Source organism: Billgrantia sulfidoxydans, from assembly GCF_017868775.1.
Taxonomy (GTDB): domain Bacteria; phylum Pseudomonadota; class Gammaproteobacteria; order Pseudomonadales; family Halomonadaceae; genus Halomonas; species Halomonas sulfidoxydans.
Window position 1 is genome coordinate 2,476,196 of record NZ_CP053381.1, and the last position, 57,141, is coordinate 2,533,336.

At 64.0% G+C, this 57,141-nt stretch carries 48 protein-coding genes (1 of these 48 running past the window's edge); 16 read left to right on the forward strand and 32 right to left on the reverse strand.

Going from position 1 to position 57,141, the window contains the following annotated elements; translation table 11 throughout:
• The 8 genes from cysN to HNO51_RS11550 form a co-directional block, all read right to left on the reverse strand.
• Positions 1 to 1,494 carry the 5' portion of a sulfate adenylyltransferase subunit CysN gene (gene cysN, locus HNO51_RS11515; protein ID WP_209537482.1) on the reverse strand. 420 nt of this gene lie to the left of the window's left edge, so the window shows 1,494 of its 1,914 coding nt (coding positions 1-1,494); the start codon lies at positions 1,492 to 1,494; its stop codon lies beyond the left edge, outside the window.
• Positions 1,494 to 2,411, reverse strand: a complete 918-nt coding sequence (gene cysD / locus HNO51_RS11520) for a sulfate adenylyltransferase subunit CysD (RefSeq protein ID WP_209537483.1) — start codon at positions 2,409 to 2,411, stop codon at positions 1,494 to 1,496. The genes cysN and cysD overlap by 1 nt, the downstream gene beginning before the upstream one ends.
• Before the next feature lie 22 nt (positions 2,412 to 2,433).
• Entirely contained in the window at positions 2,434 to 3,240 is an 807-nt protein-coding gene (gene cysQ / locus HNO51_RS11525) for a 3'(2'),5'-bisphosphate nucleotidase CysQ (protein WP_209539220.1), read from the reverse strand.
• Between the two features lie 142 nt (positions 3,241 to 3,382).
• Entirely contained in the window at positions 3,383 to 4,705 is a 1,323-nt protein-coding gene (locus HNO51_RS11530) for a UDP-glucose dehydrogenase family protein (protein WP_209537484.1), read from the reverse strand.
• 85 nt (positions 4,706 to 4,790) lie between these two features.
• Entirely contained in the window at positions 4,791 to 6,242 is a 1,452-nt protein-coding gene (locus tag HNO51_RS11535) for an MBL fold metallo-hydrolase RNA specificity domain-containing protein (RefSeq protein ID WP_242597103.1), read from the reverse strand.
• A 37-nt stretch (positions 6,243 to 6,279) separates the two neighbouring features.
• Positions 6,280 to 7,287 carry an NAD-dependent epimerase gene (locus HNO51_RS11540; RefSeq protein WP_209537485.1) on the reverse strand — a complete coding sequence of 336 codons (1,008 nt, stop codon included), beginning with the start codon at positions 7,285 to 7,287 and terminating at the stop codon, positions 6,280 to 6,282.
• Between the two features lie 419 nt (positions 7,288 to 7,706).
• Positions 7,707 to 8,204, reverse strand: a complete 498-nt coding sequence (locus HNO51_RS11545; RefSeq protein ID WP_209537486.1) for a hypothetical protein — start codon at positions 8,202 to 8,204, stop codon at positions 7,707 to 7,709.
• Between the two features lie 7 nt (positions 8,205 to 8,211).
• Entirely contained in the window at positions 8,212 to 8,508 is a 297-nt protein-coding gene (locus HNO51_RS11550; protein WP_234283474.1) for a hypothetical protein, read from the reverse strand.
• 335 nt (positions 8,509 to 8,843) lie between these two features.
• On the opposite strand from HNO51_RS11550, the gene HNO51_RS11555 reads away from it, so the two are divergent.
• Positions 8,844 to 9,713, forward strand: a complete 870-nt coding sequence (locus HNO51_RS11555; RefSeq protein WP_197447499.1) for a helix-turn-helix domain-containing protein — start codon at positions 8,844 to 8,846, stop codon at positions 9,711 to 9,713.
• 59 nt (positions 9,714 to 9,772) lie between these two features.
• On the opposite strand, the gene HNO51_RS11560 is transcribed toward HNO51_RS11555, so the two are convergent.
• Positions 9,773 to 10,156, reverse strand: a complete 384-nt coding sequence (locus HNO51_RS11560) for a histone-like nucleoid-structuring protein, MvaT/MvaU family (protein ID WP_197447500.1) — start codon at positions 10,154 to 10,156, stop codon at positions 9,773 to 9,775.
• A gap of 394 nt (positions 10,157 to 10,550) precedes the next feature.
• Here HNO51_RS11560 and HNO51_RS11565 point away from each other — a divergent pair, with 394 nt between their 5' ends.
• The gene (locus HNO51_RS11565) at positions 10,551 to 11,255 is read left to right on the forward strand and encodes a Crp/Fnr family transcriptional regulator (RefSeq protein ID WP_197447501.1); all 705 of its coding nucleotides are present in this window, start codon (positions 10,551 to 10,553) and stop codon (positions 11,253 to 11,255) included.
• 38 nt (positions 11,256 to 11,293) lie between these two features.
• Here HNO51_RS11565 and HNO51_RS11570 read toward each other — a convergent pair whose 3' ends face one another.
• The 4 genes from HNO51_RS11570 to HNO51_RS21265 all read right to left on the reverse strand — a co-directional run bounded on the left by HNO51_RS11570 (position 11,294) and on the right by HNO51_RS21265 (position 13,436).
• Positions 11,294 to 11,821, reverse strand: a complete 528-nt coding sequence (locus HNO51_RS11570) for an HPP family protein (RefSeq protein ID WP_197447502.1) — start codon at positions 11,819 to 11,821, stop codon at positions 11,294 to 11,296.
• A 256-nt stretch (positions 11,822 to 12,077) separates the two neighbouring features.
• Positions 12,078 to 12,602, reverse strand: coding sequence for an anti-virulence regulator CigR family protein (locus HNO51_RS11575; protein WP_209537487.1), 525 nt, complete (start codon positions 12,600 to 12,602; stop codon positions 12,078 to 12,080).
• A gap of 83 nt (positions 12,603 to 12,685) precedes the next feature.
• Positions 12,686 to 12,913, reverse strand: a complete 228-nt coding sequence (locus HNO51_RS11580) for a DUF7305 domain-containing protein (RefSeq protein ID WP_209537488.1) — start codon at positions 12,911 to 12,913, stop codon at positions 12,686 to 12,688.
• A gap of 142 nt (positions 12,914 to 13,055) precedes the next feature.
• Positions 13,056 to 13,436 (reverse strand): prepilin-type N-terminal cleavage/methylation domain-containing protein, encoded by a 381-nt coding sequence (locus tag HNO51_RS21265; protein ID WP_422674237.1) that lies wholly within the window; start codon positions 13,434 to 13,436, stop codon positions 13,056 to 13,058.
• A gap of 385 nt (positions 13,437 to 13,821) precedes the next feature.
• On the opposite strand from HNO51_RS21265, the gene pilB reads away from it, so the two are divergent.
• From pilB to HNO51_RS11615, 6 genes are all read left to right on the forward strand, one after another.
• The gene (gene pilB / locus HNO51_RS11590; RefSeq protein WP_209537489.1) at positions 13,822 to 15,603 is read left to right on the forward strand and encodes a type IV-A pilus assembly ATPase PilB; all 1,782 of its coding nucleotides are present in this window, start codon (positions 13,822 to 13,824) and stop codon (positions 15,601 to 15,603) included.
• Between the two features lie 113 nt (positions 15,604 to 15,716).
• Positions 15,717 to 16,949, forward strand: a complete 1,233-nt coding sequence (locus HNO51_RS11595; RefSeq protein WP_197447506.1) for a type II secretion system F family protein — start codon at positions 15,717 to 15,719, stop codon at positions 16,947 to 16,949.
• Entirely contained in the window at positions 16,946 to 17,776 is an 831-nt protein-coding gene (locus HNO51_RS11600; protein ID WP_234283473.1) for a prepilin peptidase, read from the forward strand. Before HNO51_RS11595 ends, HNO51_RS11600 begins: the two co-directional genes overlap by 4 nt.
• A 19-nt stretch (positions 17,777 to 17,795) precedes the next feature.
• Positions 17,796 to 18,401: a dephospho-CoA kinase gene (gene coaE / locus HNO51_RS11605; protein WP_209537490.1), complete on the forward strand. Its 606-nt coding sequence runs from the start codon at positions 17,796 to 17,798 to the stop codon at positions 18,399 to 18,401.
• Positions 18,402 to 18,434: 33 nt separating this feature from the next.
• Positions 18,435 to 18,662 (forward strand): DNA gyrase inhibitor YacG, encoded by a 228-nt coding sequence (yacG, locus tag HNO51_RS11610; protein ID WP_197447508.1) that lies wholly within the window; start codon positions 18,435 to 18,437, stop codon positions 18,660 to 18,662.
• 2 nt (positions 18,663 to 18,664) lie between these two features.
• Complete coding sequence (locus HNO51_RS11615; protein ID WP_209539222.1) at positions 18,665 to 19,528, forward strand: DNA replication terminus site-binding protein; 864 nt, start codon at positions 18,665 to 18,667, stop codon at positions 19,526 to 19,528.
• A 27-nt stretch (positions 19,529 to 19,555) separates the two neighbouring features.
• Here the strand turns inward: HNO51_RS11615 and HNO51_RS11620 are convergent, their stop codons facing one another.
• The 3 genes from HNO51_RS11620 to HNO51_RS21320 are packed head-to-tail and all read right to left on the reverse strand — an operon-like array spanning position 19,556 to position 21,100.
• Complete coding sequence (locus HNO51_RS11620) at positions 19,556 to 20,293, reverse strand: tellurite resistance TerB family protein (protein ID WP_209537491.1); 738 nt, start codon at positions 20,291 to 20,293, stop codon at positions 19,556 to 19,558.
• A 28-nt stretch (positions 20,294 to 20,321) separates the two neighbouring features.
• Positions 20,322 to 20,921 carry a 2-hydroxychromene-2-carboxylate isomerase gene (locus tag HNO51_RS11625; RefSeq protein WP_197447510.1) on the reverse strand — a complete coding sequence of 200 codons (600 nt, stop codon included), beginning with the start codon at positions 20,919 to 20,921 and terminating at the stop codon, positions 20,322 to 20,324.
• Positions 20,922 to 20,965: 44 nt separating this feature from the next.
• Complete coding sequence (locus tag HNO51_RS21320; protein ID WP_479688687.1) at positions 20,966 to 21,100, reverse strand: glycine zipper domain-containing protein; 135 nt, start codon at positions 21,098 to 21,100, stop codon at positions 20,966 to 20,968.
• A 112-nt stretch (positions 21,101 to 21,212) separates the two neighbouring features.
• On the opposite strand from HNO51_RS21320, the gene HNO51_RS11630 reads away from it, so the two are divergent.
• The gene (locus tag HNO51_RS11630) at positions 21,213 to 23,654 is read left to right on the forward strand and encodes a Lon protease family protein (RefSeq protein ID WP_242597104.1); all 2,442 of its coding nucleotides are present in this window, start codon (positions 21,213 to 21,215) and stop codon (positions 23,652 to 23,654) included.
• The gene (locus HNO51_RS11635) at positions 23,644 to 24,432 is read left to right on the forward strand and encodes a universal stress protein (protein WP_209537492.1); all 789 of its coding nucleotides are present in this window, start codon (positions 23,644 to 23,646) and stop codon (positions 24,430 to 24,432) included. Before HNO51_RS11630 ends, HNO51_RS11635 begins: the two co-directional genes overlap by 11 nt.
• 296 nt (positions 24,433 to 24,728) lie before the next feature.
• Here the strand turns inward: HNO51_RS11635 and HNO51_RS11640 are convergent, their stop codons facing one another.
• Positions 24,729 to 25,139: an SRPBCC family protein gene (locus HNO51_RS11640; RefSeq protein ID WP_197447512.1), complete on the reverse strand. Its 411-nt coding sequence runs from the start codon at positions 25,137 to 25,139 to the stop codon at positions 24,729 to 24,731.
• A gap of 180 nt (positions 25,140 to 25,319) precedes the next feature.
• Here HNO51_RS11640 and rimO point away from each other — a divergent pair, with 180 nt between their 5' ends.
• Positions 25,320 to 26,681, forward strand: coding sequence for a 30S ribosomal protein S12 methylthiotransferase RimO (rimO, locus tag HNO51_RS11645; RefSeq protein ID WP_209537493.1), 1,362 nt, complete (start codon positions 25,320 to 25,322; stop codon positions 26,679 to 26,681).
• Between the two features lie 90 nt (positions 26,682 to 26,771).
• On the opposite strand, the gene rpsA is transcribed toward rimO, so the two are convergent.
• The 7 genes from rpsA to HNO51_RS11680 form a co-directional block, all read right to left on the reverse strand.
• Positions 26,772 to 28,448 carry a 30S ribosomal protein S1 gene (gene rpsA / locus HNO51_RS11650; RefSeq protein WP_197447514.1) on the reverse strand — a complete coding sequence of 559 codons (1,677 nt, stop codon included), beginning with the start codon at positions 28,446 to 28,448 and terminating at the stop codon, positions 26,772 to 26,774.
• A 178-nt stretch (positions 28,449 to 28,626) separates the two neighbouring features.
• Positions 28,627 to 29,316, reverse strand: a complete 690-nt coding sequence (gene cmk / locus HNO51_RS11655) for a (d)CMP kinase (protein WP_197447515.1) — start codon at positions 29,314 to 29,316, stop codon at positions 28,627 to 28,629.
• Positions 29,313 to 31,595, reverse strand: coding sequence for a bifunctional prephenate dehydrogenase/3-phosphoshikimate 1-carboxyvinyltransferase (locus HNO51_RS11660; protein WP_242597105.1), 2,283 nt, complete (start codon positions 31,593 to 31,595; stop codon positions 29,313 to 29,315). The genes cmk and HNO51_RS11660 overlap by 4 nt, the downstream gene beginning before the upstream one ends.
• 2 nt (positions 31,596 to 31,597) lie before the next feature.
• Positions 31,598 to 32,689 carry a prephenate dehydratase gene (gene pheA / locus HNO51_RS11665; RefSeq protein ID WP_197447516.1) on the reverse strand — a complete coding sequence of 364 codons (1,092 nt, stop codon included), beginning with the start codon at positions 32,687 to 32,689 and terminating at the stop codon, positions 31,598 to 31,600.
• Between the two features lie 3 nt (positions 32,690 to 32,692).
• Positions 32,693 to 33,778: a 3-phosphoserine/phosphohydroxythreonine transaminase gene (serC, locus tag HNO51_RS11670; protein WP_209537494.1), complete on the reverse strand. Its 1,086-nt coding sequence runs from the start codon at positions 33,776 to 33,778 to the stop codon at positions 32,693 to 32,695.
• Positions 33,779 to 33,954: 176 nt separating this feature from the next.
• Positions 33,955 to 36,693 carry a DNA gyrase subunit A gene (gene gyrA / locus HNO51_RS11675; protein WP_209537495.1) on the reverse strand — a complete coding sequence of 913 codons (2,739 nt, stop codon included), beginning with the start codon at positions 36,691 to 36,693 and terminating at the stop codon, positions 33,955 to 33,957.
• Positions 36,694 to 36,880: 187 nt separating this feature from the next.
• On the reverse strand, positions 36,881 to 37,309 hold the full coding sequence (locus tag HNO51_RS11680) for an acyl-CoA thioesterase (RefSeq protein ID WP_209537496.1): 429 nt from the start codon (positions 37,307 to 37,309) through the stop codon (positions 36,881 to 36,883).
• Between the two features lie 169 nt (positions 37,310 to 37,478).
• Here HNO51_RS11680 and HNO51_RS11685 point away from each other — a divergent pair, with 169 nt between their 5' ends.
• From HNO51_RS11685 to HNO51_RS11695, 3 genes are read left to right on the forward strand one after another with little or no spacing between them, the layout of a single operon-like run.
• Positions 37,479 to 38,408, forward strand: coding sequence for a recombination-associated protein RdgC (locus tag HNO51_RS11685; RefSeq protein WP_209537497.1), 930 nt, complete (start codon positions 37,479 to 37,481; stop codon positions 38,406 to 38,408).
• Between the two features lie 26 nt (positions 38,409 to 38,434).
• Positions 38,435 to 39,622 (forward strand): 1-acyl-sn-glycerol-3-phosphate acyltransferase, encoded by a 1,188-nt coding sequence (locus HNO51_RS11690; RefSeq protein ID WP_209539225.1) that lies wholly within the window; start codon positions 38,435 to 38,437, stop codon positions 39,620 to 39,622.
• On the forward strand, positions 39,619 to 40,794 hold the full coding sequence (locus HNO51_RS11695) for a cation diffusion facilitator family transporter (protein ID WP_209537498.1): 1,176 nt from the start codon (positions 39,619 to 39,621) through the stop codon (positions 40,792 to 40,794). Before HNO51_RS11690 ends, HNO51_RS11695 begins: the two co-directional genes overlap by 4 nt.
• Positions 40,795 to 40,901: 107 nt before the next feature.
• On the opposite strand, the gene HNO51_RS11700 is transcribed toward HNO51_RS11695, so the two are convergent.
• The 6 genes from HNO51_RS11700 to HNO51_RS11725 all read right to left on the reverse strand — a co-directional run bounded on the left by HNO51_RS11700 (position 40,902) and on the right by HNO51_RS11725 (position 49,992).
• Complete coding sequence (locus tag HNO51_RS11700; protein WP_209537499.1) at positions 40,902 to 41,789, reverse strand: tetratricopeptide repeat protein; 888 nt, start codon at positions 41,787 to 41,789, stop codon at positions 40,902 to 40,904.
• A 104-nt stretch (positions 41,790 to 41,893) separates the two neighbouring features.
• A complete protein-coding gene (locus HNO51_RS11705; protein WP_242597106.1) occupies positions 41,894 to 42,775 on the reverse strand; it encodes a tetratricopeptide repeat protein in 882 nt (293 codons plus the stop codon).
• 104 nt (positions 42,776 to 42,879) lie between these two features.
• Entirely contained in the window at positions 42,880 to 43,869 is a 990-nt protein-coding gene (locus tag HNO51_RS11710; protein WP_209537500.1) for a tetratricopeptide repeat protein, read from the reverse strand.
• A gap of 23 nt (positions 43,870 to 43,892) precedes the next feature.
• A complete protein-coding gene (locus HNO51_RS11715; protein WP_209537501.1) occupies positions 43,893 to 47,006 on the reverse strand; it encodes a hypothetical protein in 3,114 nt (1,037 codons plus the stop codon).
• A complete protein-coding gene (locus HNO51_RS11720; RefSeq protein WP_209537502.1) occupies positions 47,003 to 47,854 on the reverse strand; it encodes a DUF4123 domain-containing protein in 852 nt (283 codons plus the stop codon). Before HNO51_RS11720 ends, HNO51_RS11715 begins: the two co-directional genes overlap by 4 nt.
• Positions 47,839 to 49,992: a type VI secretion system Vgr family protein gene (locus tag HNO51_RS11725; protein WP_209537503.1), complete on the reverse strand. Its 2,154-nt coding sequence runs from the start codon at positions 49,990 to 49,992 to the stop codon at positions 47,839 to 47,841. Before HNO51_RS11725 ends, HNO51_RS11720 begins: the two co-directional genes overlap by 16 nt.
• Before the next feature lie 241 nt (positions 49,993 to 50,233).
• Here HNO51_RS11725 and HNO51_RS11730 point away from each other — a divergent pair, with 241 nt between their 5' ends.
• A complete protein-coding gene (locus HNO51_RS11730; protein ID WP_209537504.1) occupies positions 50,234 to 50,941 on the forward strand; it encodes a transglutaminase-like cysteine peptidase in 708 nt (235 codons plus the stop codon).
• A 76-nt stretch (positions 50,942 to 51,017) separates the two neighbouring features.
• Entirely contained in the window at positions 51,018 to 52,940 is a 1,923-nt protein-coding gene (locus tag HNO51_RS11735; RefSeq protein WP_209537505.1) for an EAL domain-containing protein, read from the forward strand.
• 54 nt (positions 52,941 to 52,994) lie between these two features.
• Here the strand turns inward: HNO51_RS11735 and HNO51_RS11740 are convergent, their stop codons facing one another.
• Both HNO51_RS11740 and HNO51_RS21155 read right to left on the reverse strand, forming a co-directional pair.
• Positions 52,995 to 53,324: a tryptophan synthase subunit beta like protein gene (locus tag HNO51_RS11740; protein WP_209537506.1), complete on the reverse strand. Its 330-nt coding sequence runs from the start codon at positions 53,322 to 53,324 to the stop codon at positions 52,995 to 52,997.
• Positions 53,325 to 53,413: 89 nt separating this feature from the next.
• Positions 53,414 to 57,067 carry a retention module-containing protein gene (locus HNO51_RS21155; protein WP_209537507.1) on the reverse strand — a complete coding sequence of 1,218 codons (3,654 nt, stop codon included), beginning with the start codon at positions 57,065 to 57,067 and terminating at the stop codon, positions 53,414 to 53,416.
• Positions 57,068 to 57,141: the final 74 nt, after the last annotated feature.

The window sequence follows — 57,141 nt, forward strand, 5'->3', positions numbered from 1 at the left end:
ACGGCGGTTTAGCTCCACTTCCAAGGCATTGGCCAGGGAGGATTTGCCTGCACCAGAGAGCCCTGTGAACCAGATGCACTTGCCCTGATGGCCGGTGAGCTGCTCGCGCATGGCTTGGGTCACGCTGGTGCGGTTCCACACCACGTTGGCCTTGCTCTCGTGCTCGCGGAATTCGTAGGGCAGTTCGCTATCCAGCGGCTGGTGGATCATCCCCGCTCCGACCGTTACGTTGCTGAGGCGGTCGATGACGATGAAGCAGCCGGTACCGGGACTGGTGCGGTAGTCATCGACGGGCACAGGCGCCGTCAGTTCGATATGGCAGCGCGCGATGGCGTTGAGATCGAGATTTTCGGCGTGGCGGTGCTCGAGCGTGTTGACGTCGACCTGGTAGTCGATGGCCGTGACCTTGCCGGCCACGGCCCGGGTGGCAAGCTTTAGGTCGTAGAGCCTCCCGGGCTCCAGCGGCGCTTCATGCATCCACACGATATCTGCATCGAAGCCATTGGCAAGCGGCACCTTGGCTTCCTCGGCGACGAGCCAGTCGCCACGGGAGATATCAATCTCATCCTCCAGGGTGAGGGTGATCGCCTGGCCCGGGTAGACGGCTTCGAGGTCGCCATCGAAGGTGACGATTCGTTCCACCTTGGACACCTTGCCGGAAGGCAACGCTCGCACGGCCTGGCCACGATATACGATACCGCTAGCGAGCGTGCCGGAGTAGCCACGAAAATCGAGATTGGGGCGATTGACGTACTGCACCGGGAAACGCAGGTCGCGCAGGTTCTGGTCGTGGCTGATCTCGACGCTTTCCAGCAGCTCCAGCAAGGCCGGCTTATCGTACCAGCCCATGGTCTCGCTCTTGTTGACGACGTTATCGCCCTTGAGGGCCGACATCGGCACGAAGCGAATGTCGCGGGCATGGAGCTTCTCGGCAACGGCCTGGTACTCCTCGACGATCTCGTCGAAGCGTGCCTGGGAGTAATCGACCAGATCCATCTTGTTCACTGCCACGATCAGGTGCTGGATGCCCAGCAGATCGCAGATGAAACTATGGCGCCGGGTCTGGGTCTGCACGCCGTAGCGGGCATCGATCAGGATGATCGCCAGGTTGGCGGTGGAGGCCCCGGTGGCCATGTTGCGAGTGTACTGCTCGTGCCCCGGCGTATCGGCGATGATGAACTTGCGCTTGTCGGTGGAGAAGAAGCGGTAGGCCACGTCGATGGTGATGCCCTGCTCGCGCTCCGACTGCAGGCCGTCGACCAGCAGCGCCAGATCCACCTCTTCCCCGGTAGTGCCAACTTTTTTCGAGTCCCTGGCGATGGCGGCCAGCTGGTCCTCGTAGATCATCTTGGAGTCGTGCAGCAGCCGGCCGATCAGGGTTGACTTGCCGTCGTCGACGCTGCCGCAGGTGATGAAGCGCAGCAGGTCCTTGTTCTCGTGCTCGCGGAGATAGGCTTCGATATCCTCGGCGATCAGTGTCGATTGGTGTGCCATCAGAAGTACCCCTCGCGCTTCTTCTTCTCCATCGAGCCCGCCTGGTCGTGGTCGATGGCCCGGCCGCTGCGCTCGCTGGTGCGGGTCAGCAGCATCTCCTGGATGATCTCAGGCAGGGTGTCGGCCCTGGACTCCACCGCGCCGGTCAGCGGGTAGCAGCCCAGGGTGCGGAAGCGCACCCACTTCTCCTCGGGCACCTCGCCGGGGGCGAGCGGCATCCGCTCGTCGTCGACCATGACCAGCATGCCGTCGCGCTCCACCACCGGGCGCGGGGCGGCGTAGTAGAGCGGCACGATGGGAATCTGCTCCAGGTAGATGTACTGCCAGATGTCCAGCTCGGTCCAGTTGGAGAGCGGGAAGGCGCGGATCGACTCGCCCTTGTTGACCCGGGCGTTGTAGAGGTTCCACAGCTCGGGACGCTGGCTCTTGGGGTCCCAGCGGTGGAACTTGTCGCGGAACGAGAATACCCGCTCCTTGGCGCGGCTGGCCTCCTCGTCGCGACGCGCGCCGCCGAAGGCGGCATCGAAGCCGTACTTGTCCAGCGCCTGCTTGAGCGCCTGGGTCTTCATCACGTCGGTATAGCCGCTGGAGCCGTGATCGAAGGGGTTGATGCCCGCGGCGCGCCCCTCTTCGTTGATGTGCTCTATCAGCTCCATGCCCAACTCGCCGGCCATGCGGTCGCGGAAGGCGATCATCTCGCGGAACTTCCAGGTGGTGTTGATGTGCATCAGCGGGAACGGCGGCGGCCCGGGGTAGAAGGCCTTGCGCGCCAAATGCAGCATCACCGAGGAGTCCTTGCCGATGGAGTAGAGCATCACAGGGTTGCGGAACTCGGCGGCCACCTCGCGGATGATATGAATCGACTCGGCTTCGAGTTGTTTGAGGTGGGTCTGCCGTTCGGTAGAAATTTCAGGCATCGAAAAAACCTTGGGTTCTTTCTTAACTCTTCAGACTAGCCCGCAGGGCCGATTCCCAGCGCGAATCCCGCTCGCCGGCCACGATGAAGAACGGATTGAGCACACTCTCCTGCTGGTTGCAGCGCAGCGGCTCTAGGGTATGGGCGTTCAGCACCTGGCCGCCCGCTGCAGTGACCACGGCCTGGGCCGCCGCCGTGTCCCATTCGCTGGTCGGTGCCAGGCGCGGATAAAGATCGGCCTTGCCCTCGGCAACGAGGCAAAGCTTGAGCGAGCTGCCCATGGTTGCACATTCATGATTGGGCAGAATGCGACAGAAGGCTTCGAATTCCTCCGAGCCATGAAGACGGCTGCCCACTACCTGCCAGGCCTCTTGGTCGGGATCTGGCAGCGCGCGCACGGTGATGGTATGGCACGGCCCCTCGTCTACCTGTTTCCATGCGCCCTGCCCCTGTTGCCCGATCCAGGTGGTGCGCAGTACAGGCGCATGGACGATGCCGAACACCGGCACGCCATCCTCGATCAACGCCACGTTGAGAGTGAATTCGCCGTTCTTCTTGATGAACTCCTTGGTGCCGTCGAGCGGGTCGATCAACCAGTAGCGCTGCCAGGCCTTGCGCGTGGCGAAAGGAATCTCCGCGGATTCCTCGGAAAGAGTCGGCACCTGTGGGGCAAGGTTTTCCAGCAGATCCACCAGGGCGTGGTGGGAGGCCATATCCGCTTCGGTCAGTGGGCTCTTGTCATCCTTGGTCTCGACGCTGAAGCCGTGATCGTAGATCGAGATCACCTCGCGCCCCGCGGCAAGAACGCCATCGATCAAGCGGGCGCGCATGCGATCAGTAACGAAACTCGTCAAAACAAACCTCTCAAGATGGCCATACCAGCGGCATGAGCCTTCATGCGGAAACGCCGACGATCAGGCTTGGGCAGACATAAGCAAGAAGCAAAACGTCGAACTCAACCTTCACCAAGAGCTATCGCCCCACCGAGTAATAAGTGAACCCCTTGATCGCCATGCGCTTCGGCTCGAACATGTTGCGCCCATCGAAGATCAGCGGCTCGGCGAGCTGCTGCTTGATCAGCTCGAATTCCGGGGCGCGGAAGCTCTGCCATTCAGTGACGATCACCAGGGCATCGGCGCCGCGCAGGGTGGCTTCCTTGGTACCGCACAGGGAGAGGTCATCGCGGTTGCCGTAGATTCGCTGGGCCTCTTCCATGGCTTCCGGGTCAAAGGCCTGCACCTTGGCGCCCGCCTCCCACAACGCTTCCATCAGCACGCGGCTGGGGGCTTCGCGCATGTCGTCGGTGTTGGGCTTGAAGGCCAGGCCCCAGATGGCGAAGGTCTTGTCTTTCAGGTTGCCCTGGTAGTGCTTGTGGATCTTCTGGAACAGGGTGGTCTTCTGTTCCTCGTTGCGCGCTTCCACCGCCTTGAGCACCTTGGCATCAAAGTCGATGGCGTCGGAAGTGCGAATCAGTGCCTGCACGTCCTTGGGGAAACAGGAGCCGCCGTAACCCACGCCGGGATAAATGAAGTGGTAGCCGATGCGCGGGTCGGAACCGATGCCCTGGCGCACCATTTCGATGTCCGCCCCGAGGCGCTCGGCCAGGTTGGCCATTTCGTTCATGAAGCTGATCTTGGTGGCCAGCATGCAGTTGGCGGCGTACTTGGTCAGCTCGGCGCTTCGCACATCCATCACGATCATCTTGTCCTGCTGGCGGCTGAACGGCGCGTAGAGTTCGCGCAGCATGTCTTCCGCCACCCGGCTGGAGGTGCCGATGATGATGCGGTCGGGCCGCTGGCAGTCGCTGACCGCGCTGCCCTCTTTCAGGAATTCCGGGTTGGAGACCACGTCGAAGCGCAGGTCCTTGCGCCCGCGGGCTTCCAGCACGTGATCCACCTTGTCGCGCACCTTGTCGGCGGTGCCCACCGGCACGGTGGACTTGTTGATGATGACCTGGTCGCGCTCCATGTGCTGGGCGATGGTCTCGGCCACGGCCAGCACGTACTTGAGGTCGGCGCTGCCGTCTTCGTCCGGCGGGGTGCCCACGGCGATGAACTGCACCTGGCCGTGCTTGACGCCTTCGGCGGCATCGGTGGTGAACTTGAGCCTGCCGGCGGCATGGTTCTCCTTCACCAGCGGCTCCAGGCCCGGCTCGTAGATGGGAATCTCGCCCTTGCTCAGGCGCTCCACCTTGGCGGCATCCACGTCCACGCACACCACGTGGTGGCCCACGTCGGCCAGCACGGCTCCCTGCACCAAGCCCACGTAGCCGGTTCCGAATACGGTAACGTTCATTGCCGTTCCTTTATGTACGCTCTTCTCTAAGAGATATAGCGGGCAATGATGTTCCCGCTACCTTGAATCTGTTGCGCGGCTCTGCTCACGCCGTGGCCGGTGCGAGTGCACCCTTCGCAGCGCCTGTGTCATCAGCGAGAGAATCGCCACCCAAGGTGACTCTCATCTCATGCCCTGCCTCTTCGGCCCACTCCTGCAGCTTGGCCTTGAGCGCGGCCTGGGCGTGGGGGTCGCCGTGCACCAGGCGCACTTCCCGCGGCGGGTGGCGCATGCGGCGCACGAAGTTGAGCAGGTCATGCTGGTCGGCGTGGGCCGAGTAGCCGCTCACGGTTTCCACCCGGGCGCGAATGTCGATGCGCTGGCCGTCGAGCATGACCCAGCCGCCCTTGGGCCCAAAGCGCTGAATGTCGCGGCCGGGGGTGCCGTGGGCCTGGTAGCCGGTGAACAGCACACAGTGGCGTTCGTCGCCGAGCATGCGCTGGAGGTAGTTCACCACCCTGCCGCCGCTGGCCATGCCGCTGGCGGCGATGACCACGGCCGGCCGGCCGCTCTCGGCCAGGTAGGCGACGGTCTGCTCGTGTTCCTGGTGGCTGTCCACGGTGTAGAGATTCTCGAAGCTGAGCGGATGGCGGCCGCTGCGCAGTGTCTTGTGCGCTTCGGCGTCCCACCACGGCTTGAGTTCGCGGTACACCTCGGTGAAGCGGGCGGCCAGGGGGGAATCGACGATGATTTCGAGCTCGCGCCAGCGCTCGTTGCGGGCGTTATGGATCAGCCCTTCCAGCTCGTAGAGCAGTTCCTGAGTGCGGCCCACGCTGAAGGCGGGGATCACCACCGTGCCGCCGTTGGCGAGCGCCCTGTCGATGGCGGCTTTCAATCGCACGCGGCGGTGGCGCCTGTCTTCATGCAGGCGGTCGCCGTAGGTGCTCTCGAGCACCAGCACGTCGGCACGATACGGCGGTTTGGGCGCGGGCAGCAGCGGCGCGTAGGGCGCGCCCAGGTCGCCGGAGAAAACGGTGCGCTGGGCCTGACCGCTTGCTTTCTCCAGCGTATCCACTTCCACGTAGGCGGAGCCGAGGATGTGCCCGGCGCGCTGTAGCTTGACCCGCACGTGGTGGCGCTCGTCGTCGAGCACGGTGTGCCAGGTCTGGTAATCCAGCGCTACCAGCCGTCCCTGCACTTCGGTCAGGAAACGCTCGATCAAGTGCCGGTCACGGGTGAAGCCAATCTTGAGCGCGTCTTCGATCACCAAGGGCAGCAGCCGAGCCGAGGGCACCGAACAGAGGATCGGCCCCTGGTAGCCTGCCGCCAGCAGGTAGGGCAGCCGGCCGATGTGGTCGATGTGCACGTGGGTGACCACCAGCGCCAGCACGTCGTCCACCGGGAAGCGCACGGCGTGCTGCTCGAGGCTGTCGACGCGCTCGGCATCCTGCCCCTGGAAGATGCCGCAGTCGACGAGCAGGGCCCGATCCGCCGCGATCTGCAGGCGGTGGCAGCTGCCGGTCACGCCCGCCCCGCCGCCGTGATGAACGATGTTCAAGAAGTCATCCCTTACTTATTGTCTTGAGCTTAAAAAATTAAACGCCATAAAACCCGCGGTACCACTCGACGAAGCGCTTCACGCCCTCTTCCACGCTCACCTTGGGGCGGTAGCCGGTGGCCTTGAGCAGCGCTTCGGTGTCGGCCCAGGTGCGCGGCACGTCGCCGGGCTGCATGGGCAGGTACTCGCAGATGGCCTCGCGCCCGGTGGCGGCTTCCAGCGCGCGGATGAAGCTCATCAGCGAGACCGGCGCACCGTAACCGATGTTGTAGAGCGCAAAGGGCGCCGTGCTCTGGTCCGGCCGGGCAGTGGCGGCGGCGCGGTCGGGGTTGGGCTGCGGGATGACATCCAGGATGCGCACGATGCCTTCGACGATGTCATCGACGTAGGTGAAGTCCCGCGACATGTCGCCGTGGTTGTAGACCTGGATCGGCTTGCCTTCGAACATCGCCTTGACGAACTTGAAGATGGCCATGTCGGGCCGGCCCCAGGGGCCGTAGACGGTGAAGAAACGCAGCCCGGTCATCGGCACGCCGTAGAGGTGCGCGTAGGTGTGGCTCATCAGCTCGTTGGCCTTCTTGGTGGCCGCGTAGAGGCTGACGGGGTGATCCACGCTGTCGCTGGTGGCGAACGGGGTCTTGGCATTCATGCCGTAGACCGAGCTCGAGGAAGCGTAGACCAGGTGCCCCACCTTGTGCTGCCGGCACCCTTCCAGCACGTTGAGGTGGCCGATCAGGTTGGAGTCGGCGTAGACATGGGGGTTGTCCAGCGAATAGCGCACCCCGGCCTGGGCGGCCAGGTGGATCACCCGGTCGAATTCGTTCTCGCGGAACAGCGCGGCCATGGCCTCGCGGTCGCCCAGGTCCATGTGGATGAAGCGAATGTCGTGGCAGTCGGCCAGGTCGTGCAGGCGCGCCTGCTTGAGCGAGACGTCGTAGTAGGTGTTGAGGTTGTCGATACCGACGATCTCGTGGCCAAGCCCGCTCAGGCGCTTGGCCACGGCGTGGCCGACGAAGCCGGCGATGCCGGTGATCAGCAGTTTCACTCGGTTCGTTCCCTTGCGTGGGGTAGAGAATGGGCCGCCACCGTTCAGGCACGCTACCGCCCGGGGATTGTTCCGGGCGGTTCCCTGGCCCTGCTGCGTAGCGATACCGGATCGGGAACGGAAGCGTAGCGTCAATGACTACGGCGAGCCCCAGGGCATGGTCCAGCCCTGGTCGCGGCTGCTCACGGTCCGCCGCCGAGCCATCGCTCGGCTTCCTGAAGCTCGACATGAAAGCCGCGCTTTCAGGCCCCTGCCGGGTATCGTTATTGGAATGACGCAATTCTACGGCACTCGGAGGCGATGCTCTACCGCGGAATAAGGGCTAAATAGTGCTGAATCGTCAGATGCTTGTTCGCTTCTTACGAAAATATGACGGCCCGTAGCACTGTTTACCGAGAAGAGCTCTCAGCAACGTTTCATCAACGACAGCGCCAGACGGCCAGCCGATGGAGAAGTGCGAGCAGAATCAGGCCGGCGGCCAGCCAGCCAAGGACGATCACCAGCGTGGTAAAGCCGCTAGGCACGTCATGCGGCGGACGAAAACTCATGCCGTGTTCGACGAGACGGGCGACGAGATACGTGGGCGCCGCCACCATCGCCATGGCGATGCTGGAGCGCCACTCGGCCAGGCGTCGGGTGAGGGCCCAGGGCTCGCTGGGGGGCTTGGCACCAGCCTTGGCCTTGGCCTTGCGCCTGCTGCCGGCGTTGGCACTGCGAGAGGCCTTGGCCGCACCGGCTTGGCGCGTCGCGCCACTGCGCTTGGCGGGCTTGCGCCCGGCCTTGCCACCCCTCAGCGGCAGGCCGGCGGCCAGCCAGCGCAGCAGGCGTGAAAACGCCCAGCCGAGCGTGAACAACACGGACAGCGCCACGCTGCCCATCACCAGCAGATAGGTCATCGGAGCAGACAGGTCGGTCATGGGTGAATCAGGCGATATGGCCGAGCGTGTGCAGAGTGCGCAGCAGGTCGGCCACGCTCTCCCTGGGCTGGGCGTACTCCTTCATCAGAGACTGGAGCCGCGTTTCGAACGCCTGCTGGCGTTGCTGTTGCTCTTCCGCTTCCAGCTCCGCCAAGCTGCGCACCGGCGGCCCGGTGGGAATATCGAGACGGGAACTGGGTTTTTCCAGCTCGCGCAGTGCCTGGGCGAAGGCATCGTCAAGTTCACGAAACTTGCGCAGCTTCTCGCGCTCATCCATCGATCGGTTGGGCTTCTGGTTTCTCATCGTTATCCGTGATTGCTCAAGTACCTGGTTGGAGCAGCGCAATTGGCTGGCCTCACACGTGGGCGGCACCCGATGGTTGTGGGGCCGAGTATACCGCCAACGCACCGAGTAGCGAAGGTCGGCCAGTACGCTAAACTGATAAGACACATGGGCTCACGCAAAGGAGCACCGTATCGCACCTTGCTACTATTATGCACAAACGGTCAAATCCGTTAACCAAACTTGCCTTTGCCTCCCGCGAAAGCGCATAAAGAGACGCACAAAAACCATAAAAATCGATGGCGTTATGCCTGCCTGGCATTTCCAGGCGCCATCGGTAGCATCAGCGTTTGTTAATGGATGCAGCAACCTTCATTTTGCTGCGCTTCGAGCAAGGGACAGTTATGTTTAACGAGATGATGCGGGCAGAGATCTGGCTGCAGGACCATTTGGATAGCCAGCAGGGAATAGAAGACCTCGCCAGCCGACTCGGTTACTCGACCTCACAGGTCCGGCGCAGGTTCAAGCAATGCTTTGGTCTGTCCCCTAGCGCTTATCGCGATAGTCTGCGGCTGGAGAAGGCGGCGCGCCTGCTGGCGTTTACCCCTTTCTCTATTCAGTCTATTGCAACCCGGTGTGGCTATCGAAATCATTCCGCTTTCAGCCGTGCCTTCCAACGATACCACAATCAAACTCCACGCCAATACCGCCAGGCGTTGCGATTGAAACTTCACCACAACCCCTTTTGCCAGGGGCATGGCGGTGACCCACCCCATCATGAAATCCGCTGGGCGCCGGCGCGCCAGGCCCTGGTGACGCGTCTATACCGAAAGGAGCGCGGCCACCCGCTCGGGGTGCTGCGGAAGTGGACCCAATACGCCAAGGGCGTTGAGAGCCTTCCGGATCGCTTGCGCCAAGGGCAAACCATTGCCCTGCTGCACAACATTCCGCTACCGAGCGACATGGAACGCATTGACGTCGGGCCACTCGTCGATCGCAACGAAGCCCCGGGAATTGCGATACCCGCTTCCTTTCGCCTGCTGAACCTGCCGGCCCAGCAGCAGGCTAGCGTGGAACTGGGGTCGCTGGAGGAAATTCCGGACGTGGTTCAGTATCTGGTCTGCGAATGCCTTCCCGAACAGGGGCTTCACGCCAGCGGCGATGCCGTTCAGGTGGAATGGAACGAGAAAGGCGTGCTGGTCAGGCTTCCCGTTCAGCAGGCCTGAACCGAAACGAGGGGCCGCGCAGCTGGCGGCGCCCTCTTCCGCTCGAACCTGCCTGGGAATCAGGACTCGACTCGAACCAGCCAGCCTTCGACGGTGTCGGAGCCGAACTCGTCCTTCCACGCCTTGAGTGTCTTCTGATTGCCGCCGCGTGTTTCCACCACTTCGCCGGTCTTCGGGTTCTTGTAGATCTTCAGTTTGCGCTTGCGCCGCCCGGTGCTGGAAGTTGCCGCTGCCTTGGCCGCCGGTGCAGACTTGCCACCCTTTGGCTCGAGCAGGCCGATTACATCGGCGGAGCTCTTGTTGAACTCACGCATCAACGCTTCAAGCTTGTCCTTGAATTCCAGCTCAGCTTTCAGTCGCTCATCGTTCTGCAGCCGCTCCATTTCAGCCTGAAGCTGCTTGAGCTGCTGTTCTTTCTGCATGAATTCGCTGAGAAGAGACATATACACGGTCCTTGCAATGGGAGGATGTTATGGAATGCCGCCTATGAATACAACAACTCGAACAAAATGACAATACTTGAGGTTATTTTTAGCCGACTCTCATCGGCTGCGTCAAATAGAAAAACGATTAGCACTGCAGGCAAGCAATCCTTCGTTACCACAGCGTTCTCGAACTGAAACAGCTCTCTTGAAGCCAGCAAGATAATACGAGCATAGATTCCAGCCGGTGCGCCTCTCGCCGAGAGTTGTAAATTGGCCCGAGGGTGATGCGGCCATGAGCACACAGAATGAATAAGTATAACCTAATTTAGAAATTTGTACACCTCGCTCCCTTTGTTACACTCACTAGGCACGTTGAAGCAGATTCGATCGCGGATACGACGAAAGGGATGTCATGTACTTGTTCCATAATTTCAAGGCACGCAACGACTTATGCTCCGAAGACAAGCGAATTTTCGATAGCTACGTCGGCCCGGCCCAGGAGGTGAAGAAAGGCAGCCACCTGGCCCGCGAGGGCGAGACGCTGAAGTGCCTGCACCTGATCGAGAAGGGTTGGGCCTGCCGCTACAGGATGCTGCGCGACGGCAGCGAACCCATAACCTCGTTGTTGCTGCCCGGCGATATCAGTGACAATGGCCAGGGCCTGCACGCCCGCCTGGAGTTTTCCATCAAGGCCATAACGCCGCTGCGCTTCACTACCATAGATCCGGCGGGTGCAGAGCGATTGTTCGAGCGCCCCAGAATACTTCGCCTGTTTAGGGCCTCGGGCCATATCAGCCACAGTACGGCGCTGAACTGGATCATCAATGTCTCGGCACGCAGCGCCGAGGGGCGCATCGCCAATTTATTGTGCGAATGCTATGCCCGCTCTCATGCCGCCGGACTCACCTATCGGGGCCGCTACTTCTTTCCACTGACGCAAACCGAGATATCCGACGTTCTGGGCCTTTCCAGCGTTCACGTCAGCCGCTCGATCAGCAAGATCAAGCGCAAGGGGCTGATAGAGAATTGCGACCACAAGCAGATCCGGATCAAGAACTGGCGCGGCCTGGCCACACTGGGCGATTTCAGGCAAGACGATCTTGAACTGTCCTCTTGAGCAAGCCCCCCCTAACCCGCCAACCGTCGTTTCAGCCTTTACCAGTAACTTGGGTAACGCCGATGGCGGGCCAGGTTATTGACCAGAATCGCCACTACCAGCATGACGCCACAGCCAATGCCGATCGGCATCAGGGGATACCACCAACCCAGGGTGGCAATGGTCTCGCCGCCGATCACGGCACCCAGTGCCGCGGCGGCACCCGGCGGATGCACGGTGTGGGTGAGCTGCATGGCAAGCACCGAGAGCGATACGGCAAGCGTTACCGCCAGTGCCGTACTGCCCAGCAGCTTGAAGCAAGCCACCCCCACCAAGGCAGAGAGCATGCTGCCGAACAGGACGTTGCGCGGCTGGGCGAAGGGGCTCTCGGGCGCGGCGTAGAGCAACACCGAGGTGGCGCCGAAGGAGGCCACGATCAAGAGATGGTGAGAGAGCCAGTGCGCATTCAGCCAGCAGATGGCCCCCATGCCGAGGAAGGCACCGAACCACGACCACAAAGCGTCCTGCCAGTCGGGGCTGGGGGCTCGGGTTCGTTCGGCGCGCATCTTGCTGAGGTAAGTCTTCATCTGCCTTCGGTTTGCACAAAATAGGTGCAGGAGTCTCTCAGAGCGCACCACAAATGTGAAGGCAAGTTTTTTTATAAGAACATGCCAATCTGTTGACCGGGGTCAGTTTTTACCGCTCGACAGGAAGGGAACCGGCTCGAGGCTGAGCTGCCGCCCACCGGCCTGTGCAGCAATGCACATCGCCCTGGCGCGGCATGCCAGGGCGATGGCTTCCATAACGCCAAGACGAGCGCAGCCAGGCATGCATGTACGAGAATCAGTAAAAGATGTCGCGCAGGATCTCGTAGACGATAGCGTTGGCGGCATCCACCAGGACGACGTCGGGGCCGACCCGGCGCCATTCGTAGCCGTCGTAGTGCGGCAGGTCGCGCAGGAGGCGCTCGTCCAGCTGCATGGCGATGCCGGGAGGCAGCGGCTTGCCGCGCTCCAGGTTCATGCGCACGCCGGGCGGCAGGCTCTCGGCACCGCGGTCGATCTCGATCCAGTCGCGACGCTCGATCAGCAGGCGGCGGATTTCGCGCTCGTCGAAGCGCGGGCCGTCGGCAACAGCGCGGCGCTCATCCCGCCCCTCGCCGCGCCAGTCGTTACCTTCGCTCGCCCCCCGCCCTGGCTCGCCCTGGCCCCGCCCCGGCTGGGCCGGCACTTCTCTCTGCTCCTGCCCTTTTCCATGACCCTGACCCTGCCCCTGGCCGCGATTATCGCCCGGCTGCGCCTGGGCCTGCGTCGAGGCCAGAACCAGCACCGCCACGCTCGTCAGGAGAATTCGCTTGGCATGCAGCATGGTGACACTCCTTGGCAGATTGGCTCACCTTTCCAGCCTAGGAGAGGAATGCGCAATCAACGTGCAACGAAATGGCATGTTCCCTAGTCGAGCCACACCCCCTGCAAGCTCGGCATCGCCACCATTCCTCCTTCGCCAATGCCACCTTCAGTGTCGTCGAAGGCTTCATCGTAGTGAAAGCCACCCGCTCCCTTGACCTCGATGCTTCTGCCCACGACTTCGCCAAAGAACTGGCCACTACCGGTCACTTCGACATGGGAGTTTGGCGCGATGATCTGGCCGTAGAAGTTCGAGGCACCGCCGATGAACACGCCGGACCTACCGTTAGATGAATCATCATGGGATGGAGATTACGGACAGTATCGCAGTCATTGTCAGATTCGCTAGGCGCGATGGTGCATTGGCTAAAGAAGAACAAAAAGGCTACCCGTCTCGGGTAGCCTTTCTCATTCATCAAGTTGTAGGGGTAGTTGAGCTGGGAGTGGTTACACTAATCGTATGATCTTCATTTCCAGGATCAGCAGATGTAGCAGTAACATCTCCTGTACCCTCATCATATGTAGGCCCTGTTTCACAGGATTCACTTGTGAATTGTATATTACTGACATCGCCATCTGGTTCGCTAATTTCGACTGCGACTAAATTAGCATAATTCCTTGCATCAGCCAAGCATGCCCGATTCGCTGCTCTCTCCGTATAATTCTGATACTGCGGAATGGCTATCGCCGCCAGAATGCCGATGATCGCCACGACGATCAGCAGTTCGATCAAGGTGAAACCGCCCTGCCCCTGTTTGGCGGCTGCTCGTTTCTTCATCATTTCTTTCACGTTCATCGCAGTCGTCCCCTGCTCTGTGGTGCCCGGTGGCTGCGTTCAGCCCTGGGCGGTTGCACCTGCGGCTCGATCACCGCCATGTCGTGGCTCGGCCCTTGGGCCTTGCCTGTCCCCTTGCAGGGCCTTCTCAAGCTTTTTGCGTAACTGCCTGAGTTCGCGCCCTTCTTCGCGGCTATCGAGAGCCTTGCGCTAACATTAGATGACTCAGCCCCAGTACCGCAAGCGCTACCTACGTAGGTAGGAAGTTTACTTCAGCATAAGCCATGACGAAGTTAATACCAGTTGGCGTGGCGTTTGTCAGCTTGCTGTGACGAAGCATACCAACGGTCTAGAATGCGGGGTACCCTATCGCTCACCGCCCTTGCGGGCCTGTGCCTGAGGCGCCATGAACGACTATCGAACGGCACCGGTCGGTGCTCATGAGACAGCCAGCCAGCAGCGTGCGGCTGATACCGAGGGGCTGCGCGGTTTCACTCGCCGGCTGGTGGAGTATGAGCTGCTGTCCCGTGCGGCCGCCGAGCGGGCCGAGCACGAGGCGCGCGAGGCGGAAACCAGCCTGCTGCAGCATGTGATCGACACCGGCCTGGTCACGGCCCGCCAGGGCACGCTGTGCGCGGCATGGGAGTACGGCCTGCCGCTGGTGGACCTGGACGCGCTGCGCCTGGCGAGCCTGCCTCCGGCCAGTGAGTACCCCGAGAAGCTGCTGCGCAAGCTGTGTGTCGTGCCGCTCAGCCGCCGCAGCCACCGTCTGACCGTGGCGGTGCCCTTCCCCTCCACCCTGGCCCTGCTCGATGAGCTACAGTTCGCCACCGGGCTGAGCATCGAGGCCGTGCTCTGCCCGGTGGATCAACTGATGCCGGTGCTCGAGGCCTACCTGGCCCAGCACGACTCGAGCATGATGAACGAGCTGGCCGGCGTGGACGATGCGGTCAGCGAGCTGGAATTCGAGGATGGCGTCGACATCAGCGACGAGCGCGCCACCGACGCCGCCCAGAGCGGTGCCGACGATGCGCCGGTCGTCAAGTTCGTCAACAAGATCCTGCTGGATGCCATACGCCGCGGCGCTTCGGACATCCATTTCGAGCCCTACGAGACCAGTTACCGGGTGCGCATGCGCGTGGATGGCATGTTGATGGAGGCGGCTCGCCCGCCCTTCGCCATGCGATCGCGAATTGCCGCGCGCCTGAAGGTGATGGCGCGGCTGGACATTTCCGAGCGCCGCCTGCCGCAGGACGGCGCGATCAAGCTGAAGGTTTCGAAGACCCGCTCGATCGACTTCCGCGTGAACTCGCTGCCGACCGTGTACGGCGAAAAGATCGTGCTGCGTATCCTCGACCCCACCTCGGCGCAGATCGGCATCGATGCGCTGGGCTTCACGCCGGAGCAGCGCGCACTCTACGAAGGCGTGATGGACCACCCCCAGGGCATGATCCTGGTCACCGGCCCTACCGGCAGCGGCAAGACGGTGACGCTCTATACCGGCCTGAACATCCTCAACGAGGTGCAGCGTAACATCTGTACCGCCGAGGACCCCGTCGAGATCAAGGTGCCCGGGGTCAACCAGGTCAACGTGCTGCCCAAGATCGGGCTCGACTTCGCCAGCGCGCTGCGCGCCTTCCTGCGTCAGGACCCGGACGTGGTGATGGTGGGTGAGATCCGCGACCTCGAGACCGCCGAGATCGCCGTCAAGGCATCGCAGACCGGCCACCTGGTGCTCTCCACGGTGCACACCAACTCCGCCGCGGAGACCCTGACCCGGCTGGCCAACATGGGCGTGCCGCCGTTCAACATCGCCAGCTCCGTGAGCCTGATCATCGCCCAGCGCCTGGCCCGGCGGCTGTGCAAGCACTGCCGCCAGGAGGCCGAACTGCCCCGCGAGGCGCTGCTGCAGGAGGGCTTCACCGAGCAGGAGGTGAATAGTGCCACGGTGTACGAAGCCGTAGGCTGCAAGCACTGCACCCACGGCTACAAGGGGCGTGTGGGCATCTATGAAGTGGTACCGATCAGCAACGCCATGAGCCAGTTGATCATGCGCAACGGCAATTCGATGGATTTCGACAGCCTGGCGCGCCAGGAGGGCCACCCGGACCTGCGCCGCAGCGGGCTGTTGAAGGTGATGCAGGGCATCACTAGCCTGACCGAGGTCAATCGGGTCACGAAGGATTAACAAATTGCTGCATCTTTTTGCTTTGTAACTCAATGAAGAACGCTTAAGTCAGGCACACTTGATCCGATAATAAGGGAAAGAAAACCTACCATCGAAACTGCAGCAGGGAATCTATGGCAACCAAAACGGCGAGAGCGCCAAGGAAGCTCAAGCTTTACCGCTGGCGCTGGACGGGCAAGGGTCCCGGCGGGCGCCTGGTCAGCGGCGAGATAGTGGCCGCCGAGAAGTTCGAGGTGGAGCGCGAGCTGGCCAACCAGAACATCATCGTCAAGAACGTCCGCCGCAAGAGCGGGCTCACCGGCGGCATGGGCACCATCAAGCCCAGGGATACCATGCTCTTTGCCCGCCAGATGGCCACGATGATCCGCGCCGGGGTGCCGGTGCTGCAGGCCTTTCAGGTAGTCGCCGAGAGTATCCGCAAGCCGGCCATGAGCGCGGTGGTACAACAGATGATGAACGAGGTGGCGGCCGGCTCGAGCTTTTCCCAGGCGCTGCGCAATCACCCCGAGCACTTTGACAGCCTGTTCTGCAACCTGGTGGAGGCCGGCGAGAGCTCCGGCTCGCTCGACCGCATGCTCGACCGGATCGCCACCTACAAGGAGAAGGTGGAATCGCTCAAGGGCCGGGTGAAGAAGGCGCTGTGGTATCCGATCGCGGTGATCCTGGTGGGGATCGGGGTCACCGCGCTGCTGCTGATCAAGGTGGTACCCCAGTTCGAGAGCCTGTTCCACGGCTTCGGCGCCGAACTGCCGGCCATGACCCGCATGACCATCGCCCTTTCCGAGTTCGCCCAGCAGTACTGGCTGTGGGGGCTTGGCGGCCTGATCGCCTTCGTCTATCTGATGCGCCAGGGCATCAAGCGTTCGCCGACCTTTGCCTACCGCGTGCATGCGTTCCTGCTCAAGGTGCCGGTGCTGGGCGACATCTTCGACAAGTCGGCGGTGGCGCGCTACTCCCGCACCCTGGCCACCACCTACGGCGCCGGCGTGCCCATGGTGGAAGCGCTGGACATCGCCGCCGGGGCGACCGGCAACCTGGTCTACGAGCGTGCCACCCGGCAGATCCGCGAGGACGTCTCCACCGGCCAGCAGCTCCACTTCGCGATGCGCCTGACCGAGCGCTTCCCCGCGCTGGCGGTGCAGATGGTCGGTATCGGCGAGGAGTCCGGCGCGCTGGACGCCATGCTCAACCGGGTGGCCGACTACTACGAGGAGGAGGTCGACAACAAGGTCGACGCCCTCACCTCGCTGCTCGAGCCGCTGATCATCGTGGTACTGGGGATCCTGGTCGGCGGCCTGGTGGTCTCCATGTACCTGCCGATCTTCGAACTGGGCACGGTGCTGTGAGTGTGCTTTGGCCGCTGGCGGCCGTGCTGGGCCTGTGCCTGGGCAGCTTCCTCAACGTGGTGATCGTGCGCCTTCCGGTCATGCTGATGCTGGGCTGGCGGGCCGAGGCCCGCGAGGCGCTGGAACTGCCCGAGGAGGAGACGCCCCGTTTCAACCTGCTGGTGCCGCGCTCGCTCTGCCCGCGCTGTGAAACGCCCATCGCCTGGCACGACAACCTGCCGCTGATCGGCTGGTTCAAGCGCCGCGGTCGCTGTGCCTCGTGCCAGGCCCGGATCAGCCCGCAATATCCGCTGGTGGAGCTGGCCGGCGCCGCCCTGGCGCTGGCCGTGCTGACGCTCTACGGGGCCACCTGGCAGGGCCTGTTCGTGTTCGGCGCCTGCCTGGCGCTACTGGCCCTGGCCGTGATCGACCTGCGCACCCAGCTGCTGCCGGACATGATGACCCTGCCGCTGCTGTGGGCCGGCCTGCTCTACCAGCTGCTGTTCCAGCCGCTGATGCTCACCAGTGCGGTGATCGGGGCCATGGCGGGCTATCTTGCCCTGTGGAGCGTCTACTGGCTGTTCAAGCTGGTGACCGGCAAGGAGGGCATGGGCTACGGCGACTTCAAGCTACTGGCGGCCCTGGGTGCCTGGCTCGGCTGGCAGTACCTGCCGATGGTACTGATCCTTTCCGCCGGCGTGGGCGCCATCGTCGGCATCCTGGTGCAGCTCGCCCTGCCCCGGCTGCGCGGCGCCCCGATGCCGTTCGGCCCCTACCTGGCGGCTTCGGGCTGGATCGCGCTGCTGGTGGGCGAACCATTGATGGCTACCTATATCAGCTTCATTTGATAAGCGTGGGAGAGCGTCTTTGATCGTTGGCGTAACGGGCGGCATCGCCTCCGGCAAGAGCACCGTGGCACGGGCCTTCGCGGCGCTGGGCGTTCCCTGGGTGGACGCCGACGACGTGGCCCGCGAGGTAGTCGAGCCCGGCGAACCGGCGCTGGCCGAGATCGCTGCGCGCTTCGGCGGACAGGTCTTGCAGGCGGACGGCAGCCTGAACCGCCGCGCGCTGCGCGAGATCGTGTTTGCCGACCCGAACCAGCGGCTGTGGCTCGAATCGGTCACTCATCCGCGTATCCGTCAGCGGATCCTGGCCCACCTGGAACGCCTCCAGCGCACAGGCGCACCTTACGTGCTGCTGGTCTCGCCGCTGCTATTCGAGTCGGGCCAGAGCGAGATGGTCGATCGCCGCCTGGTGATCGACGTGCCGGAAAGCGTGCAGCTCGCCCGCACCGCCGCCCGCGACGACGTCGATGAGAAGCAGGCCCGCGCCATCCTGGCCGCCCAGATGCCGCGCAGCGAACGCCTGGCCCGCGCCGACGACGTAATCGACAACAGCGGCAGCGAGGCGGCGCTCGCCGCTCAGGTAGCCGAGCTCGATCGACGCTATCGAGAGTTGGCCGAGAACCGCTAGAATGTTCGGAAAGCCACCAACCGCTTGGGTTTCATGAGCCAACACGACCAACGCCCCCTGACCGTCGCCTGCCCACAATGCCAGAAGAAGGTGGCGTGGAGCGAGACCAACCCCTACCGCCCCTTCTGCAGCGAGCGCTGCAAACTGATCGACCTGGGCGCCTGGGCCGATGAGTCGCACCGGATCGCCGGCGAGCCGGCACTCGACGAGACCAATATCGACGAGTGGCTCGCCCGCGCCGATCGAGGCGACGATCGGTGAGCCTGGCCCCGGCGCCGTCCTATCGGCTGCTGGCCGAACTTGAGGTCGCCTTCGACAGGTTGATCGAATGCAGCGAGGCGCTGCTGGAGGCGTACGCCGCGTCTCCCGCCGAGGCCTGGGCCTTCCAGGCCGAGGCCAGCACCGAGTGGCTGCGCCGCGCGCTGCTCGACTTCTGGTACACCGATGGCCAGGACGGCCGCGCCACCCGCAGCCACGTCGGCCTGGTGGCCGCCGACGAGGCCCTGATGGCCAGGGTGGCCGAAGTGAACGCGGCCAAGGCCGAATTCGCCGCCCAACTGGCACACATACGCGACAATCATCCGCCGCTGCTGGCCGAGGCCAAGGCGGTGCTGCCGTTCCGTCACCCCCAGTTGCACGACCACCTGCGCGGCAGCGGCCTGGCCCGGCTGCACCTCAAGCAGTGCTGGCGTGCCATTCCCGTGGCCGAGGCGCCGGTGGCCCGGGTGCGTCTGGCCTGGTACTCGAGCGGCCGCTCGATCAAGCGGCTCACGGTGCGCGAGGTGGAGAAGAAGCTGCTGGCGCTGGACAGCGACGCCCCCCACGTGCGCATTCAGCTACGCAAGCTGGCCGCCCTGCCTTCGAGCGAGCCGCTGGCCCAGGTGCAGAGCCAGGCGCCGCTGATGCGCGCCAACCTGTTCTACTGCGAGCCGCTGGAAGACGGGCGCAGCCGGCGTGCCATGAACGTGGCGCTGCCGCTGTTCCTGCCGGCGCCGCGCGGGCGCCTGCCCGACCACAACCTGCCGCCGGCCGCACCGCCGCCAAGCCGTACCCGAGCCCGCCGCAGCGACGAGAAGCTGGAAGAACACCCCTACCTGCCGTCGCTGCGGATCTATCGCTACCGCTGAGGCGAGCCGTATCGCCCGCCTGGGCTGTCAGCCCGCCTGCTGCGCCTGATGTTCCAGCTCGCCCGCCAGCTCCGGCGTGAGTTCGAGCGCCTTGGCCAGCTGGTCGAGCCAGGCCCGCTCCATGGGGTTCTGCTCGTCGATCACCGCCACGCTGATCAGGTACATCTCGCGCGCCGCCTGGGGCGAGTCAGCCTGACGCGCCAGCGCGTCGGCATCCAGCGGGGCGCTGAGCTGCCGCTCGACCCAGCGATGCAGCTCGTCGTCGGCGCCCAGGGCGTCGATCTGCTGGGCGATCAGCTCGCGCTCCTGCGCGTCGATATGCCCGTCGGCGCGGGCGGCCATGATCATCGCCTGCAGCAGTTCGAGGCTGCGGCGCTCCTGCAGCTCGCCTTCCAGCACCTCGACCCGCTCGCCCTCGGCATCGCCGGCCGCCTGCACACCCCCGGCCTTGGCGGCCTGCGAGTTCTGCCAGGCCTTCCAGGCCAGCACGCCGACCGCGGCGACCGCACCGTACTTGAGCGCCTTGCCGCCGAGCTTGCGGCCGCGCTTGGAGCCGACCAGCAGCCCCATGGCGCCGCCGCCCAGCAGGCTCTTGACGTCCAGGCCGCTGCCGCCGGCAGGTGCCTGGCCCGAAGCCCCGCCACCCAACTGGCGAGTCAGGCCTTCGAGCATGCCCTTCACGTCCACGCCGCCGCGCCCCTGGCCGCCAGGCTTCAGGCCACCGGCTTGCTGCATCAGCTGTTGCAGGATCTTGCTGGCGTTCATCGACTGCTCTCCTATGAATGAATCGATGTCAGGCAACGCCTGACGATGCATACCACTCCAGTGCCTGTTCCATGCGGTCGTAGCCCCAGAACGGCTCGTCGCCGGCCATGAAGAACGGCGCGCCGAAGATGCCCAACGCCTCGGCCCGGGCCGTGGCGTCACGCAGCGCCTGCTTGGCTTCGGGGCGCTGGCCCTCCTCCAGCAGCGCCGCGGCGTCGAGCTTGAGTTCCGCCAGGCAGTTGGCAATGACCTGGGGGTCGGCGATCTCCTCGTCGTGCTCGAAGTTGGCGCGGTAGACGCTGCGCACGAATGCCGGCACCCAAGGCTCGCCGGCATGCCAGTTGGCAATGCGTGCCGCCAGCAGCCCGCTGCGAGGGAACTGCGAGGGGCGGCGGAAGCGGATGCCGTCGCGATCGCACACGCGCTCGATGTCGCGCCACATGTAGCGCCCCTTGGCCGGAAACAGCTTGAAGGGCGTGTCGTTCCAGCCCTGGGCCTGGAAGATCGGCCCCAGCAGGAACGGCTGCCAGCGCACCTCGATGCCCCGCTCGGCGGCCTTGTGCTCGAGCTGCATGGCGGCGGGATAGGAGTAGGTGCTGGCGAATTCGAACCAGAAGGTGAAGGTCATGGTGGCTCCTCTCTGGTAAGCCGATGGTGACAACCCCAGCGCCGCTACTCCTTCGGGCCTCGAGCGGAGTGCAAGCCGATGCCGAGCGCTACGCCGATACCAATGCCCAGGGGTAGGTTATCCAGCATACTGCCAATGGCACTCCCGAGGGCAATGCCTATGGCGATCCACATTAGCATTCCGTCTCCTTGTTCACCGCCGTGTGCCCCCGCCCGTCATATTGACCTGCATCATGCAGACTTGTCGCCTCTCCCCCATACTGAGCTGTATTAGCATTGAGGAGAATGCCTGGTGAAAGCTCTGGACGTGACGCAGGTCTACCGCGCCTGCCCCGAGGATGCCTTCGACTTCGAAGTGACCAGCGAGCTCGAGTCGCTGGACATGCTGAGCGGCCATGCCCACGCCCGCGATGCGCTGGACTTCGGCACCTCGATGCGCAGCGACGGCTTCAACCTCTTCGTGCTGGGCCACCCCGGGCACGGCAAGCATCAGCTGGTGGGGCGCTTCCTCGCCGAACGTTCGCGGGGCGAGGCCACCCCGCCGGACATCGCCTACCGCTATAACTTCGACGATCCCGCGCAGCCGCTTCACCTGCTGCTGCCCACCGGCATGGGCCGGGTGCTGCGGGCCGATCTCGAGCAGCTGGCCGAGGAGCTGCGCTCGGCCATTCCCGCCGTGTTCGAGGGCGACGAGTACCAGAACCGCCTGCATGAGTTGAAGCAGGCCATGGGCGAACGCCAGCGCGATGCCATCGAGGCGGTGCGCCGCGAGGCGCGCGAGCACGACATCCTGCTGCTCTCGACGCCCAACGGATTCACCTTCGCCCCGGCGGGCGACGATGAGCGGATGATGCCCCCCGAGGAATACGAGCAACTCGACAGGGACGACCGCGAGCGCATCGAAGGCACGGTGCAGGTGCTGCAGAAGAAACTGGCCCAGGCCATTCGCCACATGCCGCGCCTGGCGAAGCAGCTGCGCGAGCAGATCTCGGCGCTGAACGGGGAGATGCTGCAGAGCGCCATCGACGCACCGCTGGCCGAACTGGAGGAGCGCTACGCCGACTACGACGGTGTTCTGGATCACCTGCGCGCGATTCGTGAGGCGATGGCTCTGCACGTCGATTCGTTCATCGCCGACGAACCCGAAATGCCGCCGGAGGCGATCTTCAACCGCTTCGCGATCAACCTGCTGGTCGACCATACCGGCTGCGAAGGCGCACCGGTGGTCTATCTCGACCTGCCGACCCATCAGCACCTGGTAGGACGCATCGAGCACCACGTACACAACGGCACCCTGCTGACCGACTACTCGCTGATTCGCGCCGGCGGCCTGCACCGTGCCAACGGCGGCTACCTGGTGGTGGACGTGCGCGCCATACTGATGCATGCCGGCGCCTGGGAGACGCTCAAGCGGGTATTGCGCGCCGGCGAGATCCGCACCGAATCGCTGGAGCAGGCCTATGGCCTGATCAGCACCACCACGCTGGAGCCCGAGCCGATACCGCTGGACCTCAAGGTGGTGCTGCTCGGCGAGCGCCTGTTCTACTACCTGCTGTGCGAACACGACCCCGACTTCCTCGAGCTGTTCAAGGTGCAGGCCGACCTGGAGGACGAGCTCGAGCGCAACCACGGCAACCAGCCACTCTATGCCCGCATGGTGGCCACCCTGGCACGGGAGTCGGCGCTGCGCCCGCTGGACCGCAGCGGCGTGGCGGCGGTAATCGAGCGCGCCAGCCGCCTGGCCGACGATCAGGGCAAGCTCACCGCCCGCCATCGGGCCCTGAGCGACCTGCTGGAGGAGGCCGACCACTGGGCCGAGCGCGATGACGCCAAGGTGGTATCGCGACGCCACGTGGAGAAGGCGGTGGCCCAGCAACTGTGGCGCGCCAGCCGCATCCATGAGCGCAGCCACGAAGCGATTGCCCGCGGCACCGTCGCCATCCAGCTCGAAGGGGCGGTGGTCGGCCAGGTCAATGGCCTCTCGGTCATGAGCCTGGGCGACTACGCTTTCGGCCAGCCGACCCGCATCACGGCTACCGCCCGCCCCGGGCCCGGCCATGTGGTCGACATCGAGCGCGAAGCGCGCCTGGGCGGGCGCATTCACTCCAAGGCGGTGATGATCCTGTCGCGCTGCCTGGCCAGCCGCTATGCTCCGGATACGCCGCTGTCGCTCTCCGCCAGCCTGGCCTTCGAGCAGTCCTACGGCGGCATCGAGGGCGATAGCGCCTCGGTGGCCGAGGCCTGCGTGCTGATCTCGGCCATCGCCCGTGTGGGCATCGACCAGCGCCTGGCGGTAACCGGCTCCATCGACCAGCACGGTCGCGTGCAGGCCGTGGGCGGGGTCAACGAGAAGATCGAGGGTTTCTTCGACATCTGCCAGGCACGCGGCGGCGTGAAGGGCCACGGGGTGCTGCTGCCCGCCACCAACGTCGAGCACCTGATGCTCAAGCGCGAGGTGCGCGACGCCATCACCGCCGGCGATTTCAGCGTCTATGCGATCGAACACCTGGACCAGGCGCTGGCGTTGCTGACCGGATTGACGCCCGGCGAGCGCGATAGCGAAGGCCACTACCCCGCCGGGAGCCTGAACGCCCGTGTCGCTGAACGCCTGGAGGCCTTTCACCAGGCGGTCAAGCAGAGCAGGATCAAGGAAAACGGCAAGGAGAGCGACAAGGCGAACGGTAAGGATGGCGACGCCGACAGCGTCGACGAGGAGCACAGCGATGACCACTGACGATGCCCCGCAGGGCGCCGCCGTCCAGGCGCCGAGCCGGGACGTGGCGCGGGTACTGGCACTGCTCGACGCCTCCCGCCACAGTCTGGCGGCGCTTGCCGCGGCGGTAGAGCTGGCCAGCCAGCGCCACGTCGAGCTGGTCGCGCTCTACGTCGAGGACCTGGATCTGCTGCGCTGCGCCGCCTTTCCCTTCTCCTGCGAGATCGGCGCCCAGTCGGGGCTGGCACGCCCGCTCACGCCCGAGGCCCTGGAAGCCAGCATCGCCCACCAGCTGCGGCGTGTGCGGCAGGCCTTGGCCACGGCGGTGGCCGGGCGCGAGCTGCGCCACCGGCTCGAGGTCAGCCGCGGGCGGATTGCCGCCGAGGCCTTGGCCAGGTCGGGACCAGAGGATGTGCTGGTGCTCGGCAAGGCCGGCAGCACCGAGTGCTGGGGGAAGCGGCTCGGCACCACCAGCCGGCGCCTTATCATGGAAGCGCCCTGCAGCGTGCTGCTGTGGGACGAGGCGCACCCCTTCCGGCGCGGCCCGCTGCGCTGGCTGGCAGCGCACGAGGACGACCCGGCCCGAAAAGGCGCCGTACCCTCGCTACCGGCCTGGCTGGCATCGCTGTTCGACGGCATCTCCCCGCTGGCCCTCCGGCACGCCGCGGAGCTGGAACGGGGGCTCGACCGCGCCAGTGCCGGCGGGCTGCTGCTGCGCCGCTGCGAGCTGGAAGCGCTACTCAGGGAGGATGAACAGCTGGTGGCACGGGTGCCGCTGCCAATCCTGATCATCCCGTAGACAGACTGTCCGATGCCTCTCAGGCGTCAAGCTGTCCTTCCCGGCGGGATGTCGTCAAGGGCGGTGGTGGAGCCGGACCATCCGGCGTTTCCAGAGGCGGCTCTTTCAGCCGCGGCATGGCGGCGACACGCCGATCGATATAATGGAGGAGGACCAGCTGAGCCACCAGCACCGCAAGGCACCACATCAGCCCTTCAAACACGACGGCATTCCTCAATGAGACCGAAGCGGCCTCGTCGAGTCGAGTGTAGTCCTTGCCCTCGAGGACCAGTAGAGGGTTCGACGATCAAATTTTGCTATAGACGAGCTTCCACCCGCTCGAGAATCTGACGGCTGACCTTGTTCACCAGCGGCTTGGCAGCCCTGGTGACGGCCTTCTCGACCAGGCGGTTGCGGATGGCATAGGTCAGCGTGAAGGAGACCTCGGTGCCCTCTTCCACCGGGCTGAGCCGGTAGCAGCCCTGATTGTGCACGCCATCCACCGACTCCCAGGCCAACACTTCGGGTGGCCGGTTCTCGGTGATGGCCACGTCGAAGGTCCAGTCCATGCCCACGGCGTGCACATGCCAGCGGTAGCGCTCGTCGCCGAGCGGCTCGATCGCCTTGATCAGGTCGGAGTAATCGGCGAAATCCTCGACTCGCTCCAACAGGGCAAAGACCCGCTCCGGCGGGGCCTTGAGAATGGCGCTGTGTTCGATCGTGGCCATGCGGTTCCCTATGCTGCTGTACGACGCTAAAATGCTCCACTTTCATTCCGCAGGTTACCCGTCCTGCTAGGCGATAGCTAACGCGAATAGCTAATCTTCGCTTACGCAAGCATTCGTCCAAGGTAACCCAACAAATCGTCGAGCGAGATAAAACGCCACATTTTTCCTCTGAGGTAGACCATGTCCACACCCAAGGTCGGTTTCGTCTCACTGGGCTGTCCCAAGGCGCTGGTGGATTCCGAGCGTATCCTGACCCAGCTGCGCACCGACGGCTACGAGATCGTGCCCAGCTATGACGATGCCGACGTGGTGGTGGTCAACACCTGCGGCTTCATCGACAGCGCCAAGGCGGAATCGCTCGACGCCATCGGCGAGGCCATCGCCGAGAACGGCAAGGTGATCGTCACCGGCTGCATGGGCGTGGACGAGAGCGCGATTCGCGACGTTCACCCCAGCGTACTGGCGGTGACCGGCCCGCAGCAGTACGAGCGCGTGGTCGGTGCCGTGCACGAGGCGGCACCGCACCAGCACCGGCACGACCCGCATATCGACCTGGTGCCGGCCCAGGGCGTGAAGCTCACCCCGCGCCACTATGCTTACCTGAAGATCTCAGAAGGCTGCAACCACAGCTGCAGCTTCTGCATCATCCCCTCCATGCGCGGCAAGCTGGTCAGCCGCCCGGTGGGCGACGTGCTGCGCGAAGCCGAGGGCCTGGCCAAGGCGGGCGTGAAGGAGCTGCTGGTGATCTCCCAGGACACCAGCGCCTATGGTGTGGACCTGCGCTATGCGCCGAGCGAGTGGCGCGGCCGCGAGGTCAAGACGCGCCTCACCGAGCTGTGCGAGGCGCTCTCGGAGCTGGGCATTCGCGTGCGGCTGCACTACGTGTACCCCTACCCCCACGTGGACGAGCTGATTCCGCTGATGGCCGAGGGCAAGATCCTGCCCTACCTGGACATTCCCTTCCAGCACGCCAGCCCCAAGGTGCTCAAGGCGATGAAGCGCCCCGCCTTCGAGGACAAGACGCTCGCACGCATCAAGCGCTGGCGCGAGCTGTGCCCCGAGCTGACCATTCGCTCCACCTTCATCGTCGGCTTCCCCGGTGAGACCGAGGAGGACTTCCAGTACCTGCTCGACTGGCTGAGCGAAGCCCAGCTCGACCGCGTGGGCTGCTTCCAGTACTCACCGGTGGAGGGCGCGCCGGCCAACGAATTGGGCCTGGAGCCGGTGCCGGACGACGTGAAGCAGGAGCGCTGGGAGCGCTTCATGGCGCATCAGCAGCAGATCTCTGCCGCCCGCCTGGAGCGGAAGATCGGCCGCGAGATCGAAGTGCTGGTGGACGAGGTCGACGAGGACGGTCCCATCGGCCGCAGCGAAGCCGACGCCCCCGAGATCGACGGCATGGTGTTTCTGGCGTCCAAGCGCACCCTGCGCCCCGGCGACGTGGTGCGCGCTCGTGTCACCAATGCCGACGAGTATGACCTGTGGGCCGAGGTGATCGAGGAGGCGCAGCCGGTCAAGTTTCTAGACTTCTACTCTGCATAGAAAGCCCAGACGCAAGAACGCCGCCCTTCGAGGCGGCGTTCTTGTTTGAGCCTTGGCTCGTGGGCTCCGCGAGCGGAGCCCGGAGGACGATCAGTCCTGACCCATCTGCTGCTTGATCAGGTCGCCGATGGTGGTTGGGCCACCGGTCTCGACTTCCTGCTCGCGCAGTTTCTTCAGGTTCTGACGAGTGTCGTCCTGATCCTTGGCCTTGATCGACAGGTTGATCGTGCGGTTCTTGCGATCGACGCTGACGATGCGGGCTTCGACGGTATCGCCTTCGCTCAGCACGTTGCGCGCGTCTTCGACGCGGTCGGCGCTGATCTCGGAGGCCTTGAGCACGGCGACGACGTCAGTCGCCAGCTCGACGTGGGCTTCCTTGGCGTCGACTTCGACCACACGGCCGGAGACGATGGAGCCCTTGTCGTTGACCGCCAGGTACTCGGCCACCGGGTCGGAGTCGAGCTGCTTGATGCCAAGCGAGATGCGCTCGCGCTCCGGATCGATGGAGAGAATGACGGCTTCGGCTTCGTCGCCCTTCTTGAAGCGGCGCACGGCTTCTTCGCCGGTCTCGGACCAGGAGAGGTCGGAGAGGTGAACCAGGCCGTCGATGCCGCCTTCCAGACCGATGAAGATACCGAAGTCGGTGATCGACTTGATGGTACCGGACACGCGGTCGCCCTTGTTGTACTGGGCGCTGAAGGTTTCCCACGGGTTCGGGGTGCACTGCTTGATACCCAGGGAGATACGACGACGCTCCTCGTCGATGTCGAGGATCATGACATCCACTTCGTCGCCGATGTTGACGACCTTGGACGGGTGGATGTTCTTGTTGGTCCAGTCCATCTCGGAGACGTGAACCAGGCCTTCGACACCCTCTTCCAGCTCGGCGAAGCAGCCGTAGTCGGTGAGGTTGGTGACGCGGGCCGGTACCACGGTACCCTCGGGGTAGCGGTCCTTGATGTTGACCCACGGGTCTTCGCCCAGCTGCTTCAGGCCCAGCGAGACGCGGTTGCGCTCGCGGTCGAACTTGAGCACCTTGACGTTGATCTCGTCGCCCACGGCCACGATCTCGCTCGGATGCTTGATGCGCTTCCAAGCCATGTCGGTGATGTGCAGCAGGCCATCGACGCCGCCCAGGTCGACGAAGGCGCCGTAGTCGGTGAGGTTCTTGACGATACCGACGATCTGCTGGCCTTCCTGCAGGGTGGCGAGCAGGGCTTCACGCTCGGCGCTGTTCTCGGCTTCGAGCACGGCGCGGCGGGACACGACCACGTTGTTGCGCTTGGGGTCGAGCTTGATGACCTTGAAGTCGAGTTCCTTGTGCTCGAGGTGCGTGGTGTCGCGCACCGGACGCACGTCGACCAGGGAACCCGGGAGGAAGGCACGGATGGAGTCGATGTCGACGGTGAAGCCGCCCTTGACCTTGCCGTTGATCACGCCCTTGACGATTTCTTCCTTCTCGAAGGCCGCTTCCAGCACCTTCCAGGCTTCGGCGCGCTTGGCCTTCTCGCGAGACAGGCGGGTCTCGCCGAAACCGTCCTCGACGGCTTCCAGGGCGACACTGACTTCGTCGCCGACGGCGATGGTGAGCTCGCCGTTGTCGTCGCGGAACTGCGCCGCGGGAATCTGCCCTTCAGACTTCAGGCCGGCATTGACGGTGACCCAGTCACCCTCGATGTCGACGACGGTAGCCGTGACGATGGCGCCCGGCTCCATGTTGATGTCCTGCAGTGACTGTTCAAACAGTTCAGCAAAGCTTTCGCTCATGATTTTCCTACGTGATCAACGGTGTTGAGGCGTTGCCGCCTTCTCCGCACCACCAGCGAGTGCGGGCCTTATTTACCAAACCCCCGGGGATGTTAGCGCTGGTTGGACCTGGCCGGGCTTGCAAGAGTGAGTTGCCCGACCATGCCATGACATCCGCTCGAGGGCGCCGCAAGGGAGATCAAGTCTCGGGGACGAGGCCGCGCTCGGCGAGCCACTCCGTCAACCGTTCCACCACTTCCGGTATCTTCAGGCTCGTGGTGTCAAGCGTGATGGCATCATCGGCCGGCTTGAGCGGTGCCACGCTGCGCTGCATGTCGCGTGCATCGCGTGCCTGAATTTCCTTCAAAAGACTCGATAGACTAGCATCCACCCCTGCCTCCTGCAACTGGAGACGGCGCCTGCGCGCGCGTTCCTCGGCACTTGCGGTGAGGAACACCTTGAGCTCGGCGTCGGGGAATACCACGGTGCCCATGTCGCGCCCGTCGGCCACCAGCCCGGGGGGCTTTTTGAAGTCGCGCTGGCGCTGCAGCAGCGCCTGGCGCACACCGTTCAGCGCCGCGACCCGGGAGGCGGCATCACCCACCTGCTCGGTACGGATCTCGCGGCTGACGTCGTCGCCTTCGAGCAGCACGCGGGTGCTCGCCTCTTCGGCCACGAAGACCACGTCGAGTTCGGCGGCCAGCCGCTCCAGTGCCGGCTCGTCGTCCAGCGCCACGCCATGCCGCAGGGCCGCCAACGCCGTGAGGCGGTAGAGGGCGCCGCTGTCGAGCAGGTGCCAGCCGAGGCGCTCGGCGACCAGGCGGCTGATGGTGCCCTTGCCGGCACCACCGGGTCCGTCGAGGGTCAGCACCTTGGCCGTATCATTCATGCGCGTTCCTCTTGCTCTTCGCTGACTCGGAGCCCCACGACCCTGGCAAGTTCCGTGAAGCCGGGGAACGAGGTGGCGACGTTGGCGCAGTCGTCGATGACGATCTCCTCGCCGGCGCGCAGGGAGGCCACCACGAAGGACATGGCGATACGGTGGTCGCCCAGGCTGTCGATGCGACCCCCGCCGTAGGCCACTTCGCGATCGCCTGCGCCGACGATGTCGATGCCATCCTCCATCACGGTGTGTTCCACGCCCAGGGTCGCCAGACCGTCGGCCATGGCCTGGATACGGTCCGACTCCTTCACCCGCAGCTCCTCGGCGCCGCGCAGGCGCGTGGTGCCCCTGGCGCAGGCGGCGGCGACGAACAGCGCCGGGAATTCGTCGATGGCCAGCGGCACCTGGTCGACAGGGATGTCGATGCCCTTGAGCGGTGCGTAGCGGATGTGCAGGTCGGCCACCGGCTCGCCGCCCACTTCGCGCTCGTTGAACAGGCGAAGGTCGGCGCCCATTAGCTGAAGGATGTTGATCACGCCGATCCGCGTGGGGTTGATGCCCACGTGCTCGAGGATCAGGTTGGAGCCGGGCGTAATGGCGGCGGCTACCAGGAAGAAGGTGGCGGAGGAGATGTCGGAGGGCACGTCGATGGGCGCGGCGGTGAGCTTGCCGCCGCCCTGCAGCCAACAGGTATCGCCTTCGCGGTGGACCTCATAGCCGAAGCCGGCCAGCATGCGCTCGGTGTGGTCGCGGGTGGGCGCCGGCTCGCGCACGCGGGTCTCGCCTTCGGCATACAGCCCGGCGAGCAGCAGGCAGGACTTCACCTGGGCGCTGGCCATGGGCATGTCGTAGGTGATGCCCTTGAGCGCCTGGCCGCCGTGGATCCTGAGCGGCGGGCGACCGCCCTCGGCGGTATCGATCTTCGCCCCCATCAGCCGCAGCGGGTCAGCCACGCGGCCCATGGGGCGCTTGGTCAGCGAGGCGTCGCCGATCAGTTCGGTGTCGAAGGCCTGCCCCGCCAGCAGGCCGGCGAACAGGCGCATGGCGGTGCCGGCGTTGCCCACGTAGAGCGGGCCGGAGGGCGCCTTGAGACCGCGCATGCCGACGCCGTGCACGGTGACCCGCCCCTGGTGCGGGCCTTCGATGGCCACGCCCATCTCGCGGAACGCCTGCAGCGTGGCCAGGCTGTCCTCCCCTTCCAGGAACCCCTTCACTTCGGTGACGCCTTCGGCCAGCGCGCCGAGCATGATCGAGCGGTGGGAGATCGACTTGTCGCCCGGTACGCGAATGCGCCCGGCCACACGGCCACCGGGCGCGGCCCGGAAGGTGAGTCTGCCTTGTTCTTGCATCTGGTATTCCGCCTGATAACTGGTCTGGTTCAGGAGAGAGTCGAAATAGTGCCGGGCGTGGCTGGCACGGTCGAAGATGGCAAGCATAGCATCGCCGTCGCCCGCTTCCACTGCCTGGCGCAGCCGGCCGAGCCCCGTTTGGAAGTCGTCGAGGGAGGCCAGCACCGCCTCGCGGTTGGCGGTGAAGATGTCGCGCCACATCACCGGGTCGCTGCCGGCGATGCGGGTGAAGTCGCGAAACCCGCCGGCGGCGTAGCGGAAGATCTCCAGCCGCTCGTCCTGGCGCGCCAGGGTGTCCACCAGCGAGAAGGCGAGCAGGTGCGGCAGGTGGCTGGTGCGCGCCAGCACCTGGTCGTGGCGGTCAACGTCCATCTCCAGCACTTCAGCGCCACAGGCACGCCACAGCACCTGCACCCGGGCCACGGCGACGGGGGCCGTCTCGGCGGCGGGGGTGAGGATCACCTTGTGGTTGACGTAGAGCCGCGGATCGGCGGCCGCCACGCCGCTCTTCTCGGAGCCGGCGATGGGGTGGCCCAGCACCAGCCCGGCCGGTAGGCGGCCGAAGGCGGCCAGGGCGCAATCGCGCACCGCAGCCTTGGTGCTGCCGACGTCGGTGATCACCACGCGCGGGGCTTCGCCGTCCAGCGCCTCCGTCGGCAGTGCGGCGGCCAGTTCGGTCATCACGCTGCGCATGGCCAGCACCGGCACCGCCAGCACGATCAGCGTGGCACCTTCCACCAGCGGCGCGAGGCGAGTGTCGCCCGCGTCGATCAGGCCCATCTCGATGCCGCGCGTGATCTCGCCGGGATCCGGGTCGCATGCCTGGATCGTGCCCGCAAAGCCTGCCGCGCGCAGCGCGGCGGCCAGTGAACCGCCGATCAGCCCCAGGCCGACGATGAGGAGGCGCGCTTCATTCGGTGTCGTACCGCCCACCACGCTTACAGCACACCCACGGGGTAGGAGCCGAGCACCTTGACTTCGGAGGCGCGCAGGCGCACCTCCTCGAGCACCGCGGCGACCCGCGGCTCGTCCACGTGGCCCTTGAAGTCGATGAAGAACACGTAGTTCCACACCCCGGTACGCGAGGGCCGTGTCTCCAGCCGCGTGAGGTCGATGCTGTGCCGGTGGAACGGCTCGAGCAGGTCGTGCAGCGCGCCGGGCTGGTTGCGCATGGCAACCACGATGGAGGTCTTGTCCTCGCCGGACATCGGCACGTGCTGGCTGCCGATGATCAGGAAGCGCGTGGAGTTGTCGGGGCGATCCTCGATCTTCTCGGCGACCTTCTCCAGGCCGTAGAGCTTGGCGGCCATGTCACCGGCGATGGCGGCGCTATGCCACTCGCTCTTGATCATGCGCGCCGCCTCGGCGTTGGACGACACCGGCACCCGCTCGGCGCGCGGGTAGTGGGCGTCGAGCCACTTGCGGCACTGAGCCAGGGACTGCGGGTGGGAGTAGACCCGAGAGACCTTGTCGCGCAGCGTGGTGTCGGCGACCAGCAGGTGGTGGTGGATACGCAGCACCACTTCGCCGCAGATGCGGATCGAGGAGTCCATGAACGAGTCGAGGGTGTGGCTGACCACGCCCTCGGTGGAGTTCTCCACCGGTACCACGCCGTAGTTGACCGCCCCCGCTTCCACTTCGCGGAAGACCTCGTCGATGGCGGCCATCGGCATGCTCACCGCGCTCTCGCCGAAGTGCTTGAGCGCGGCCTGCTGGGTGAAGGTGCCTTCGGGGCCGAGATAGGCCACTTTGGTGGGCTGCTCCAGCGCCAGGCAGGCGGACATGATCTCACGGAACAGCCGCGCCATCTCCTCGCTGTTGAGCGGGCCTGGGTTGAGCTCCATGATCCGGCGCAGCACCTGGGCCTCTCGCTCGGGACGGTAGAAGACGGCACTGGGGTCGTGCTTGGTCTTGACCTCGGCGACCTGCTTGGCGCAATCGGCACGGGCGCTGATCAGGCGCAGGATCTCGTTGTCGAGCTCGTCGATGCGCTGGCGCAGCGAGTCGAGGTTGGTGGGGCTATCGGTCATGGCTTATCCCCTGCGTTGCTCGAAGTCGGCCATGAAGTCGATCAGCGCATCGACGGCCGCTTCGGGTACGGCGTTGTAGAGGCTCGCCCGCATGCCGCCGACGCTGCGGTGGCCCTTGAGGTTGAGCAGCCCGGCCTCTTCGGCTTCCGCCAGGAACGGCTTGTCGAGACGTTCGTCGGCGAGCACGAAGGGCACGTTCGTGCGCGAACGATTGCGCAAGGCGATGGGGTTGGAGTAGAGGCCGCTCGAATCGATCGCCGCATACAGCTTGGCCGCCTTGCGCGCGTTGATGGTCGCCATGGCCTCGAGCCCGCCGATGTCGTGCTTGAGCCACTGGAACACCAGACCCGCCAGGTACCAGGCGTAGGTGGGCGGCGTGTTGACCATGGAGCCCGCCTCGGCCACGGCCTGGTAGTCGAACAGGCTGGGGATGCGTTGGCAGCGCCGATCCAGGAGGTCTTCACGCACCACCACCAGGGTGAGGCCTGCCGGGCCGATGTTCTTCTGCGCCCCGGCATAGATCACGCCGAAGCGCGATACGTCGAGCGGCTCGGCCAGGATGCTCGAGGAGTAGTCGCATACCAGCGGCACGCTGACGTCGGGAATGTAGTCGAACTCCAGCCCGCCGATGGTCTCGTTGGCGGTGTAGTGCAGGTAGGCCGCGTCACTCGACAGCACCAGCTCCGCCTGGGTCGGCACTTCGGTATGGCCGCTGGCTTCACTGGAGCCTGCCATGTGCACGGCAAAGCCAAGATGCTTCGCTTCCGCCAGCGCCTTCTTGCCCCAGATGCCGGTGTAGAGGAAGTTGGCCGTGCCACCCTGCCCCAGCAGGTTCATCGGCACCATGGAGAACTGCAGGCTGGCGCCGCCCTGCAGGAACAGCACCTTGTAGTTCTCGGGTATGGCGAGCAGCTCGCGCAGGTCGAATTCGGCCTGCTCGGCGATGGCCACGAACTCCGGCGAGCGGTGGCTCATCTCCATCACCGAGAGTCCGCGGCCGTGGTAGTCGAGCATTTCTTCCCGCGCGCGCTCGAGCACCGGGGTGGGAAGCGCCGCGGGACCGGCGCAGAAGTTGTAGTGGCGTGTCATCAGCGTGGTGTTCCGTTCTACTCATGTCGTGGCCAGGCGAGATGAGCGCCGGGGACGAGCCGGAGCGAGGGTCTTTTGCCATGGATGGCAAAAGTAGCGCCCAGGGATGGGTTCACAGCGCCCTCGCGAGGCTCGTCGCCGGAACAGCTCATCGCTTTCCGGTTATGCAGACGCGCTTATTCGTCGTTCCGGTTCTCTTCTACACCCTCGCTCCCGTCCGCATCCGGCCCAGCCTGCAGCTCGGCTTTCGGTGCGTCCTCCGCTTCACCCTCATCGCCATTCTCAGGCTCGCTCTCCGCGTCGGGCTCGTCGATACGCACGGTCTTGACCAGCTTCTCGTCGTTGCCCAGGCGGATCAGCATCACGCCCTGGGTATTGCGTGAGGTGATCGAGACCTCGTCGACGCGAGTCCGCACCAGGGTGCCGCGGTCGGTGATCAACATCATCTCGTCGGCAGAGTAGACCTGCATGGCAGCCACCAAGGAGCCGTTGCGCTCGCTGGTCTGCATGGCGATGACGCCTTGGCCGCCGCGCCCGCGCAATGGGAACTCCTCGAGCCGGGTACGCTTGCCGTAGCCGTTCTCGGAGGCGGTGAGGATGTAGATCTGGCCGCCGTTGCCGTTTTCCAGCGCGGTGCCCTCCTCGCCTTCCGTCTCGCTGTCGGCGTCGGCGTCGGCGTCGATCTGCTGGCTCTGGGGGATGATCAGGCTGATCACCTCGGCATCGCCCAGCAGCTTCATGCCGCGTACGCCGCGGGCGGTACGCCCCATGGCGCGTACGTTGCTCTCCTCGAACCGAATCGCCTTGCCATTGGACGACAGCATCATGACATGGTCGTTGCCGGAAGTGATGGCGGCGCCCACCAGGCGGTCGCCCTCTTCGATATCAATGGCGATCAGGCCGACGCTACGCGGACGCGAGAATTGGTCGAGGCTGGTGCGCTTGACCGTGCCCTTGGCGGTGGCGAAGAAGATGTAGCAGTCCGGGCTGTAATCCTTCACCGGCATGATGGCGTTGATCGACTCGCCCTCGTCCAGCGGCAGCAGGTTGACCAGCGGCTTGCCGCGTGAGCCGCGGCTGGCCGCCGGCATCTCGTAGACCTTGAGCCAGTAGACCTTGCCCTTGTTGGAGAACAGCAGCACGGTGTCGTGGGTGGAGGCCACCAGCAGGTGCTCGATGACGTCCTCATCCTTCATGCTGGTCGCCGACTTGCCGCGTCCGCCGCGGCGCTGGGCCTGGTAGTCGGAAAGCGGCTGCGTCTTGGCGTAGCCGGTACGCGACACCGTGACCACCATGTCCTCCTCGGCGATGAGATCCTCGATGGAGAGGTCGAGGTGGCTGGCCTGGATCTCGGTGCGGCGGGCATCGCCGAACTGGTCGCGCACCGCGGTGAGCTCCTCGCGGATCACTTCGAGCAGACGCTCGCTGGAGGCCAGGATGGCCATCAGCTCGGCGATCTTTTCGAGAATGCCCAGGTACTCGTCGAGCAGCTTCTCGGTCTCGAGGCCGGTCAGGCGGTGCAGGCGCAGCTCGAGGATGGCCTGGGCCTGGGCCGGCGACAGGCGATACTCTGTGCCGGTGGTGTTGAGGCCGAAACCTTCCTCCAGCTCCTCGGGCTTGCACGAGGTGGCCCCGGCGCGCTCGAGCATGGCGGTGACCTGGCCGGGCTGCCAGACCTTGTCGAGCAGCTTCTCCTTGGCCTCGGCGGCGCTCGGCGAGGCCTTGATCAGCTCGATCACCTCATCGATATTGGAGATGGCCACGGCCAGGCCTTCGAGGATATGACCGCGCTCGCGGGCCTTCTTCAGCTCGTACAGGGTGCGCCGTGTGACCACTTCGCGACGATGGCGAATGAAGGCCTCGAGCACCTCCTTGAGGTTGAGGATCTTGGGCTGGCCATCCTCGATGGCGACCATGTTGATGCCGAAGACGTTCTGCAGCTGGGTCTGGGCGAAGAGGTTGTTGACCACCACGTCCCCGGACTCGCCGCGCTTGACCTCGATCACCACGCGCAGGCCGTCCTTGTCGGATTCGTCGCGCAGTTCGGCGATGCCTTCGATCTTCTTGTCCTTGACCAGCTCGGCGATCTTCTCGATCAGCCGCGCCTTGTTCACCTGGTACGGCAGCTCGGTGACGATGATGTGGTCGCGGCCGGTCTTGTCATCGTGCTCGATGGTGTGGCGGGCACGCACGTAGATGCGCCCGCGGCCGGTGCGATAGGCCTCGAGGATGCCGGCACGGCCGTTGATGATGCCTGCGGTGGGGAAGTCGGGCCCGGAGATGTACTCCATCAGGTCGTCGACCGTCAGGGTGTAGTCGTCGATCAGCGCCAGGCAGCCGTCGATCACCTCGCCCATGTTGTGTGGCGGGATGTTGGTCGCCATGCCGACGGCGATGCCCGAGGAGCCGTTGATCAGCAGGTTAGGCACCTTGGTCGGCAGCACGTCGGGAATGCGCTCGGTGCCGTCGTAGTTGTCGACCCAGTCGACGGTGTCCTTGTCGAGGTCGGCCAGCAGCTCGTGGGCGAGCCTGGCCATGCGCACCTCGGTGTAACGCATGGCCGCGGCGCTGTCGCCGTCAATGGAGCCGAAGTTGCCCTGGCCGTCGACCAGCACGTGGCGCATGGAGAAGTCCTGCGCCATGCGTACGATGGTGTCGTAGACCGCGCTATCGCCATGGGGGTGATATTTACCGATGACGTCGCCCACCACGCGGGCCGACTTCTTGTAAGGCTTGTTCCAGTCGTTGCCGAGTTCGTGCATGGCGAACAGCACGCGCCGGTGCACCGGCTTGAGCCCGTCGCGCACGTCCGGCAGCGCACGGCCGATGATCACGCTCATGGCGTAGTCGAGGTACGACTGCTTCAGCTCGTCCTCGATGTTGACTGGCAGAATCTCTCTGGCGATGTCACCCATGGGTTGTCGAATCCTTTGCGCTACAGCGAACTGGCGCGCTCCTCGGGCCAAACCGTGACCAAGGCGGCGGCGCGCCATTACAGCCTGCCATCATACCACTCCGGGCAACACAAAGGCAGCGTGCGGGACAGTGCAAAGGAAGGCTGGACACAAGCGACAAGATGATGTTGCCGCTCATGTTTCCCCTTCATGCCTCCTTCGGCAGCACCAGCGGCTCCAGGGCCTGGCGGATCTCGCCCTCGATGGGCATGGATTGCTGGTTGCGCACGTCGAACAGCACGAAGGTGAGGTCGGCATCGGCAATCGGCTGGCCGTCACCGATGCGCCGGATCTCGTGATGGATGCGGGCGCTACGGTGGCCCAGCTCGGCGACTCGGGTGAGCACTTCGAGATCGTCACCACCCACCGCGGCCTGGCGATAGTTGATGTTGAGGTTGACCGCCACCAGGGCCGGGTTACCGGAAGCGAAATGCCGCGCGAGCTCGGGGCGGTCATCGAAGTAACCCCAGCGCCCCTCTTCCAGGAACTCCAGGTAGCGGGCGTTGTTGACGTGGCCATAACCATCCAGGTGGTAGCCACGTACACGCAGGGTGACGCGGGAAATGCGGTTATCCATGGGCGGGCCCCCTTGTTCGGTCGATGATGCTGCCGCCCGATTCTAGGCCTGCCATCGCACCGAATTCAAACAACAGTTTGAATTCAGGTGAATCCTGACACCGTTTGCCACTGGAACCCTGATCCCCCCTTCGCCATAATATGCGTCCTTTTGCCCAGGGAATTGCACCATGTGGTTCAAGCACTTGCACCTTTACCGCCTGCACGGGTCGGCGGGAATTCCGGCCGCCGACCTGGAAGCCGCCCTGGCCGAGCAAGTGGCTCGCTCGCCCGGCGGCCAGGAAGCCAGGCGCGTGGGCTGGTGCCCTCCCGCGGGGCGCGCCGGCACCGCCCTGCTGCATGAACTGCAGGGGCAGCGCCTGATGACCATGCTGCGGCATGAGCGACTGCTGCCCGCCGGCGTGGTGCGCGAAGAGTTGGAAGAGCGCGGCGCCGACATCGAGGCCCGCGAGGGGCGCAAACTGCGCCGCCAGGAGAAGCAGGAACTCAAGGAGCAGATCTACGAGGAGCTGCTGCCGCGCGCCTTCATTCGCAGCCAGAAGGTCGACCTGTGGTGGGATACCCGACGCAACCTGATCGCGGTGAATACCAGTTCGCGCAAGCGTGCCGAGGAAGCGCTGGACCTGCTCCGCGAGACCCTCGGCAGCCTCAAGGTGACGCCACTGGCGACCCAGACCCTGCCGATGCGCGCAATGACCCAGTGGCTTGCCGAGGAGGGCTCGCGCCCCGCCTCGCTGCAGCTCGGCGACCAGGTCGAGCTCAAGGCCAAGGGTGACGACGGCGTCCTGCGCGCCCGCCAGGTGGACCTGGACAGCGACGAGATCCAGCAGCTGCTCGCCGCCGGCCGGCAGGCCAGCCGCCTGGGGGTGGAGATCGAGGGCAGGCTCGCCTACGTGCTGCACGACGACCTGACCCTCAAGTCCCTGCGGTTCAGCGATGCCTTGATCGACGAAGCGGGCGAGATCGAGGACGATGGCGATGCCATCGTGCGCCTCGAAGCCGACTTCATGCTGATGGCCCAGGCCTTGGCCGAAGAGGTGGAGCAGCTGATCGCCTGGCTGGGCGGCGAAGCCAATGCCGCCCCGCAGGAAAGTGAATGATTCAACCCGGCAACCAAGACACACCGATGACCGACACCGCGACAGGTACGACTTCCACGGATCCCTGGGCCGACATCCGCCCCTACCGGGACGACGAGGTAGCGGCGGTATTGGCGAACCTGGCCACCAACCGCGAGCTATTGGACGCCCTGACCCGCTACCGGCTGCCCCGCCTGAGCCGAACGCTGCCCTGGCTGGCCCGCGCCCTGGCCTCCTACGTGATTCGCCGCGAGACGCGCGATGTGGCCAGCGTGCACGACTTCCAGATGCGCGTGGCCCACTACATGGCGCGCATGATCCGCACCTCCACCGACGATTTCCGCGTCGAGGGGCTGGAGCGGCTCAATCCCGATACCGCCTACCTGTTCATCGGCAACCATCGTGACATCTCGCTGGACCCGGCCTTCGTCAACTACGCCCTGCACCGCGCGGGGCGCGACACCGTGCGAATCGCCATCGGCGACAACCTGCTCAAGAAGCCCTACGTGACCGACCTGATGCGGCTCAACAAGAGTTTCATCGTGCCGCGCGCCCTGCGTGGCAAGCGCGCCATGCTGGCGGCCTACCAGAACCTCTCGAGCTACATTCGCCACTCGATCACCGAGGACAACCATTCGATCTGGATGGCCCAGCGCGAGGGACGCGCCAAGGACGGCATCGACCGTACCGACACGGCGATCATCAAGATGCTGACCATGGCCCGACGCCAGGAAGACCGCAGCGCCCCCATCGGCGATGCCATCGCCGAGCTGCGCATGGTACCGGTATCGATCAGCTACGAGTACGACCCCTGCGACCTGCAGAAGGCACGTGAGCTGCACGCCATCCACAACCATGGCCGCTACGAGAAGAGTGAGTTCGAGGACATTCAGTCCATCGTGGCCGGCATCACCGGACACAAGGGCCGCGTGGAGCTGCGCTTCGGCGAGCCGCTTGGCACCGGCTTCGACACCCCGGAAGCGGTGGCCGCCGAGATCGACCGCCAGGTGGTCGGTGGGTACCACCTCTTCCCCAGCCACTACCTGGCCCTGGAAGCGCTGGGCGACGCGCCCGAGCTGCTGGACATGAGCGAGGTCAGCGATGTCGACCGGGCACGCTTCCAGGCGCGCCTGAACGAGGTTCCCACCGAGCTCCGCGACTGGTGGCTGACCCAGTACGCCAACCCCGTGCGCAACAAGGCGGCGCTGCTCGCAGGCAGCGACACGTCGTCATGAACGCCCCCGGCCACCTGCCACCCGACCGCGGCGCCCAGGCGCGTGAAGCGCATCGGGTCACCTTGATCGGCGCCGTGATAGACCTGGCGGTCGGGCTGCTCAAGATCGTGGCCGGCTGGTTGGTCGGCTCCGCCGCCCTGATCGCGGACGGCATCCACTCCTTTTCCGACCTGGTCACCGATGGCTTCGTGATGGCGGCGACCCACTTCGGCCGCCAGGCGCCGGATAGCGACCACCCCTACGGCCATGGCCGGATCGAGACGCTGGCGACGCTGTGGCTGGGCAGTGTATTGATCTTCGTGGCCGGCGGCATCGCCTGGGCCAGCCTCACCCGCCTGCTCGCCGGCGAGCCCATCCCCGCCCCCGGTCTGTGGGCCATCGGTGTGGCCGTGGCCTCCCTGGCCGCCAAGGAGTGGATCTTCCGCTACACCATGATCGTGGCCAAGCGCATCCGCTCGCGACTGCTCGAGGCCAACGCCTGGCACTCACGCTCGGACGCCCTCTCCACCGGCGTGGTGCTGGTCGGCCTGGTGGCGGCACAGCTCGGCGCCGGCTGGGTCGATGCGGTGGCCGCCATCATCGTCGGCATCATGGTCGGCCAGGTGGGCTGGCGGCTGCTGTGGGAATCGGGTCGCGAGCTGATCGACACCGCCCTGCCAGAGAACGACCAGGTGCAGATGAAGGCCATCGCCGAAGCGGTGCCCGGGGTGGACAGCGTCCACGACCTGCGCACCCGCTCGGTGGGCAGTCACGTGGTGCTCGACCTGCATATCGTGGTACCGCCCCGGCTGACCGTTTCCGAGGCCCACGAGATCGGCAATACGGTCAGCCGGCAGCTGCGCAACGCCTACCCCGAACTGGCCGACGTGACTTTCCATATCGACCCCGAAGACGATTCGGACCAGATCGAACACAGCCTGCGCCCCGGCCTGCCGCTGCGCCAGGACGTGGAGAGCATGCTCGACGAGGCGTGGCAGGATTGCCCCGCCTGGCAAGACCGCGTTGCCCTCGACCTGCACTACCTGGCCGAACAGATCGACGTCTCGGTCTACGTGAGTGAACTACCGCCCCAACAGAGCCTGGAAGAGGCCGCCCAAGAGTTGCGCCAAGCCTCCCACGAGCTGACCTGGCTGGGCCGGCTGCGGGTGTGGCAGGGGCCGGGGAAGGGCTGAGGCCGCATCCTCGTCCTTGGCGGCCTGGGTCTCGGCATTCGGTGCCCAGCCGCTGGCCGGGCTGAGCAGTAACACAGCGAGCGCCCCTATTCGGATACGTGACGACATCAGAAGCCGTACTTCTCTGGAAAGTCCGACAATGCCGGGTCGTTAGAGGACCACTTTTCGATCAATGGCTGAGCGGCCTCTCGAGCTTCTTCTCTCTGCTCATCCGTCAACAGATCATGGCGAAGCCTCATAATACGCCGAGTATATTGATCGTTCACCACTTCTGACAATGCCTCTAGCATAGCCCATCCTTTCACAGGGTCTTCCGGCATATAGCAATAATTGTCAGTGCCGTTGTCAATGTAGCACATAGCCATTCTGTGTATGGCGGCAATATTTCCTTTGCTAGCAGCACTCTCTATCCATTCCCATGCCTCTCTCGACTCCCCTCGGACCGACAAGACCGAGCTTAGGCTAAACATTGCTGGAACATATTCATTATTAGCCGCTCGCCGAAACCACTCTTCCGATAGCTGGTGGCGCTCTTCCTCATCTGGAGTGAAATTATGGTCTTCATAGATAAATGTTCCCATCCAATGCTGCGAATGGGGGTTGCCCGCTTCGGCTGACTTCTCAAGCCAGTCGATAGCTTGCTGATGCTCACCAAGAGCACCATAAATATTAAACAGTGTTCCCATGGCGTCAATATCACCCTCCTCAGCCTTGGGTAGGGTGACATTCAGTGCTAACTCTGACCAATTATCCCCATTCTCAGGACAGACATCCGCTAGTGCACATACATTACCCGACTCGAGGCGCAGCATTGCATATGGGTCGCCTTGTTGAGCGGCCATGTGATACCAGTCCAATGCCTCACGCGTCATACCCATGTGACGTAGGCGATGAGCCTCCCCCAGATAGTACATAGCCTCGACGTCGCCGGCTTCCGCTGCTTCTTCCAAATAAGGAATGGCTGATGCACGCTTATGAATATTGTAAAGCCTCATGCCCTCATCTTTCGCGGCTTGCTCACCTTCGCTAAGCAGAGCCCAGCCGGCCGTCGGGAGCATCAGTAGTGCCAGGAGCGCACCTGTTCCGACACGCGGCATCATCAGAAGCCGTATCTGGGTGGATACTCAGAAAGAGGCGGCCCCTTTCCCAGCCACTCTTGAGCTTGGGCTTCTGCTTCTTCGATTTCCTCTTCAGTCAGCCTTTCTCTATTCCTGGACATAATATTTCTTGACGCTCTGTCACCAGTTTCTTGATGAATAGAGAACAATATCGCCCATCCTTTAACTCGATCCTCTTCAGGAGGACAGAAGTCTTCTCCTCGCTCCTCAGGGTTAAGTAGACACCAGCCTATATTCCCTCTTGCGCTTTTGTGCCCCCCTTCCGACGCCTTGACAAGCCATGTCCAAGCTTCTTCATCACGCCCTTGCTGTCTCATGACCATAGCCAACCGATCCATTGCAGGGACATACCCTTGCTCGGCAGCATCTTGCAGCCAGCGCTCTGCGGTTCCGAGACGTTCTTCCTCGTCAGGGATATAATCCTCATCCTCCTGGATAATTACACCCAGCACATATTGTGATACTGGGTCGTGAGTTTCTGCAGCACTTTTCAGCCAATCTACCGCTTCGGTATGTTCACCAAGGGCAAGGTACACATGAAATAGCGTTCCCATTGCTTCGGCATCGCCGTCTTCGGCTTGGGGCAGGACGATGTTAAGTGCACTCTCAGCCCAATTGTCTCCTGCTTCAGGACATACGCCCCCGAGCTTGCATACATTGCCTGATTCGAGACGCAGCATGGCATAGGGATCACCCTCTTGGGCAGCCATGTGGTACCAATCCAGGGCTTCACGGGTCATACGCATATGACGCAGGCGGTGAGCCTCCCCTAGATAGTACATAATCTCAACGTCACCAGCTTCCGCTGCTTCTTCCAAATAGGGGATGGCTGAGGCACGCTTATGAATATTGTAAAGCCTCATACCCTCATCTTTCGCGGCTTGCTCACTTTCGTCAAGCAGAGCCCAGCTGGACGTCGGGAGCATTAGTAGTGCCAGGAGCACACCTGTTCCGACACGTGACATCATCAGAAGCCATATTTTTCTGGAAAGTTCGATAATGCCGGGTTATTAGAGGACCACTTTTCGACCAGCGGCTGAGCAGCCTCTCGCGCTTCTTCTCTCTGCTCATCCGTCAGCAGGTCATGCCTAAGCCTCATGGCCCGGCGAGAGTATTGGTCGTTAAGAACCTCTTGCATGGCTTCTAACACTGCCCAGCCCTTGATAGGATCTGGGGTAACAATACAGTCAACACTCACACGCGGGTTAATATAACAGTTCGCTATGCCAAGCAACGCAGTCGTGGATCCTTTGTCTGCGGCTCTTTCCCCCCATTCCCAGGCTTCTTCAAACCTTTCTTGAGCTGATAGCACTGAGTTCAAGCCAAGCATTGCCGGAACATAGCCTTGTACCGCTGCCTGTCGAAACCATTCCTCCGCTAGTTGATGGCGTTCATCATTATCCGGGGTGAAGTTGCGGTCTTCATAGATAAGTGTGCCCAGCCAGTGCTGAGAGTGAGGGTTGCCTGCCTCGGCCGATTTTTCAAGCCAGGCGATGGCCTGCTGATGCTCACCAAGAGTACCATAAATATTAAACAATGCCCCCATGGCGTAAAGGTCACCTTCCTCAGCCTTTGGCAGCGTAATTTCCAGTGCAGCTTTTGCCCAGTTGTCGCCATTCTCGGGACAGACATCTGCTAGTGCACATACATTACCCGACTCGAGGCGCAGCATGGCATAGGGATCGCCCTCTTGAGCGGCCATGTGGTACCAATCCAGCGCTTCGCGGGTCATACCCATGTGAGCGATACGATGCGACTCGCCAAGATAATACATGGCCTCGACATCACCTGCTTCGGCCGCAACTTCAAGCTTAGGAATAGCGTCAAGAAGATAACCAAGGTTATAATCAATCATCCCTTCTTCTTTAGCGGTTTGCTCACTGTCGCCCAAGAGGGCCCATCCAGTTAATGGCACTAGTGTTAGGCAAATTCCCCATAGGGTCTTAATTTTTGACATAAAAAATTCCTGTTAAGACTTAATCAGCGTAAGTGAGAGCTCAGCTGCGCTGAGGACATTTTATAACTAGCGCGAGCATCTTGTGCTTGCTGGGCAATAAGACCTGTAGAGCCACTCAAACGCTTCATGAAATCATCTAGAGCATATATGCCATTCTGATAGTCCAATCCAGCAAAATTGGTGGTCCGCCGTCCATTGACGGTCATGCGAGCCACGGCCTTGGTGAACAATAGCTGGGCAGGGTGAGCCCCGCTTTCTGGCCTACGGCCATACACATTACGCGTCATGCCATCCACGATCCATTCCAGACAATTGGCGATGGCGATCTGCTGGTAATCGAGAGCCTGGTCTGCGCTGAATGTGGGGCTGTCGTTCCCATCCCCACCATCCCCACTTAAGCTGACCATGGTCTGACGGTCGGCAATCGCGTCCATCGAGAAGCCTTGTGGTGTACTGCTCAGCAAGAAGAGCAGCGATCCCAAGGCTTCTGGCGTAAGTTGCTGTACCCACCGGATACGCTGGTTCTCCTGTTTGCGACTTAGCGGGCGTGTCAGGGCAAGGGCTATCGGCCCGGCCCGCTCCGAGCGACTGAGCTCGTGGCGCAGGCTCCGGAACCACTCCCGCCCTTGGGCCAGAAGCAGTCCGGTGTTCAATAGTGTCAGGGTCAGGACATAGCCCAGATTGCTGAATTCCTCGAAGGCTTCTTCGTCCAGCCAGTCGAGGTGTTCGTAGCCGTTGGCTACCAAGTCACGATGCAGCATGGTGAGCCACAGATCCAGATGGCGGTTATCGAGCTCCATGCCCACACTGCCACTCGCACCGGGGCCGAAGAACAGCGCTGCCTTGGCACGCAGCACGAACTTGCCGTTATGGATGCCGAGCTGGTAGTCGAGTTCGAAGCCTTTGCCCTTGCCGCTTTCGAGGCTGCCCTTGACCATGCCCAGGCTGCGCCACACCTGCAGTTGCCTCAGTTGGTTGCGCCGGGTGAAGGCGTCAATCGCCTGATTCATCGGCGCGCGCATCGCGATGTCCTCTGGCGGCTCCCAGCGCAGCTCGCAGCGGCTCTCCAACCCTCCGCGCACCCCGGCGAAAGCCTTGAGGTTGGCACCGACTCCCAGTCGCGATACGCGGTCTTCACTCTCTACACTCAGGTCACGGTTGATCGACAGGCCGACCTTGCCGGTGAGCGCCAGGCTGGCGCCGGCGAACCCTTTGGCCACCGTTTCCAGGCGCAAGGCGTAGCGGCCCAGGCAGCGCTCCTCGTTGTCGCGAGCCGGTAATCTCACCGAGACGCGTGGAGCCTCGTCGGCCTTGGGGAGTTCCAACACGCCTAGGCTCACCTCGCCACGTGCCAGATGGTAGGTTCCCTTCAGCTCCCACTCCTGTCGCAGCGGTCCCTCGCTGGCATCGGCGTTAACTTCCAGCTGGTGAGTTTCCAGTTCGCCTTCGAGCGGTTCGGCCAATCGCAGCGGGCCGGAAAATTCCACGGAGATTTCGTCCTTCAACTCCCCTTGGGTCATTCCCACCAATCGCAGCATCTGCGCTTGGGCGCTGGCGTCGAACAGCCGCAGGGTGTCCTTGGACGGCCCGGTAAACAGGATCCGCTCCAGCGTCTCGCCCCAGCGCGTGCGGGTCGCGTCGTCCGCCAGGCTGGCGATTTCGTAGCCTTGAGCGTCCAGGTCGGCAAAGAAACGCTCGGGCTGAAACAGCCCCAGGACGTCGTCGTGCCACTCGCCACGCCAGTCGATGGGTTGGCAACCTTTGAGGCTCAGCCAATGGCCAAGGGCCTGCTCGGGAGCCTCCCATAACGTTTCCGGCAACACCCCGTCGACTACCAACAATGGAGCCACGGCGTTGCGTTCGGCGGTGTCCATACGGTCCATCAGCACATGCAGGCTGACATGGCTCAAGGAGCGCTCGCCTCCCGCCGCGCTGTATTCACGCAGCGGCCAGTCGTTACGCACCAGCACATCCAATTGACGTTTCTCATAGCCGAACGCATTGCGCTCATCCGCCAGGTCGGCCTGCCAGAACAGGACGCGGTGCGGACGCATGGCTTCCATCGCACGCTTGGCCTGCTCGTGCAGGGCATCGAGTTCTTCGGTCATGCTCTGGTAGCGGTCGCGCTCGTCGCTGAACAGGAACAGAGGCAAAGCGGTATGGCCGCCGGTGCTGGCCTGCCACTCCTGAAGCTTGGTTTCCACCTCGGCGAGCAGCTCGGCTTGTTCACGCAGCACGTCGTTGTAGCGGTCGAAGCCACTGATACCGTCCCTCACCGTGGGAGCGGCTGGCGAGGGAGCGGCCAGGGCGTATTCCGGTGTGGCGAACCCCAATGCGGCGAGGTCGAGAATGCTTTCCAGATAGTTGCCATACAGGGTGCCGCTGCGAAGCTGTTCCATGGTGAACATGTCGGCCAACTGGCACTCCGCGCTGGCAGCATTCGGCGTTTGCGTTTCGCAGCGCTGGATGAAGCCTTGATACTCGACCAAGGCTTCCTGCAAGGTACGCAGCGGCGCCATTTCGGCTTCATCCGCACTGGGCGGCACGACTCGAGGACGCCGAACGGCGTCACGTCTCGCCTGGCGATAACGCTCCAGTGCTTGCTGGATCTCCTCTTCCCAGGGCCCATAAAACCTGTCGCCGGCAATTTCGTAGCCTGCGCTTCGTGCTATGCGTTTTCCTTCCTGATAGAGCCGTTGTTGCTCCTGAATGATGGCCGCCATTTCGTAGCCGCCGGTCATCCGCTGCCCCATTGGGGTTTCCGGGTCCCGAGAGCGGGCCGGTACGTCTTCCAACTGCCGGCTGAGTCGCTGATATCTCTCACGGTCTGCCTCATTGAGAAAGCTGACCGGTGACGCGGGCAGGAAGCACTCCATGATCCCGGCGTTCTCGGACAGAGTGGCGTTGCGCTGGTCCGGATCCTCGAGGCTGGCCCACTGCTGAAGCTCATGGGCGGCCTCGTGCAGAAGCTCGGCGGCGTCTTCGGTCAGCAGCCAGAAGCGGCCGGTGCCGACCAGATAGAGAATATCCACCCACTCCGACGCCTGGCATACGTGCTGGCTCTGGCCAGCGATGGAGCCGCCTGCGGTCGTCGAGGGCGCAAAGGGTGGCCATTCGGTAGTGTTGTCCTGAGTCATGCGGACGCCTCCAGTGCGTCGACTTTCTTCCAGGCCGGAATGGCCGCTTGAAGGATCTCCGTGGTGGTCGCCTGAGCCCACCAGTCCGTCTCGGGTTTCGGCACTTGCTGCACTCTAGGCAGCAAACGCTGGAGATGATGGGCCTGGTGGATACCCGCGGTCTCGAGTCGTCCCAACCGCTCCAGCCACGCCGGTGGCAGCTCCTGCAGTGGCATGTCGGTTGCCGCGCTCAGCCACCAGGCGCGGGGACTCTCCTTGAGGGCTTGTTCCAGCTCATGGGTCAGCGGCGGTGCCATGGTCTCGCTCGCTTCCTCGCCAACTTCATCGACCTGCTGCCACGCCTGCCAGTGCGGCAGCGGCGTGGGCGTGACGACCTGCCCCAGCGGCCCGATGAGCTGGGCGTAGGCGGTGTCGCTGCCGGCGGCGAGCAGGGCCGTCCAGGCGGTGGGGTCCTGCACGTTGACCAGCGACTGGCCGCCGTGGGGGTCGTCGAGCACGAACAGCTGGCGCAGGTGATCGGCCAGGTCGTCGAGGCGGGTGTCCTGCGCGGGCTGGAAGGCCCAGCCAATGCGCTGCTCTTGGCACAACGCGGCGGCGGCCTGCCAGGCCTGGCTGCCTATGCTGAGTTCGACCAGCCAGGGGCTGGCTTCGATGAGCGGCGCCAGTGGCGTGCCGGCGAACAGCGTCAGGTAGTCGCGCCAGCCGGGCTGGCCCACGAGGGCGGCGCAGCGTTCTGGGGCACGGCGCTGGTCGAGTACCAAGTAGGCGGGACGGTGGGAGGCGAAGCCGCTTGCCAGGGTGTCGACTCGCTGGCTGCGCTCGTCGATACGGGTCAGCCAGCCAGGCATGGGCAATCCTCCCGGCTGCAGGTGGTCTCGCTCAGCTTGCCGCACAGCGGCATCAGCGTGGCTTCGCTGAGCTGGTAGTCCTTGAGCTTGGGCAGCACGGTGGGCGGTATCGCCTCATGCACCTCCGGCACTGCCCGGCCCGGCAGCAGCGGCGCTTCCACCGCCTGGCCCGAACCGGAGCCGGGGCTGCCGCCGGCGTTGACTTTCACCGTGGGCCCGACCAGGGTCACGCCGCCGCCGTCGAGCTTGAGGAAGCTGCCGCCGGCGTTGAGCGTCATTTCGCTGCCGGCTTCCAGTACCACCTTGTGGCCCGCCTTGACGTGCAATTCGCGGCCGCATTCGCTGAGCCAGGCCTGGCCGGCCTTGATGTGCAGCGTGCCCTGCACCGTGAGGTGCTGATTGCCGTCGGTCTGCTCATGGCAGTTGCCGCGTACGGTGTGGTGCTCGTCAGCGTCGATCTCGCCGATACGGTCGTGATGCACGGTGAGGAAGCTGTCGTGGCCGATCTCCTCGGTGCGGTCGTTGTTGGTCAGCAGCTCCAGATCCTTCTGGGCGTGCAGCCAGATCTGCTCTTCGCCGGCCTGGTCTTCGAAGCGAAGTTCGTTGAAGCCTTCGCCCTGGTGACTCTGGGTGCGAAGGACGGTGCGGGTCTTGTGCGCCGGCAGCGCGTAGGGCGGTGTATTCACCGCGTGGTAGGTGCGCCCGGTGATCAGCGGCTGATCGGGGTCGCCCTCCAGGTAGCTGACGACCACCTCGTGGCCGATCCGCGGAATGGCGATGCTGCCATAGCCGCCGCCGGCCCAGCCCTGGGAGACGCGCACCCAAGCGCTGGGCGCTCTTCCAGCGGCTTCGCCTTCAGCCCCGGCGGTATTGGGTTCGGCGTAGCGGTCCCAGGGGAACTGCACCTTGACCCGGCCATGCTCGTCGCAGTGGATCTTCTCGCCCTCGGGGCCGACGACGAAGGCGATCTGCGGCCCGTCGACGCGGGGCTTGGGATTGGGCTTGGGGCGCCAGGCGCGGTCGGCGGGGGTGAGGATCAGTTCGTTGTCGAACTTGGTCATGTGCCCTAGCCCTGCCGCATCACCCTGGGTGATGCCGTCCTCCTCCAAGGCCTGGGGCTGGCTGCCATGGTGGGTGACCTTCACCACCTGCCAGTCGACGTTGAGCTCGTCGAGGTCGTGGTCGGTGAGGGTGAAGCGGGTGCCCGGAGCGAGCTCGGGCAGGTCGCTTTCGGCGGCGCAGGTCAGGGCGTCGCTTCTCAGGTGTTCGAGGCGAATACGGGTGAAGGCCTGGCCGGAGGCGTCGGCCTTGTAGCGGCCGGGGTAGTCGTAGTGTTCGTAGTCGTCTCGCTGACCATGGGCCTCGAGCTCATCGCCCACATGCTCGTGCAGCTGCGCATAGGCGGGGTTCTTGAATGAGTAGTCCTTGAGCGTGACTGAGGCCGGGGCGACCCGGGCGAGCTGCTGGAGCTTGCGCACGTGGCGCTTGGGCGGGGTGCCGCCGGCCCGGCCGTGGTAGGTACGCTCGCCCAGGTGGGCCAGCGCCTGGGGCGCGTCGGCGAACACCAGGCGGTGGGCGGCGCTGGGTGTCTCGCCGCCCGACTCGAAGCCTATCTCGAAGAACTCGTGAAAGTAGAACAGCCCCTCCTCGGCGGCCAGGCGCTCGACGAAGGCGAGATCCGTTTCCCGGTACTGGGTGAGGTACTCCCTCTCCTGCGGTTCCCGGGTGGCGGCGAAGGCGATATCGGTGAGGCTGCGCTCGTCGCACAGGGTATTGATGACCGTGAGCGGCGAGACCTGCTGGAAGATGCGCGAGTTGTGGCGCAGGCCGAGGCGCCACAGCGCCGGGCGGGCGACCAGCGAGTAGATCGTGCGGCGGTGGCCGCGGTCGCCGCGCCCGAACTCGCTGACGATGGCGTTGACCCGGCGCAGCACCTCGCCGTCCTGCCAGATCGTCAGGGTTACCGGACGGTCGAGAATGTCACTCGCGGTGAGGCTGCCGTCGCGGCTGGCGAAGCGCAGCGTGAGGGTGAAGGGCTCTGAGAGCGCCTCCTCCAGGGTGAAGTCGATGACCGCCAGGTCGGCCGAGTCAGCCCCGGCAAGCTGCAGGGTGAATTGCAATCCAGTTGCGTCGGCCATGTGAGGTTCCTTCTGGTCACCCGGGTGAAAGGCAAGTGAGAAATACGCAAGGTTACGCAAGCGAAGCGAGGGAGCAAGGCGCAACGTGTACGAAGCGTTTTTAGCTGACGCAAGATGTCGGCAATGTCTTACAAAACCTGGTCATATCGACTTACTCTTTCCCTATCTATCGTGCTGAGGTTGGCACTCCTCTATACTCGGCCCATGGCTTACATTCCTTAACAAGCTTTCGGCGCGCCTGATGACGCATCGCCCTGCCCCACATGGTTTCAAGCCTGGCCGACGCCGATTCCTCTTCGGCCTGGGCGGGTTGCTGCTGGCCACGGGGCTGGGGCTATCCCCCACGGCGCTCGAGGCGCGAATCAACCGTGGGCGGCTGCGCGAGAGCATGCAGCGCCTGTATGGCAGTTCGGGCCTCGCCATTCTCGAGGAGTGGTTTGCGCTGCTCGACCGGCTGCAAGGCAGCGACCTCGACACCCAACTGCGCGAAGTCAACGACTTCTTCAACCGCCGCGTGCGCTGGCTCGAGGACACCCAGATCTGGGGAGCCGAGGACTACTGGGCCACGCCGCTGGAAACCATGGGCAAGCGCCAGGGCGACTGCGAGGACTATTCGATCGCCAAGTACGTGACGCTCAAGGAGCTCGGCATCCCCGGCGCGAAGCTGCGCATGATCTACGTCCGCGCCCGTATCGGCCGCAGCCAGATCAGTCAGGCCCATATGGTGTTGGGCTACTACGAGACGCCATCGGCGGTGCCATTGGTACTCGACAACCTGGTCCCTTCCATTACGCCTGCCACTCAGCGTACCGATCTCGACCCCGTCTTCAGCTTCAACAGCGAAGGCCTGTGGGCCGGCAGTTCCAGCCAGTCGCGCGCGGATCCGGTGGCACGCCTGTCGCGCTGGCGCAGTGTGATCGAGCGCATGCAGCAGCAGGGATTCATCTGATGACAAAGCCACACAACAAGAAACGATCGACGCAACGGAACGAATCAGGGCGTTCATTCCCAGGGGGAACGAAGACATGTCATTGATCAAGCAGCTCTGGCTGACCATAACGACACTGCTGCTGCTGGCCTTCGTGGGCAGCCTGCTCATCGGCGTGACGAGCAGCCGTCATTACATCGAGCAGGAGATCGAGATCAAGAACAACGACAACGCCAATGCCCTGGCCTTGTCGATGAGCCAGATGGAGAAAGACCCCGTCATCTTGGAGCTGCTGCTGGCCGCCCAGTTCGACACCGGGCACTACCGGCGCATCGAGCTGCGCGACGCCGAGGGAGAGATCATCGAGCAGCGCACCGCCGGCGAATATGTCGACGACGTGCCGGCCTGGTTCGTCAAGCTGGTACGCTTCGACGTGCCAGCGGGCCGGTCCGTCGTACAGGATGGCTGGCAGCAGTACGGCACCCTGGAGCTGGAGAGCCAGCACAGCTTCGCCTATCGCTCGCTATGGCGCAGCACCCTGGAGCTGGCCGGCTGGTTCGCCGTTGCCGGTGCCATCAGTCTGCTGCTGGCAAGCTGGATCGTGAACACCATTCGTCGGCCGCTGCGCAACGTGGTCAACCAGGCCCAGGCCATTGGTCAGCGCCGCTTCACGATGGCAAGTGAGCCACGTACGCGAGAGCTGCGCGAGGTGGTGCAGGCCATGAACCAGCTCTCTTACGCCGTACGCCAGATGCTCGGCGAAGAGAGCGACAAGCTCGACCAGCTCCGGCGCCGCATGCAGCATGACCCGGTCACCGATACGCTCACCCGCGCGCCCTTCCTGGCCCAACTGCAGGCACATCTCAAGAGCGAGAAGGACGATGCCAGCGGCACCCTGGCGATGGTGCGCGTCGCCCGCCTGGCCGAACTCAACCAGCAGCTCGGCCATGCAGCCACCGATGCCCTGCTCGCCCAACTGGCACGTCGTCTCGAGCAAGTCGCCAAGACCCATGGCCTCGGCACGGTCGGCCGGCTGAACGGCAGCGACTTCGGCGTGATCCTGCCACGTCACCACGATCTCGAAGCGATCGGAATGGCGCTGCAGCAGCAACTGGAAGCGCTGAGTGGCGAACAGGCCAGCGCTTCCCTGCCCTCTGCCCTGCGTCAATACAGCCAGGGCGAAAGCCAGGCCGAGCTCTTGGCCAGCCTCGACGGTGCGCTGGCTGCCGCCGAAGGTCGCGGCGAGAACCATCAGGAGATCGTCGACCAGCCCGCCAGCAGAGTGCTCTTCACGCGTCATGACGACTGGCGTCAGGCCCTTGGCGACGCCCTCCAGCAGGGAGCCTTCCTGGCCCACTATCCTGTGCTCGATGCGCGGGGCCAGTTGGTTCACTACGAAGTCCCGTCACGGCTGCACCTGAAGGGGGAGTGGCGCCCCGCAGGAGTCTTCTTGCCTTGGGTATCGCGCCTGGCGATGGCACCGACCCTCGACCTGGCCGTCGTCTCGGCGGCGCTGACGGATGTCGAATCCAGCGGCAAGGCGGTGGCGATCAACCTGTCGGCCGAGTCGCTCAACGATGGCCACTTCGTTGGCGAGCTGCTCTCTCGCATCGGTGCCCACCGGAGCATTGCCGACAAGCTGTGGTTCGAGCTGCCGCAATCCGTTGCCATACAGCAGCCACAGGCGCTGAAGACCCTCTGCCATGCCCTGCTTGGATTGGGCTGCCGAGTCGGCCTGGAACATGTCGGCACCCAGTTCGGCAAGATCGAAGGGCTACAGGATCTGGGCCTGAGCTTCATGAAGATCGACGGCGCCTTGAGCCAGGAGATCGAGAGCCGTAGCGATCAGCAGAGCCTGCTGAGAGGTATGGCCACGCTGGCTCACTCGCTTGGCATCATGGCCATTGCGGAAGGCGTGGAGAGCCAGGAAGCCGAGAGCATGCTGTTCGAGCTGGGGCTGGATGGCGTGACGGGACCAGGCGTGCGCCATCACGAGGGTGGCGGCGGGAGCGGTGCATGACAGCCGCTCGAAGCGACGAGGTCGGCAAAAGCCGGCCTCGTGGCCTTCTGGAGGTTAGATGATGTCGTCGTCGATGTCCGACATCAGCCCCACACTGTTCCGACGCTGGCGCAGCGATTGGCGCTCCAACAGCTTCTGCTGAGCCGGCTCTGGCAGATCGGTGAAACTGATCACCCCTTTGTCCATCAAGACGTTGATCACATCTTCGAGAACCCGCACGAAGGCCAGATCGGACTTCGATAGCGCCAGGTTATCGGCATCGCCATCCTCGGCGACGAAACTCTGCAGCTCGGGCGAGCAAGGCGGCACGAATTCACGGCACTCTGCCGTCGCCTCACGGCTCACCTGAACGACCTGCCCTGATTCGTTGCGCTTGATGTACATGACTCTGCCCTTGAACGTTCCTTACGTAGAGTAACAAACGCCCTGCCCGGTGTCTCCAGGCAGGGCGATGGCGTCGGCTCGACGCCGGCTTACGGGTCGATGTGGAGTTGGCCGCTTTCCAACATCTCCTGGAGGAAGTCCGCCGAGCTGGCCCCTTCCATGTTGACGTTCTCCAGCACGATCACTTGAGTGGCATTGCTGCCATCGGCGCTGATACCGCCCTCGTGACTGATGTAGAGCACGGTGTCGGTACCTTCCTGCGCGGCAAGGATGAAATTGTCGATACTGTCGGTGCTTCCACTCTGCAGTAGATCCACCAGGTCCAGCACGTCTTCACCGAGCCCGAAGTCCTTGATCGTATCGGTAGCCGGCACGCCCTCCTCACCTTGGTCGCCCAGCTGCCATTGGAAGACATCGTCCCCTTCGCCGCCGATCAAGGTGTCATGACCGGCCCCGCCCGCCAGGGTGTCGTCCCCCTCGGTGCCATGCACCACGTCGTCACCGTCGGTGCCGGTGATCTCATAAGTGCCGTCTTCGGTGGTCTTGACGAAAACCGTGAACGCCGCGGATGCCAGATCCCCATCTGCATCCGAGCCGGCCAGCTCGAAGTCGAGCTGGTAATCGTCTGGGTAGATCTGGGTCACGTAGCTGGTTGAGACGCCATCGATCTTGAAGCTGTTGTTACCCGCCGGGCGCAGTTCCAGGTAATCGATGTTGTGCGATGGATCGATGTCGAAGAGGAACTCCCCATCGGATGTCGCGAGAGTCGCGGTGTAGATCGTCGAGCTTCCATCCACGTCGTAAACCGTCAACTTGGCCTGGTCATCCGCCTTGGTGCCTCCCGTGCCGGATACGCTGAAGACGAAAGAGGCGATACCGATCGCTCCTGCATCCTCCATGGGGCGGACGTCGAACCTCAGCATGTCGTTCTTGTTGCCTTGAACCACATTGGAATGTACGCCCAGATCCGTTGAGGACAGGCTGACATTCTCTCGGCTGCCGTTACTGAAAGCTTCGACCGCTAGCGCGAACTTGCCATCGAAGAGATCTGCCGAGAACAAGTAGGCGAGCTTGCCCTCCTCCTGGTAGAAGCCGCTTGGATCGAAGGCACTCAACATGCTCTCTATTTCCGTCTCGACGACAGGCGCAGGAGATACCAGTTCGAAGCTGTAGGTCCCGTTCGTATGGAGCGTGAGATTGAAGAACGCGAGGGCTCCCGACTGTGCGGTATAGGTGATCGAAGTATCTGAAGAACCGGTAATGATCAGCTCGTAGCCTGCCGGCATGCCTGTCCAGATCAGCGAACCTTCACCGAAGCTGTCGAGGAAGCCCTGAGCATCCGGCCCCACGTCGAACTCATAAACTCCATCATACGTTCCGGCCACGTTCCCGATGGCCAGGTTCAGGCTGGTCAGGCTAGGTGTGTCGTCAATGATGTCGACCGTCAGCGTCGCCGATGCCGTGCTTCCGCCCACACCGGTCACACTGAGCGACACGCTGTCCGTCAGGGTTTCGTCGGTACTACTGGTCGGCACCCCATGCATCTGGGCTTCACCAAGGGCGTAGACATAGCTGACGGTGCCGGCACTGGCTGTGCCGCTGAAACCGGTCAGGTACAGTGTGCCCATGACGGTGGAAATCGCTAACGATGGCGTGGCCTCGCTGAAGCCCTGCAACTGAGCCAGGGTAAAGCTCTGACCGCCCACCGTGACGCTGGCGATGCCGTCGGTGGCTGCAACATGGAAGCTACCGCTAGCGCTCTCACGGGTATCGGACTCAGAGGTCAGGCCGGCTTCGTGAACGGTGCTGTCGGCGCCGCTGGCATTGACGATCACCTGGGCACTGTCGTCCGCGCCCAGGATGGACAGGCTCAGGGTGGCGCTGGAGGTGTCGCCATCGGCATCGGTAATGGTGTAGCCGAGGCTGAAATTCAGCAGCTCATCGGCGCCCAGCGCCTGCACGGCGGCCAGGTTGTTGTCGAGTGTGAAGCTCCAGCTGCCGTCGGGGTTCAACACTAGGCTGCCGTACTGGCCGAGCTCGGCCAGTTGTTCAGCGCTGACATCCCAGGTCAATGAGCCGAAACCGTCTGCGCCTAGGGTGTCGTTGGCGAGAACGCTGCCGCTGAGTACGTTGCCGGCAGCGTCTTCGGCCACGGTACCGCCGTGGTCGTCGGCAGCCTGGGGCACGTCGTCGACGATGTCGATGACCAGACTGTCACTGGCGGTGCTGCCATCGCTGTCGGTGACGACCAGGCTGAAGCTGTCGCTGGTCGCGTCGCCGTCGGTGGCGCCGTCCAGGGTGTAGGTCCAGCTGTAGCTGCCGTCGGTGAGCGTGACGACCAGGGTGCCGTGCGTACCCGCGACCGTGCCGCCATTGGTGACGTTGACGCCTTTGATGAAGAGCGATTGTAGCCCGTCGTTGCCGGTGTCGATGGCAAGGGTGCCGCTGGTGGCGTGCGAGCCGTCGCCCGCGCTGCCGCTCGGCAGGCCGGCTTCGGCGACGCTGCTACTGTCGGCATTGACGGCAATCACCGGTATGGAGTCGGGCGCGACCGTGACGGTCAGGGTGGCGCTGGACGTGTCGCCATCGGCATCAGTAATCGCGTAGTCGATCACCGCCTCGCCCTCGAAGCCCGGCGCCGGAGTGAAGGTGACCTCCCCGTTGGCCTGGAAGCTCAGCGTGCCCTGGCTGGGATTGCGCAGGCTCGCCGAGGTCAGCCTCATGCCATCGGCGCCCGCACTGTCGTTACCCACCACATTGACGATGACGGCGGTGTCTTCATCGGTGCTAGCACTATCGTCAGCCGCCTGCGGAGCGTCGTCGACGAAGGTAAGCTGGAGCGTACCCGTGGCGCTGCCGCTACTGCTCGACACGGTGTAGACCAGGCTGGCAAGTGCATCGTCCATGCCCATACCGTGCAACAAGTTGTTCACTTGGATGATAGTGAACGCGCCCGTTGCAGGGTCGAGCTCGACGGTAAACACCGTGACCCCACGCGCCTCTGAAATCGCCTGGAGTGTGTTGGTAGCGGCATTCCAATTGAACAGCAGTGTCTCGCCGCCCAGTTGGAGTTGCGCACCGTTCATGCCGGCAAAGGTCACGCTGCCATCACTGCCAGAGCCAAAGGAAGCCGGCAGAACACCGCTGGCAACCGAACTGCTACCGCCCAGCGTTTCGACATCATGCAGCGTCGCTTCGATACTCCCCGCCGTTGGCGGGGTACCGGCAGGCGCTTGAGGTTCCTCCACTTCCTCGGCTTCCTCCGCCACGAAAGCGCCTCCCTGCTCTTCCGACGGCCTGCCCAGTGCATTCAAGCCGAAGTTGTATGCCAGGGGATCGACATTCTCGACGATACGGGCCAAGCGTACGAAACTATGGCCTCCATCGGCCCCACCACCAGGGCCGGCTCCTGCGGCGGTGGCATCGAGCACGTCAAGCAGATCCGCCGAGTCGTCATCCAGCGCCGAGAGCAGCGCTTCGAGGTCCTCGTCGAGGGCAGCGAACTCGCTCGCATCGGCAGGCTGGTCGGCACCAAGCTCTTGTGTCAAGACTACCTGCTCGCCACCTTCAATCAGGGTGGGGGCGAAGCTATCGCCAAAGTCGAGCTGCACACCCCCTCCATTGGATGTGATGACAGTTTCGCCTTCCTGCAGCGCGTCTCCGACATGTAGCTCGCGCAGATTGCCCGAGGCATCACGTGCCCAGGCCTGACCGGAGAGAGAGATAACGGTTGCAATAGACATGAGGGATCACCCCGCAAAATGAAAAAACTGTTTACGAGGCTCGCCACGGCCAAACGGTCCATGCCTGGAGGGCG

Excerpts from the sequence above, each read along its gene's own strand:
- HNO51_RS11570 (WP_197447502.1), bottom strand. The coding sequence starts at position 11,821 with ATGAAGACTTACCTCAGCAAGATGCGCGCCGAACGAACCCGAGCCCCC.
- HNO51_RS11625 (WP_197447510.1), bottom strand. The coding sequence starts at position 20,921 with ATGACCTTCACCTTCTGGTTCGAATTCGCCAGCACCTACTCCTATCCC.
- gyrA (WP_209537495.1), bottom strand. The coding sequence starts at position 36,693 with ATGGGTGACATCGCCAGAGAGATTCTGCCAGTCAACATCGAGGACGAG.
- rimO (WP_209537493.1), top strand. The coding sequence starts at position 25,320 with ATGTCCACACCCAAGGTCGGTTTCGTCTCACTGGGCTGTCCCAAGGCG.
- HNO51_RS11555 (WP_197447499.1), top strand. The coding sequence starts at position 8,844 with ATGGATGCAGCAACCTTCATTTTGCTGCGCTTCGAGCAAGGGACAGTT.
- HNO51_RS11720 (WP_209537502.1), bottom strand. The coding sequence starts at position 47,854 with ATGCCTGGCTGGCTGACCCGTATCGACGAGCGCAGCCAGCGAGTCGAC.
- HNO51_RS11640 (WP_197447512.1), bottom strand. The coding sequence starts at position 25,139 with ATGGCCACGATCGAACACAGCGCCATTCTCAAGGCCCCGCCGGAGCGG.
- HNO51_RS11545 (WP_209537486.1), bottom strand. The coding sequence starts at position 8,204 with ATGACCGACCTGTCTGCTCCGATGACCTATCTGCTGGTGATGGGCAGC.
- cysQ (WP_209539220.1), bottom strand. The coding sequence starts at position 3,240 with ATGCGCGCCCGCTTGATCGATGGCGTTCTTGCCGCGGGGCGCGAGGTG.
- HNO51_RS21320 (WP_479688687.1), bottom strand. The coding sequence starts at position 21,100 with ATGCTAATGTGGATCGCCATAGGCATTGCCCTCGGGAGTGCCATTGGC.
- HNO51_RS11740 (WP_209537506.1), bottom strand. The coding sequence starts at position 53,324 with ATGTACATCAAGCGCAACGAATCAGGGCAGGTCGTTCAGGTGAGCCGT.
- yacG (WP_197447508.1), top strand. The coding sequence starts at position 18,435 with ATGAGCCAACACGACCAACGCCCCCTGACCGTCGCCTGCCCACAATGC.
- HNO51_RS11550 (WP_234283474.1), bottom strand. The coding sequence starts at position 8,508 with ATGAGAAACCAGAAGCCCAACCGATCGATGGATGAGCGCGAGAAGCTG.
- HNO51_RS11685 (WP_209537497.1), top strand. The coding sequence starts at position 37,479 with ATGTGGTTCAAGCACTTGCACCTTTACCGCCTGCACGGGTCGGCGGGA.
- HNO51_RS11725 (WP_209537503.1), bottom strand. The coding sequence starts at position 49,992 with ATGGCCGACGCAACTGGATTGCAATTCACCCTGCAGCTTGCCGGGGCT.
- HNO51_RS11680 (WP_209537496.1), bottom strand. The coding sequence starts at position 37,309 with ATGGATAACCGCATTTCCCGCGTCACCCTGCGTGTACGTGGCTACCAC.
- HNO51_RS11710 (WP_209537500.1), bottom strand. The coding sequence starts at position 43,869 with ATGTCAAAAATTAAGACCCTATGGGGAATTTGCCTAACACTAGTGCCA.
- cysD (WP_209537483.1), bottom strand. The coding sequence starts at position 2,411 with ATGCCTGAAATTTCTACCGAACGGCAGACCCACCTCAAACAACTCGAA.
- serC (WP_209537494.1), bottom strand. The coding sequence starts at position 33,778 with ATGACACGCCACTACAACTTCTGCGCCGGTCCCGCGGCGCTTCCCACC.
- pheA (WP_197447516.1), bottom strand. The coding sequence starts at position 32,689 with ATGACCGATAGCCCCACCAACCTCGACTCGCTGCGCCAGCGCATCGAC.
- HNO51_RS11575 (WP_209537487.1), bottom strand. The coding sequence starts at position 12,602 with ATGCTGCATGCCAAGCGAATTCTCCTGACGAGCGTGGCGGTGCTGGTT.
- HNO51_RS21155 (WP_209537507.1), bottom strand. The coding sequence starts at position 57,067 with ATGTCTATTGCAACCGTTATCTCTCTCTCCGGTCAGGCCTGGGCACGT.
- HNO51_RS11635 (WP_209537492.1), top strand. The coding sequence starts at position 23,644 with ATGACCACTGACGATGCCCCGCAGGGCGCCGCCGTCCAGGCGCCGAGC.
- HNO51_RS11565 (WP_197447501.1), top strand. The coding sequence starts at position 10,551 with ATGTACTTGTTCCATAATTTCAAGGCACGCAACGACTTATGCTCCGAA.
- HNO51_RS11715 (WP_209537501.1), bottom strand. The coding sequence starts at position 47,006 with ATGACTCAGGACAACACTACCGAATGGCCACCCTTTGCGCCCTCGACG.
- HNO51_RS11695 (WP_209537498.1), top strand. The coding sequence starts at position 39,619 with ATGAACGCCCCCGGCCACCTGCCACCCGACCGCGGCGCCCAGGCGCGT.
- pilB (WP_209537489.1), top strand. The coding sequence starts at position 13,822 with ATGAACGACTATCGAACGGCACCGGTCGGTGCTCATGAGACAGCCAGC.
- HNO51_RS21265 (WP_422674237.1), bottom strand. The coding sequence starts at position 13,436 with ATGAACGTGAAAGAAATGATGAAGAAACGAGCAGCCGCCAAACAGGGG.
- rpsA (WP_197447514.1), bottom strand. The coding sequence starts at position 28,448 with ATGAGCGAAAGCTTTGCTGAACTGTTTGAACAGTCACTGCAGGACATC.
- HNO51_RS11705 (WP_242597106.1), bottom strand. The coding sequence starts at position 42,775 with ATGAGGCTTTACAATATTCATAAGCGTGCCTCAGCCATCCCCTATTTG.
- HNO51_RS11560 (WP_197447500.1), bottom strand. The coding sequence starts at position 10,156 with ATGTCTCTTCTCAGCGAATTCATGCAGAAAGAACAGCAGCTCAAGCAG.
- HNO51_RS11620 (WP_209537491.1), bottom strand. The coding sequence starts at position 20,293 with ATGAACGCCAGCAAGATCCTGCAACAGCTGATGCAGCAAGCCGGTGGC.
- HNO51_RS11730 (WP_209537504.1), top strand. The coding sequence starts at position 50,234 with ATGACGCATCGCCCTGCCCCACATGGTTTCAAGCCTGGCCGACGCCGA.
- HNO51_RS11595 (WP_197447506.1), top strand. The coding sequence starts at position 15,717 with ATGGCAACCAAAACGGCGAGAGCGCCAAGGAAGCTCAAGCTTTACCGC.
- HNO51_RS11530 (WP_209537484.1), bottom strand. The coding sequence starts at position 4,705 with ATGAACGTTACCGTATTCGGAACCGGCTACGTGGGCTTGGTGCAGGGA.
- HNO51_RS11700 (WP_209537499.1), bottom strand. The coding sequence starts at position 41,789 with ATGAGGCTTTACAATATTCATAAGCGTGCATCAGCCATTCCTTATTTG.
- HNO51_RS11690 (WP_209539225.1), top strand. The coding sequence starts at position 38,435 with ATGACCGACACCGCGACAGGTACGACTTCCACGGATCCCTGGGCCGAC.
- HNO51_RS11735 (WP_209537505.1), top strand. The coding sequence starts at position 51,018 with ATGTCATTGATCAAGCAGCTCTGGCTGACCATAACGACACTGCTGCTG.
- cmk (WP_197447515.1), bottom strand. The coding sequence starts at position 29,316 with ATGAATGATACGGCCAAGGTGCTGACCCTCGACGGACCCGGTGGTGCC.